Below are 42560 nucleotides of genomic sequence, written 5' to 3' on the forward strand. Positions count from 1 at the left end.
AGGGGTCGTTGGTTCGAATCCAATTAAACCCACCACTTCTGCATAAAGAAATAAAAGTCGCATTGCGCACCCTGCGTCCTTAGCTCAGCTGGTTAGAGCATCACCTTGACATGGTGGGGGTCGGTGGTTCGAATCCACTAGGACGCACCATTCAGTTTGAAAGAAATGCAGATGTGGGTTTATAGCTCAGTTGGTTAGAGCACTACCTTGACATGGTAGGGGTCGTTGGTTCGAATCCAATTAAACCCACCACTTTTCTGTGATGCGTCCTTAGCTCAGCTGGTTAGAGCACCACCTTGACATGGTGGGGGTCGGTGGTTCGAATCCACTAGGACGCACCATTACAGAACACTGATTATGCGTCCTTAGCTCAGCTGGTTAGAGCATCACCTTGACATGGTGGGGGTCGGTGGTTCGAATCCACTAGGACGCACCAGATTAAAAAAGCCCGCTCATAGAGCGGGCTTTTTGCATTCTGCCATGCAGCCACTCCCCTGCCCCGCCAATCCGTTCAGCACAATTCGGCAATGGCGCAGAACCTTGTTCCCATAAAAAACCCGTGCCATCCGATAAACGACACGGGCCAGATCGATGCCGCCAGCGCCTCAGCTCTGCACGGCAATCTCGTACTTCTTTATCTTGCGATAGAGGGTGGCAATCCCAATCCCCAGCGCCTGTGCGGCCAGTTTTTTGTTGCCGAGCCGCTGCAGGGTCTCTTCAATCATCTGTTTTTCCATGCTCTCAAGGCCGCTCTCACCCGGTACGGGTTCAGGCAGTTTCTCCAGCATGGTGGCACGCGGCGCTGTGGCAGGTACATTGAACGCCGCATCCAGGTTGGTCACCGGGATCGACTGGGCCGCAACGCGATGGGGCTCCTGATTGCGGATGATGTTGGGGGGCAGCAGGCTGGCGTCAATCACCTCGCCCGCCTGGCTGACGTTGACCAGATATTCGATGAGGTTGCTGAGCTCGCGCACATTGCCCGGCCAGCGATACCCCTTGAGCAGCGCCATCACCTCGGGAGCCAGACCGGGATAGACGATGCCGATCCGGCTGGTGTGGAGGTTGAGGAAGTAGTGGGTCAGCAGCTCCACGTCCCCTTCCCGCTCCCGCAGCGGCGGCAGGTTGAGGGGGATGACGTTGATGCGATAGTAGAGATCTTCACGAAACTTCCCTTCGGCGATGTATTGATCGAGATGCTGGTGAGTAGCGGCGATGATGCGAATATCCACCGGCACCGGTCGGCTGGCCCCGATGGGGGTCACCTCCCGCAGCTCCAGCACCCGCAGCAGCTTGGCCTGCATGGTGAGCGGCATGTCGCCAATCTCGTCAAGGAACAGGGTGCCCTGATGGGCCGCCTGGATCAGGCCCTGTTTGCCACCGCTGGAAGCACCGGTAAAGGAGCCCTTCACATAGCCAAACAGCTCGCTCTCCAGCAGTTGTTCGGGAATGGCGGCACAGTTGATGGCAATAAAAGGCTTGTCCTGACGGGGACTCAGGCGATGGACAGCGCGGGCCACCACCTCTTTACCGGTGCCGCTCTCGCCACAAATCAGCACGCTGGAGGGGCTCTGGGCGATGCGGTGCAGCAGTCGCTTGAGGGTGCGCATCGGCTTGCTCTCGCCGATCAGCTGATCGATCCGCACATCCGGATCCGGCTCCTGAACCTGACCGGAGTGGGACTGGTGAAACGCCATCAGAAAGAGCTGCTGGCCCTGCACATGATGTAGCTGGCCGATGATCAGCTCCTGACGACCTTCAAAGGTGATGATGTGCTGAAGATGACCACTCAGCCCCTGCTGGGAGAAGGTGAGCGGGCGGATCCCCACTTCGCGCCCCTGCAGCTGTTCCTGCTGGCAACCCAGATGATGGAGCGCCGCCTCGTTGGCGTAGAGCAGTTGACTCTTGTCATCTAGCAGCAGGCAGCCCTGATCCATGTTGGTCATCAGATTGAGGAACACCTTGTTGACCCCGTCCGACAGCCCGCGCGAATCGAGCAACTTGGCCACAAAGATGGTGGAGATGTGGCGCACATAGTCGCACACATCCTGCAGATTGTTGTTGAGGCGCGCCTGCTGCTCGTCGCTGAAAGCCACCAAACTGATCACCCCGATGCAGCGCTCGTCCACCATGATGGGCACCCCGAGGAAGGCGCGCTCACGGCAGCTCTCCTTGCAGGTACAACCGTCACACACGGGATCATCACTGGTGTGGGTAACGATCTTCTCCCGCTGGTTATCAATCACATAGCGCAGCAGGCGGGAGTCGCCCTCCAGCTGACGTCCGAAGAACTTGCCATAGGGCCCGGTGCCAGCCACCCGAACCATATCGGCATCCACAATTTCGACCTCAAGCTGCAGCACACTCGCCAGCATCTTGGCAAAGCGCAAGATGGTCGGCTGGATCTGCATCAACAGACACTGGTTGCTCACGGATCTCATCCATCATTCCTTTTTGTTCTTGTTATCCTCCCCCGAAAGGGAGTCATGCTGGCCAGATACTAAGGGATATCAGGGGGAACTACTTCGGGGGGGATCACGAAAAGGGAAAATGATCCGTATCCTCCGTGACTTCAGAGGCACAGATAAAATTCAATAAAAACATGAAGATGAAAACACATGCAGCAAGATAAACCACTCGGGACAGCCAAGCCTGCTGATCTGCGGAATCCATCGACAAATCATGCTGAAGGTGGGGAAAACAGCCACTGAAATGGCATCTGGCTCACGCGCCGCGTACCTGTTTCAAGACTTGGCACTCATGGTCGAAATCCGCTTTATCTTGCGGCTGAATGTAACTTTGCCAGCGGGCAAACAGCTCAGCCGTTGGATAACGATGCAGACGAATACCGGTGCGATAGAGTTTGGGAAAGAGTGGGTCTGGCTGGGATCTCACGACCAGACCGCGCAGTTTCTCGCCAGAGGGAATGGCAATCACCAGCTCATCCCCCTCTTTCAACCGTATGGCCCCCAGAATACCGATGCCGCCGATGGCTATGTCGCGCACTACCACATAGGGCACCGGGTTGAGCAACTCCAAAAACCAGTTGCGACGGCTGCATTCTGCCTTGTAACCACCGCCACTGAGGATAAAACGGCGGTGTCTGCGCCAGTCATAACCGGTAGGCAATGCCGCGTCATAGCGCGATTTTGCCTGCCCCACAGGATCAGATTGCTCACTTGTGCCCATCCGGTTTCCCTCACTGGCATTGGTTAAACAGTGTCAGTCAGCTCTTTTTCATACTATAGCTGTCGCCGTTAGCCCTGGGGCTCAGGGCCGGATACGGGGACGACAGATGTATCACGGAGGCAATGATTTGGTACGAACCGTTTCCACGAGAAGAGCCGCAGCGATGCAATCTGACTTAGCCGGGCAGATGAAGTGCCAGCCAGACCGCCAGCGGGATCACCAGCACAGAGAGGGCATTGCCGCCGAGCACGATACTGGCCACCTTGTCCGGCTGACAGTGATACTGCTCGCAGAGCATGTAATTCAACACCGCAGGGGGCAAGGAAACCGACAACATCAACAGCGGGATCCACTCCGTCTTGAGCGGCAACAGCCAGATCGCCAGCAGCAGCGACAATCCCCCCGCCAGCAGATAGAGCAGGTTGCACTTGAGCGCGAGGCCAAGGTGATCGAGTTCTCCCTCCATCAGGCGAATACCCAGCGCAAAGAGCATCAGGGGCACCGAGATCTGGCCGAGCAGCGAGGCCGTGGTCACCACATATTCCGGCAGCGTAATGTGCAGGTTGGTGTAGCCCGCCGCCGAAAATGAAAAAGAGTTACGGGGAAAATGAAAAGCTACCGGCCCAGTAGTTTATCAAACTTGGTGGCACCGGAATCACTGAGTTTGATAACCCCGTTAAACCGCCATTAAACCTCTATCTCATAGGTCGGTAAATCCGGCGCCTCTCCTGCCAGCTCCCGTCCCCTGTAAAACGCCTTCTTGCCGATGGCTACCCCAGTGCCCCGTACTGTGACCGTTCCACCCGCCAACGCGGTGAGAGTGGTGGTCGTGGTACCTACTGCGGTCACGGTACCGACCAGCAAGGGATCAACGCCCGGTACCAGCTCCAGGAATCGCTTAAACAGGTTCATACAAATCGCTCCACACTCAGTTGCTGGCGCACCGTCATGGCCCTGTTCTGCAGCGCAGCAGAGACCCTGACGCCCCGGTTGTAACCCTTCCAACCGTCCACGGCGAGCAGCGCACCCGGCAGGATCAAGCCGGTATCAGCTGACAACGGCAGCTCGATGGTCTGGGTACGCTTGGGCATGGTCTTGGCCAGCCCCACCACACCCTGGGCACGGGCGGCCGTCACATCACATACCAGCGGGTGGGTAATGGTCGGCGCTTGTTGCTCGCCAGCCGTCCCCTGGCGTACCACCCGCGCACTGATGCCCTGATGGCCTCCAGTCACCCAGATCCCGTTGGCAGCATGACCCGGCTGGAAGTCACTGCCCAGGGTAGTAATGATGGCGCGGGGGATCGCCACATCGGCCTCTGCAGTATCAAGCTGCCATGGCACTGTGGGGTAACGCGGTTTGATGACCAGATGGCGGTTGCGCTGGTGTGGCAACACAAAACCACCGGCCGCCTCGGCCAGGTACCTGACCACCTCGATCGGGGTCTGGTTGTCCAGGCTAAAGTACCCGGCAGGCACCAACCAGTCAGCCGCTTGCCAATCCAGCGTCCAACCCACCGGCAATACGGCGGCCGCCAGCTGGGCCATGGTCGCTGCAGCACGCTCACTCACCGCCTGTGCCAATACATGGGTCGGTGAGAGATAAGCGGTACGCGAGCGGCCGGTCAGCGTTGCCGACTCGCGGCCAAAGCTCTGGCTCGATTGCCAGCCATCGCACACGCAGTCCCATTGCTGACCGTTGATATGAATGCTGACCTCTTCTTCATCGGTCAACGCAGCCGCCGCGATACGGGGGATTTGAGCGCTGAACTGCCACGCCCAGGAATCGGTGTCGAGTTCGATACTCACTGCAGTGGCCGGGATATCGATCCCATCGCGTACCCGCACGATCTTTGCTGTATTGCTCACCAGATAAACCCTCCGGGTTGGAATGACGATTGCCGCATCACTGCCGTGCCACACAAACTCCAGCTCTGCCGTGTCGCGCTTGCGACCGAACGCCAAACGCAGCACCCGCTTATCGGGGCGAATCGGTGGCTTGGGTGGTTCTGGCGGCGGCGTCTTGCCCTTGGATGGCCACATGGCCTCGTCCCAGCCATCACGCCAGCCCTCTATCAGCGGCTTGCCGTGGTGCCAGACTTGGGCGGCCACCCCTTTACCGATGGGGATGCCTTCTTGCCACTGGTCAGCCAGCCAAGCCTTGTCAAAGCGCGGCGGGTTGGTGAACCCGACCAGGCGCCAGCGGCTGACCGGCGCCGCCTCAACCCACAGGGACTGATTCACCACATGGCCAGCGGCCAGGCTGTCATAGCCCTGACGGTTCTGCTGGCTGACCGGCAGCCCCTCGGCAAAGCGTTGTTGATTGGCCATGAACGTCTGGGGCATCTGCTCGCCCAGCTCAGCCACCTGCTGCTGATGCGCGGCGGCCTGTTGCCACAGGGAGCGGCTGGTTGCCTGCTCGGTGCCTGCCTTCTGCCATTCGCTACTGAGGGCCTGGGAATGGCGATCAGCCCGATCCCAAACATCCCCCATTGCACTGGCAGGGCCCCGGAATACGTTCTGGTCATACTCCCCGGCGATCACCGGCAGCGGGGCGCGGGATATGATGGCCATAGTGCATTCAATGACTAACGCGCCGACCAGCTCCCCATGACTATGGGTGTGGCTGGCAAGCACCGCATCAAGCACCACTGAGCCGCCCAGCATCACGCTGGAACGATGCGGGGCACCAGCCAATACCGATGACAACACCAGACCCGGTGACACACTCAGGCGTGGCGGCAAGTTGGTACTATTCAGGATGCCTACCAGGCGCACCACGTCGGACTGGTTCAGCTCCAGCTGGCCATTGATGCTGCGAGCCTTACGCAGCGCTAGGCTGGCATCCTTTCTGGCCATATGGCCCCCCGGTTACGGTTCAGTGATGGTGGCGGTATTAATGCGGATCAGCGCACCGGCAAAAAACTCCGCTGCGGGCAGCTCCAGATCGGCGCCGCTGCCCGGCACCCCGACATCGAGATCCGCCACAAAGGCTCCATCCCGGTCAACAATGCGTCCCCAGGTGGGAGCTACGCTGGCGGTGGCCATCTGCTCGGCCAGGGGTTTCAGGGTCAGCACCCCACCAGCGATCGTCTTGGCGCAAGGGTGGCTGAACGTCAGCGCCACCAGAGCAAGTTGGTCAGTCGTGGCCGCCCCCGGTGCTGGTTTGGTGCCGGTATAGATGGTCAGCTTGGCACTGGCCCCGCTGCCCGTATCAATGGCCGTGGCCAATAGCTGGGCGCGACTGGTGCGCAGCCTTTCGGCATAGGAGATCATGGTTATTTCCTCTTGAGCGGGGCAATCATGGGGAACGGCGCCGGCGCCACGCCACCACCAGGCGGGTAGGGTTTTGGCGCCTGATAGTCAGCGGCTACGGCGTTGTAGTCGGCGGGGCCATATGCCGGGTCATCCTGGGCGACCACCATATAACGGCGATTCAGCCACAACAGATCGAACCGATAGACCCCATCCGCTGCGCGGCTGTAGGTCTCGCCAACCAGTTCGCCATCCTGGGTGAAGCAGAGCACCCGGCGCCGCACCCCCATCCCGCTGATGGTCACCGTGCTTTCAATAAACCCCTGCTCCACGTTGCGCACCCCATCGCGGATCCAGAAGTAATCCCGCCCCTTGCAGATCACTCGCTGGTTCATCTGCTGGATACTCAACGGCCCAGGATAAAACGACGGTTTCCCTTTCCACGCCACATCTTGCGGCAGGAACTGGGCGCGGGTCTCCTGGTTGGCCACGGTAACGGTCATCGGGGTGGTGAACAGCACATAGGTAAACTCGACCTGGAGTGGGACAAATTCAGTCCCTATCCTGGCCAGGCGGTCTCCCGGTTGCAGCTCTATCCATATCTTGTATTGCGATGAGGCAATGAATTGCGTTGAGCGGGTAAACACCTTGGTCTGGTAGTAGCCAAACACCTGCCCATTGATAGCAGCCAAGCCGAGATAGGGCGCATCAGCTGGCCCTTGAGTGGTCACCCCGCCGACCGTCAGCACCGCCATACCATTGAAGTAGGCCAATTTGGCAACCACAGCGCCAGTCGCATCAAACAGGACCCCAGTCTGACCAGGCAAAATCCCCCTGGCCAAGACGTAGGATGGTGCAGTGCCAGAAGCGACCAACCCGACCCCTGATTGATGTTCAATAGCCGCACTGGCTGGCAATACCAGATCCGGCTGCAACGCGGTGTACTGCTCTGCCGTTAGCGCCGCAAAGTCCCCATTAAACCCAGGTGGCCCGCCTGCAATGCGCAAATAGGTTTCAGCACGGCAACCGTTGCCACCTGTATAGGTCTCGTAGGAGCGCATATTGCTAAAACGCAGGGTCGTCACCACCGCCATATTGCAGGTCAGGGTAAATGACTGATTGCGATGCTGACCGCCATCATCGGTGTAAATCAGGCTGGTTGGGGTAAAGGTCAGCTCACCATAGGTGCGCGGGTATGCATCTCGCTGGGTGGCTTTGGTCAGGCTGGCAAGGCTTGGGCCGTACCATAGCCCGCTGCGATAGGTACCATCTGTGCGGGTGCGAAGGGCGGCGACCACATTGCCCGCCGCATCCAGAAACTCCAGATCCATATCACACAGGTCGTTAGTCCAGCAGGCGTTGGATGCCCCAATCTTCAACCGATACCCAATGGGCTTGAACGGGACAGACCCACCCCATACGCCGGTATCAGCGGCACTGCTCTTGTTATAGGCATAACGGAACAACCCGATATCGGCGGTATCGCCAAACCAGTCGGCCCATTCCGCCCCGCTGGTCGCGGTTACATCAAGCGCGGCATCGTAGGTAATGGTCTGGGCGGCCGATAACATCAGCCACCCTTTTGACGGCAAGAACGTCGCCATGGCTTACCTCCAGGGCCCAGTCAGGTCAAAGCCCATCAGGCAGGTCTGCCCAGCGGTATAGTTATCTTCCTGAAACCCCACCCTGACAAACCGCAACAACTTGCCAGGCATGGCAGGCAGGTCTTTGAAGTTCTTTCTGTCCCATGCACCTATGGTTGCAAACGGGCACACCAAACCGGGCAAGTACCCACGCAGGTGGTTGCCACTCTCGATCACCATGGTGGGATCCTGGGTCACATAGAAACCGTTGTCCGGGCCGTTGGGGATGTTCAAACCGTTACCGAATCGGCCAAACAGCCCTTTAATAAACCAGTTGGTGGCTCCGAATAGCTGGTGATATGGCCGGGCAATTATCCGGTGGCTAGCGTTGTCAAAATTGGGATACAGGTTGCCCCAAACCGCCCAACTAGACGAACCCTGTTGCCAGTTACGCCCCTGCTCATTGGCATTGGTAGTCGGATAGATGTTAATCACGGCATGATAGCGGTCGCCTGGCCGAACCGAACGGATATAGCCAAAGCTATACATAAACTGGTAGTTACCTGCCGCATAAGCAGGCATGAAGTAAAACAGCTGGCTATCACCCACCAGATCCCAACGCCGGTTGGAAAAGCGCCCGGTACAAGGCCAGCGCCACTCCCCAATATTGGTGTAACTGTTGATATCCACCACATCCTCAACCATCGCCACCTTGGCCAGATAATTGAAATAGTTTGGCCCCATCCACCCCGTAAACGCCGAATTGTCGATGCGCAGGCTGACATTACCCGACTCACTGACGTTGGTGGGGCGCACGATAAAGATCTTGCCGTCACCGCTCTCATGGGTGATCGTCCAGCCCAGCGGCGCCACCTTCATGGTCATGGCTGCGCCAGAACCGGCAGCGCCGGGGTTGCCGCCATCCAGCTCAAACCAGACCTGAGTGGCCGTGACCTGCATCACCCGATGCTCGCCGTTGTAGGCGGCAGGGGATACCCCCTCGACCTGAACAACTGAGTCTTGCAGATAGGTATGCCCCCCGGTAAAGGTCGCAACCGCCCACCCCTTGGCGGCATCGAAAGCCAGCGCGTTGATGGTCAGGGTGCCAAAGCCGGTGACCAGTACCGCCTTGAGCAGCGCCGCCAGGGCGCCCTCTGCGGTATCGCCCAGACTAGGTGCGCCCTGCATCTCGCTTGCAAACCATTTGACCTTGTATTCAGCCATCACTTTTCTCTCCACGGGCAAGGCGCAACGCCTCACCGGTTAACGGTTGACGTTGCCCCTGAGCTGGGCCTCGAAACGGTCGGTATCCACCGCTGCCACCGACTGCAAGATGGTGCGGATAAACCAGATCGGGTAATTGGCGGCGTAGGTATTGAAGCGCAGCACGTTGCCAGCTGCCCAGCCTGCCCCCCAACCGCGCCGGTCAAGCCTGAAATAGGGCTGGCCGTTGTTGGGGTTGATGGGGGCAAAGTCGGTATTCACGTCCCCCACCGCAATTTGGCCCACATGCTCGCCGACCAAAATAAACGTGGTGGTGCTCTGGAAGATGATGGCCCAGCGCTCTTGCAGGGTCGCCCGGTTGGTCACCACGATCGGGAAGTCCGTGTCGTTGTATTCCGCCGTACAGGGGTCGCCAATCAAAAAATCAGACCAGTTATTTGTCCAGGTGCGTTGGTCGAACAGCGCCCCATAGCGGGCCCACAGGTCACCGATGATCAGGGCGCTGGATACCAGAGTATCTGCCGCCTCATAGTTGTGACTGAGGGGCCGAGCCAGGGTGATGCGGCCCGAGATCTCCACATCAGTGGCCAGGCTCATATCCTCAATCCGATGAACCACGGTTAGCGGCTCCACATAGCCGGTTAGGTTCAGCGGGGTGGCCAAGGTCACCATCCCGCTGCTCATGTTGACGCTGTAGAGCTGCGGCGCCAGCTCCTTGCCGTTCTTGTCCTCTACCCGGCAATAGGCCAGCCGTTCGCGCCCGGTGCTGAGCTGCTGCCCGGCCTGTACCCCCATGGGGAAGGCGCTGCGCTGGGTGGAATGCACCACCACTATGTACCCCTTGCGAATGAAGGGCACCCGGCCATCGGATGGCAGGCGCACCGGATCCAGCTTGATCAGATCCGCATCGAGCGGCAGATAGCTATAGACCACCGCATTAAACCGGATGGTGTCAGCCACCACCGACAAGGGGCGCCAGATCTTGCCATCGACCACCCTATCGGGGTCATACCAGGGTTGACCCTCATTGCCCGCCGCCGTCACCAGGCGGCCAAAGCGCACCGATACCACCCCAGTCTGATAGTCCACCTTGCCAGTTACATCCGTGCTGGTGATGGTGCCATCGCCGTTGGCGGTCACCTCGAACCGGCGCCCGTCTGCGGTGTTGCCACTCAGGTAGAGGCTGGATGGCGCAATGGGGGCCCCCGGCGTTCTGAATGTCACCTCGTCCACCGTCTGGGCCACCAGGCTGGTGACCAGCGAACTCAGGGCAGGTACGGGCGCCGCGCCTGGGTTCCAGACCGTGACAGTCGCCTTGCCGGTAGCGTAATCCAGTGTCCCGGCCTGCTCACCGGCTCCGGTGGCGGGGTCGATGTTGCGATAGAGGATCCCCTGCCTGTCCACATAGACCGACCCACCCAGGACAAAGCGCACTGAGTTGGCCAAGATCGCCTCGCCGTTGCGCGGGGTGATATCCAGCACCAGCGGGGTGGCCTTCACGGTATCTTGGCCCGCTTGGCTTGCATTGTTGCTGCGGTACTCCACCTCGACCCAACCACTGTCGTCCACCGGGAACAGGTAGGCGGCCTGCACATAGTAGATTTCAACCAACGTCCAGCGCTGGCGGGCAATGGTGTTGCCGTGACCATCGCCATAGGTGCCGATGGTGCGCCACTCATAGCGGGTTTTCGGAATGCCGCCCTGGCCATCCGGCTTGATGGTGATCTGGCCGGTGGTGTAGTTGACGGTGCCCCGTTCAACCCCTGCCGCATCCAGCAGCTTGCCCGCGCCGTTGTCGCGCACACTGATGATCGGGTCACGGGTAGCGATCACCAGTTCGGTGTCGTCCTTCACATCCTCATAAAGGGCATTCCAGCGCACCGAGACCATTCTGGGGGTCAGGTTCTGCTTGGTCAGCTGCAGGGTGATCGTCCCATCCGGGTTGCGGGCCGGGTAGTCAAAGCGTTGGGTATCCGGGTCGCCGTACTGGTAAACAACCTGGTACTCCTGGCCGCCATCTGGCAGGGTTGCCACCCGCAGGGCCAGATCGCCGGTCACATAATTGATGGTGCCGGTGGCATCGCCGGTCAGCTGGCCCGCCCCGTTGTCGATGGCGGTTTTGGTCGCGCCACCGGCTTGCCAGGTCAGGGTCAGGCTGTTGGGGGTGATCCCCTCATGGGCCAGCTTATGGGTCAGCTGCACCGGATCCAGCACCATGCTGGCACGGTTGAGGTAAGAGACCTTGGTACCCCAGCTGAACATGATCGCGCTGTTCACATCCGGCAGCGCCCCCAGGGTCAGCACCACAGAGCCGGTGGTGAAGTTGAGCAGGCCAGAGCCATAGGATTTGTCCTGGCCAAACAACTCCCCGCGCCCGTTGTCTTTCAGGTCGTACCATTTGCCCTGGGCCAGATAGCTGACAGTCAGCGAACCGGGGCAAGGGGTGGGCAACAGGGTCGCGGTGTAGGCATAGCCCCGGTTGTTGGCGGCGATCTGGATCTGGGCCGTGTCAGCGATGCGCGATGGCATCACTGCCGGGCGAAAGCTCACGGTTTTGCTGGCCGCGCCATAGTTCGGGCACTGGCTGTTGAAGGTCAGCAGGCCGCGCCCATAGTCGATAGCCCCCACCACGGTACCGACCAGGAACAGCTCGCCGCCCTTGTCGGTGATCACCGCCGCGCCGATGGTGACCGATACGCTGCCCGGCATGGCACCAATCCCCAGGAACAACCCCTGACTAGGGCTGACCGGTGAGGTGGTGGTGAAGGTGTGGGGGCTGCCCACCCCGGATTCCAGCAAGGCGCCCAGCTCACCGGCAGCGGTCAGATCCACCACCGGAGTTTCACTGCGGGCACTGGGTACCAGCTGGGTGAAAATGGTCTTGGCCTGCACCCGCATTGCACCCAGCGCCGCATCCGCGACCAGCTTGGTGGTCGAAAAGTAGTTGGCGGCATCGGCCACCACGGTTTCCCGCAGGGTGGTCTTGGTGGTTGCCTGGTCATAGGGGCTGGGCTGCTCCCCTTCAAAGGTGTGGCGCAGCGGGTCAGTGATCACGCAGGTGACCACGTTGCGGGTGAACTCACCCTGGTAGCCAGCCACACCGAACTTGCGCAGCTCGGCGGTTACCCGGTCAACCCGCACATACTGCTCAACCTCGTTCCCCTTCCCTTCGTTGCCGACCAGCACCAGCACCTCCCCGATCTCCGGCAACCGCACCTCAATCCGTTGCAGGATGCGGATCGCCCGCTGCCCTTCCAGCTGGGTATCGTAGAGCACCCCCTGCCACTTCGGGCCTCTGGCCTGATAGCGCTCCAGGGTGTTGCGGGCGTTATCGCGGGTGTCGTTGTGGTCTTTGGTGGTCATCAGCGTCAGGTTGACGCTGGGGTCACTGGGTGGCAGCAATACCATGGCATTGGCGCCATAGTAGGTGTCGGTGTCGTCCGTCTGCACCGCCAGAAACGCCTTGCGCATATTCACGGTGCCATAGGCCCGATCCATGTCGCTGATATCGGGAAACATGCTGTTATGGTTACCGCTGATGATCTCGCGGCCAGTGATGCGACCACCGCCATCATCGGTATCAACCAGGCGCTGGCTGGCCAACAGCACAATATCGCCAGAGAGAATGGTCATGGGGTTACCTCTGTGAGATTCAGGGTCAAGGCATAGGGGTCGCCCCCTTCCGGGTCTGCCATCTCGACCAGTGGGGTCGCCACCACGCCAGGGCGGCGCCACACCACGGTGCGGGCCACACCATCGAGCAGGGTCAACGTCATCAGCTGGGCCACCTGCGCCTCTAGCACCTTGATCTCCTGCACCTTAGCGCGGGAGCAATGCCCGCTCAGGGTCAGCGGCCGTCCCTCGGGCTTGGCGGTCTCCTCCACCAACAGGGCGCCGCTCAGGGTCGGGGTCACCACCTGCTCGACCGGCGCCCACTCGAACTCATCGCGCCAGACCAGATCATCTGGCAGCAGCACGCTGTTTAAGGTCACGTTCATTGGCGAAGTCCTTGCTGCTTAAGAAGGGAAATCAGGGCATTCGCATTGGCCTCATCGGCCTGCAGTTCGGCCGAGCCCCCTGCCCCTTTGAGCTCGATGGTGATCCGCTCGGACAAGGGCCTGCGTGTCCCTGGGGTGTTGGTGCTGGGGGTAGATGGCTCTGCAGTTAGGACTGGTAGCTGGGCGGCGGCCTGATTGGTTTTGGCACTCTCTTTGGCCAACGCTTTGTTGAGCTCCTCTTTAAGGCGGGCCTGCATCGCCTCCATCTCTTTTTGGAACTTCTCGCCGTAATACTTGCTCCACTCGCTGTAGGCCGGAATATCCTTGACCTTCTGGCTGTAGCGGGCCAGCTCCTCCTCCACACCGGCCAGGGTATTGGCCAACCCCTCGGCATTACCGCGCAGGCTGTTGATATCCACGCTCTTGTAGTAGAAAGAACCGGCGTTCACGGTGCGGGTGATATCACCTCGACCACCGCCCCCGCCACTACTGATGAGGCTGGCATTCGTCTGCTTGGCTTCATCCTGTACCCCTTTAAGCCCCGCTCGCATCGCATCGGTGGCCCCTTTGGCCCGTGCGGCGGCCTCGTCAAAACCATCACCAATGGCTGCCACGGCCTGCTTGGTATCGCCACTTCCCCCTTTCACCTTGGCCATGGCATCGGCGGCGATGGCCATGGAGCGGGCCAGCGCATCCCCGGTGATCTTGCCCTGGGCGGCCAGTTGCTTCTGACGCACGATCACCGCATCGATCTCGGCGGTGGTCTTGGCGCTGTTGTAAGCGGCGGCCAGCGCCTCCTCGATGGCGGCACTACTGGCGCCAGTGTGCGCCACTAACACATCCAGGGCGCCGATGGTCTTCTGAAAGCCCGCACCGATACGGCCATTGGCCTGCTCGAAATCGAGGCCGAGCACCTTAAACGCCTCAGCCAGTTTGGCTGGGCCATCAGCTGCGGTTTGCTTGGCCACCGCATTGATCTCGGCCAGATAATCACGGGTACTCTTGGCCTCATTCCCCAGCGCTTTAACGGCGGCGGCGCCTTGTCGCCAGCTTCCAGTGGCCTCGTCGTAATGCACCTTTCCCTCGGCGACCAGGCGATCAAGATCCGCCATGCTGGTGATGGCAAAACCCAGCTCCGTTGACAGGGCGGCAAACTGACCATTGAGGCGGGCCTGAGTCTCGGAGCGCAGCGCTTGCGCCTCCCGGAGTGCCAGCTCAGCCTGCACCAGCTGACGCAGGGCGGAGGCGAACTGGGTGATCAGGATGATGGACTCGACTGCCACGGCGGCCAGCAGCCCCTTGACGGCTGCGCCCAGTACCCTGATCCCTATCGCAGCACCGGCTGCTGCCGTGCCCGCAGTGGTCATGCCCCCTGCTGCTGTCGCTGTCGCCACCGGCATGGCGATAAACTGGGCATAAAGACCGCGCAGCTCGCCGATCCAGCTGGCAATTTTTAATCCCCACCAAGCCTGGGCCAGCACGGTCAGCGCGGTGCGCCACTCATAGAGGGTCTGGATCAGCGACTTGAGGGTTTCCCCCATGGAGATAAAGCCATCGGAGAGGCGCTGCGCCCACTCCTGCAAGCGACCATCATTGGCCATCCTGTCGAATTCAGCGTTAAGGTTGGCCAGCTGGTTTTTGAGCCAGGCCAGCGCCCCGCTCTCTGCCACCATCCGGTAAAACTTGGCGAGGTTGTCCTGGGCATTGGAGATAAGCCCGGAGAGCAGACTCATGTTGTCGGCAGCCGCACCGCGCGATTGGCTGGCAATCTCGTTCATCAGGGCAGAGATGGTCTCGCGGCCCAGCTTGCCTGCCTCAGAGAGCTTCTGCAGCTCGGCGGTATTCTTGCCGGTCACCTGTTCCAGCATCTGCCAGACCGGCACGCCCCGCTCAATCAGCTGCAGGATCTCCTCACCCTGCAGCTTCTGCTTGGCCCAGGCTTGGCCAAGGGCCAGGGAGATGCCCTGCACCTCTTCAAAACCGCCGCCCAACTTGAACGCCTGATCGACAATGCCCTGCATGGCCCCCGCCATAGGGTCGATGCCGAACGCCTTGAGGCGCACGAATACCTGGGTGACTTCACTGAGCTGCAGGGGGGTGTTCTTGGCAAAGTCCTGGATCCAGGCTGACGCCTCTTTGCCACCGGCAATCGACCCCATCACCGCCTTGAGCTGCACATCGAGGCGCTCGGCCTGATCGCCAGTCTGGAACATGGCCATCAGTTGGCTGGTGAGGGTCTGGATACCGAACCAGGTACCTGCCAGCGCCACCAGGCGCCCGGTCAGACTGCCGATGGCCCCTTGAAAACCACCAGCATGCTGACTGCCCTGGCTGAGCTCGCGGCCCAACCGTTCGGTCTGGGCGACACTTTTGGTCAGCTCACGCTGCAGGCGCTGCTGTTCCTGGGCAAGGTTCCTGGTATCGAGCCCGGACTGCTTGAGCCCTGCATGCAGGCGGGTATGACTGGCTGACTGAGCGACCAGCTGGCGCTCCAGCTGCTTGACCTCGGAAGTCAGCAACCGCTCTTGTTCGGCCAGCGCCTTGGCATCACCGGCGCCTGCTTGGCTTGAGCGACGCAACTGCTCCAGCTTGTCACGGCTGAGCACTGTCGCCAGTTCGAGCTGGGTCAGGGCGGTCTTTGAGTCATTGAACTGCTGGATCAACGCCTGCTGGCGACTTAACGCTTCGAGGGTTTCAACCAGTTGCGCCGTTTCGGCGGCCGTCTCATCCGAGATCGGGCCCAGCTCCTGCACCTCACCCGCCAAGGCGGCCAGGTCTTCCCGGCCAGTGACTTTAGCCGCCAGCTCCAGGGCAAGTTTGAGGGTGGTTGAGGTGGACATGGGGCATTCCGATCAGATTCAGATATGCCACATGGTAAAGGGATGACAAAATGAGAGGGTTTATGGCGAATTACTGAGATGTTTCACAGGAAATTCATGACCGTTTTGGTTATGCTCCCTCAGTTACTATTCCGGCGATTTAACATTGTCAAACAAGATGAGGTAAGGCAGATGCACCTTCAGATGGCTAGTGAACTTAGGTTTCCCATGGGTGCTACGACACCGCTTAGTGAACAATCCTTAGACGATTTTCTGGCTCTTATAAGTAGAGTTTCAGGGCCTCAAAGCCGAAAATATATTTTAGAACTCTTTAAAAAAAATTTTTGCCATGCATCTAGATGTTCTTACTCCCCCAGCTCTTCGTTAGACTGGGCTGAATCAGATATGGTTTCTCGGGCACAAGATGCCGCCAATGATGCCCCCAGCTTTATAGAAGCCGTATATAACTCTCTAACCCAGCTAGCTCAGCTTGATGCAACTGTACCAACAGTAAATCATATCAATCAGATCCTAAGAAAAAATCAAGATCCCTTTGAGATTAATGGTAACGAGTTAACCAGAACAGTAGGTGGTGTTCCAGTGCCTGCACCGTGCGAGTCAACATCCACAACCGTTATACGAGCTTTAGAAGATGCAAAAACATTGATAGGAACTCTAGATTCATCAAGTGCTATTGATCGCGCACACACAGCACTTCATGGATATTTGAAAACACTTTGCTCAGATGCTCAAATTGACCTGCCTAATAACCCCTCTGCATCCACAGCATTTAAAGCTCTAAGGAAAGACCATCCAGCGTTACAGGCATCAGGGCATAGAGCAGAGGATATTACAAGAGTTCTTAATGCTTTTGCTGTCTCCATTGATGCTTTTTCAACTCTTAGAAATAACGCAAGCCTTGCACATGTCAACGAGTTATTAGATGTTCCAGAGGCAACAGCAATAGTTAATGCGATGTTTACTGTTTTTACATATGTACAAGATAGTATGCGTAGGGCTATAAGCTAAATTAACACAATAAAATAATAACTTCACACCTGATAAGATTATAGAAAATAGCAGGTTTCCCAACAGTTCTCATTCCCCCCTCTTCACTCGGCCACCTGACGACTCACATAGAAGGGGCGGCCTTGTCATACATGGCTGCAGCCCCTGCTCGAGCTCGATAGGTTTGCAGCTCATATAGTCCACCGCCTTCTTGGTGAACCGACTGGAACGTGACACAACCAATTTGCTCACTCTCCCAATGGCAACACAACAACTTGTCATTTCTGACAGTGGCAAGTGGGCCTGGACGATCGATACTCAGATTCACTTGAGCAAAGGTACAACATGAATGCATCAATTTGGCGTCTGGCATGAGGGGGGGCACCACACCATACAAGGGCTGCCGATCCTGAAACATTTACTGCGATCACTCCATGGCGATGTGATGGTACGCTATGTCTGCCGTGCCGATACGCCTTGCACCCTGTTCCTGACTATCAAGGATGGCGTGCCATACCAGAAGTTTAAGGAGGGAACTCCGCCTCTGGACTGGCAGTGGTTAGAGAACTCCATCCTTCCCCTTTCAGCCTCATCTCAACCACTGGCCATGATTAAACGGCTAGCATTACGCTAAATGCCAAGCCTCACCCTACCAGATAGCACACACCAACTTTTTCCAGCGGCTCAAACTCCAAAGCCTACTTTCAAGCTTGAGAAGGTGGAGATCGGGCATTCCTAAGAGATTCAGATATGCCCTATGGCAAAGGGATGGCAAAATGAGTGGGTTTATGGCGAGTTTTGGAAACGTTAGGACTGTACATGCTCAATTTGGAAAAAAACTATCTATCTCGAAAATGGCTTATCTTGGTATTGTTTATACTATTTATATGTGCACCGCTCATTTTTTATTTCATTGTTTTTGGCCCAGCATCAGGGTTCAGTATATCTAGAAATGATCAAGCATGGGCTAATTTTGGTAGTTACCTAAGTGGTACAGTTGGCCCATTAATATCAATAGGTGCTTTCATTGGTTTATTCATAACCATAAAACAACAACAAGAGTCATTATCTGTACAAGCAAAACAATTAAATATACTTGAGAAGCAGCGAAAAATAGATAGCATCCAAGCAAACATAAATGAGCAATCAAGAAACATTGACTCTCTACTTCATAGCAAAGTAACTGCAATAATAGGAGGCACTGAGGACTCTCGGCTAAGCCTACTACAAATCATTGTATTCACATCAGAAATTGTCTTTCCAAAAGATCCTGAAATGATGACTGAAGATGAGAGGCATGAGCTATTCCTTCAGCATGAATATAGAAAAAATGCAAATCCAGATATAACTAGACTAGGATTTGAATTCAATCTTCTGTGCAATTACTGGGATTTTTTTGTTTCAAATGGAGGTGATACTTCCGTTATTACCCTACAGAAAAGAAAATATGCTTACGCCCTTACATACTTAAGATATTGCGGCGTGCGATATCAAACTATAGACAAGCATTTTGATTTTCAAAAATTACGTGCGCTATGTATTAATGAGTATCAATTCGAAGACATTTGGCAGCTATTCGATGATTGAGTTAATTAACTTAATTTTATGAAAACAGCGGGTCTCCCCGCTGTTCTACTATCTAACATCACGCCGTCACTGGTCTATCCACATAGAAGGGGGCGGTTTCACCATCCACGGCCAGCAACTCTCCCTCCAGCTCAATCTCGATGGGCTTGTCGCTCATAAAGTCCACTGCCTTCTTGGGGGACAAGCTGGCACGGGGCACCGTCAGTTTGATGGCCTCTCCGCTGACAATACTGCGGCCATCGAGCAACAGTCGCGCCTTGATCTCCGGCTGGATGTTGCCCGCGATGCGGGTACCAGTCACCGCGTTATAGGTACCGCTGACCGTCAAGCTGCCGCCGTCCGCCACCGAGCCACCCTTGATCGCCCGTACCAGCCCGAGCGCATAGTTAACCTCGATATCGGTACCCACTACCAGCGCCGTGGCCCCTTCCTTAATGGCCAGGCCAGTCGAGGCAATATTGCTCTTGCCCAGCTGGGCCCACTTCGGCCAGGCGGGCAGAACGACCGGCAGATCAGTCAGTGTCCCAGCCCCCTGATTGATGGGGCTCTCCAGACCCATAAAGGCAGCGGCCAGCAGCACGGGCGGGATCTCGGTGGTCTTGATGGTGACCATGGCTGGCTTGGGAATGTGGTAGTTCTCCCGCGCCTGACCGTATTGCCCCTTGCGCTTGCTGGGAATCGAGATCTTCTGGCTGTCGGGTTTCACTTCCAGGTTATCCACATCGATGGGGCCAATCACCCCGGCCGAGACCCCGTTGGTAAAGGTCTCGATAAAGAGATCCCCTTCCAGGTGCAGTGTTTCGCTCATCATCGCTCTCCTTTGAATTTCACTCGGGTAGTAAAGGCAAGCGGCAAATAAGCCGCACCGCCGCTGTAACTGGGTTTGACCGGTGGGGTTTCGCGGCGAAAGGTACTATCACCACATGCTCGCCCACTGACGGCCTGCAGGATGCGGCCAAGCCACACTCCGGCACTGACCTCCTTGGGGCTGGCACGATGCACCAGCACCAGCAACCAGAGCTGATCAAAGCTGCTGGCCCGGCCTGACTGGGTGCCTTCGCTCTCACGTTCGCCCTGATAGACCACATGCACCGCCGGACTGTGCTGGCCCAGATTGGCGATGGCCGCCACATCGGTGGCCACAAACACCTCCTTGAGCCCCGCAGGTTTGAGGGGAGCCAACAGCTCACGCAGCCGCTCGCCCGCCTGCAGGTAGTCGAGTTCGGTACCAGACTGGTTGGCAAGCTGGCTCATAGAAAGCCCCCCTTGTCGCGCCCCTGACTCCGGCCAAAGACGCGCCCATCCGACTGCAGTTGAGCCAGGTTCTGGCTCTCCAGGGTGGCCCCATCGGATGCCAACCCCAGCGCCAGTTCCCCCTTGCCAACCGATTTCAGAAAGGCCAGGGCAGCCTCATTGCGCTTGCCTATCTGCTCCGGTGCCTGTTCACCATAGAGACGGTGACGGGCGATATCGGCGCAGATAGGTACCAGGGCACTCGGGATATGGGCCAGCGGCAAGGGATAGCGACCCGCCAGATAGCCATCGATCAAGGCTCCGGCATCCTGCAGGGCGATGGTGATGGCCGCCTGATCCAGCTCACCGGTCGGCGTCATGGCCAGGCGCAGCAACTCAGCCTCGCCAAAGCGGATCACCATGTCATTGACGCTGGCATACATATCACTGCTCTCCGTTCTGGCCAGATGACGGCTCATCCTTGACCGGGTATTGCACTTCGGTCGCGGCGATCGCGGTCACCAGTTCGGCCTTCTTGAGCTTGGCCACCTCCGGGATACCCATCTGCAGCGCCAGCTCGCGCAGCTCATCGACCTTCATCTCGGCCAGCGGCGTAACCTTGCCAGCCAAGGTGGCAACCCCTGCCAGATAGCCCGAACCGGTCAGGACGCCCAGTGTTGCGTCCAGATCCCCAGGCGCCGATGGTGCATCACCTGCCTGAAGGCTGGCGTCTTCAGCCAACCGGACGACCACCAGACGCGGGTCGTTCTCCAGGATCGCGCACTGCTCAGGCGACACAACCATCTCAGACTTGCCCGGTACAATCGGCAGGCCCGCGCGAAAATAGACCTGACGAACTGTTGACGTAATCCCCACTCGAATAGCCAGTTCCATCTCTTGTTCCATCTCATGTTTTCCTCGTCGTATCTGATAGAGAGGCTGTTTAAACCGGGGGTTAAACAGTGCCTGGCAGCTGTTTAACCCCGCTTTAAACAGGCATCACGCAGGGTTAGAGGTAGTCAGCCACCACCAGCTCCAACTTGCCTTTCAGCTCGTTGCTGCTGCTGTTCGACAGCTCTCGCTCCAGCATCTGGGTCGCCAACTTCTCAAGAGAGGGCGGTACCACCAACATGGTGGCCTTCACCCCAAGCTTGCGGCCGCCATCGGCTTGAAACTCCCGCATCTTGGAAAAGGAATCCCACAGAGTGTCGGGGGTCAGCGCCCGCTTGTTGGCAAAGGCCAGTTGCCAGAAGCCAAAGCCTGCAGCATCACGGCAATCGACCCCGTAGCGGAACTCCTTGCGGGTGAACACCGCCTCGTCATCGATCTTGGTCATAGCGACCAACTCCGGTGACTTGCGATCCTGGAAGATGACCGGCTTGAGGGCGCGGCTGGTATCGAGCAGGAACCAGGGCTCCCCTTGGTAACCGGCATCCACCACCACGTTGGCAGTCATCACAGGGGTACCGGTACCATCGGCCTTGGGATAGACCGGGTGATCGGTGTCGAAGAAATACTGGCTGTCATAGCAAGGCGTGGTGAAGCCAGCACCGAGCAGACCGAAACAGAGCTCATCGGGGTGAATGCCCGCCGAACGGCCCATCTCGGCAAACATCGGAGCGTAGATACCCAGCTCATCATCTGCGATATCGTTGCGATCGACAGCCACAGTGGCCTCGAAGTCTTCGTTGACGATCTGGTAACCGTGCGCCTTCATCGACTCGATCACCCGATCACCGACCCACTTGCGCAGACTGGGGAACTTGCCCAACCAGCCATAGGTGTTGGACTTGGTGGTCGATTTGATCACGGTGGCGATCTTGGTGTACTGGGCAGGCGCTTCACTCTTGGCGTCTTCAAAGTTCTTCTTGAAGCCGGTGAAGAGGGACTGCAACAGCGCGGGTGTAATCATGGCCATACGGGTGTTCCTTCTCTGGATAAATGGCTTGGTAGGGTCTGCGCTTAAGCCTGCTTGGCCTTGGCAAACTCCTCGTAGCTGATACCGAGCTGGTCGGCGGCATACTTGTCATCCGCCGAGAGCACAGCCTCTCCCTTCTTCTCGGGCAGGGTCACCTGAGTGGTCTGGCTGGCGGCCAGGGCGGCAATCGCCGGACGGGGATCCAGCAACGCCTTGAGGGCAGCTACCCCTTTCTGGGAGGCATAGGCGGTCAAATACTCCTCTTCGGCGGCCACCACCTTGCCCTGGGTACGGGCTTCCTTGATCAGGGTTGCGGCATCCGTGGTTTCCACCTTGGCGCTTAAACTCGCTACCTGTGCAACCAGGGCGTTATAGGTCGCCACCGGAACGTACTTGGCCAGGTCAATCTGGCCACCCTGTTGCACCGGTTGGGCTTTGAGAGCAGCCAGGGCGGCTTCAGCGCTGGCGGTTTTGCCTGCCGCGCTTTGCAGGGTATCGAGGGCCGACAGCGCAGCCTGCCCCTGTTCGACGGTGAGCTCGCTGCCCTCTTCTACCTGAATGCCCAGCTTTGCCAGCAGGGCGAGCATTGCCTCGTTCATGGGTATCTCCTTGGTTACAGTGGCCAACTGGCCGGATTGATTGGTCTTGGGAGGTAAAGCACTGAGAGCTGCCAGAGCCTGCATACCCACCACACCGGGATCATTGGTGATGGCGGCCATCCGCAGTTCCAGCGGGCGGCCCTTGGCGTCATAGGGAAAGACGGCAGAAAGGAATCGGTACTCTTTGGCGGCCACCATGGCAGCCGCACGATCCGTCCAGCGCGGTTTGATAAAGAGGCCCTGCCCCTCGCGCCATTCGATCTCCTCACCGTTGAACCAACCGGCTGCTGGGGCCTCCTTGCCAGTCTTTTCGATATGGAGGGTCTGGTGGTCGTAGTCGATCAGGATGTCTTGCCCGAGCGCTTTGGCTCGATTGATCAGGGTGGTGGCGATGCTCTTGTCGAGCTGCCAGTGACCACCAGGAACATCAAAGGGACGGCCATCGCGGGCCTTGAACGGGCCGACCGGCAGCAACTGGTGCCAACCGTTGTCGCTCGGGCCAAGGGCTGCATCGAGCACGGCCAACCCCAGGGCGGTTGGTCTTGCATTCAAGATGGCCACGGCAATGGCGGAACTGGTGGCAGATAGGGGCATCACTCTCACTCCGGCTGGTCACAGCAAACCTCATTGCGGCCAGTGTCATCGAACTGAGAATTGGGTGGGGTTTATGGTGGGTTACTGCATCACGGGATGGATCGGAGGGTAAGCTGGGGGGCGGCGATACTGTTTAATGGTGTTTAAACTCCATTTTCCTGACCTATTCAGAGGGTAGACATGCCATCGTAGCCGCAAGGGGGCACCAGAGGCGCCCAGAAGCTCACGGAGCCTCGATGACCAAATATCCCGCCAGCGTCTCCAGCACGCTCTGTTTATCCCCGTCTGACAGCCCCAGAACACGGCGCTCTGGCAGGTTGATCTCTGGGCGCCCGAACTGGTGGGCGGCACCGTATACCATGGGCGTACCAAAGTAGAGGGCCTGGGGATCAACCTGATAGTCGAGGGTATCGCGCAGATCGTCGTTCAGACGCAGTATCTCATCGGCATGACGCGGCTTGCGGGCACGGTACTTCTCCGAGAGCGGGGCCCAGGGCTCACCTTCCGGGCTCTCTTGGGCATCCCAGCGATCCCGGTGTGACAGCAGCAGCCCTTCACCAATATCGGCCAGTGGCTCACTGAGATCACCGGTTTTCTGATAGAGCTTGGCCAGCAGTTCGTGGGCATCAGCCACCCCATGGTGGCTGATGGCAATAAAGCTACCGGCCATCAGAGCTCATCCTCAAAGGTGGTCATATAGTGCAGCGCTTCTTCATCTGCGTTAGCCATCGCGGCCTCCCAGAGATCCCCCATCAGGTCAGCTTCCTCATCACGGGCTTGCTCACACAAGGCATCCAGCGCCTTGGCTTGCGCCAGGGTAAAGGGGCCATCCTGTGCCAGCAGGGCGCTGGCTTGTTCCAGCAAGGTCATCATGTCGCTCCTTTATTTTTTGATCTCCGGGGCCACTAGCGGCCGCCTTTGGTAGTGGCTGCCGTTGCTTTGGCCAGCATAGCCTCCACCCCCTTGGCCAGTTCGGGAAAGTGCTCCAGCATGGATTCCCTCGCCAGCACCCAGGCGGCAAACGCCTCGGCAGCCATCTCTTTGCCATTGGTTCCGGCATATTCGGTAATCAGGCCGATACCGGTGAGATTGGGCTCCCCGGCCCAGAAGTGAACCTGATGGCCGAGCTCATGCAACCAGGTCGAGATCCGCTGGGCCGATTCCCCCAGTTTATCGCCTACATTGGCCGACACACTCCAATGACGGCGCAAGGCTTCACCACTGGCGCCTCTTGGTAGTAATTGGCGCGGGCCGCGATTAGCATGGGCATCAGCCAACACATCGGCAGCCGCCGCTTGCACCGCCTGCATATCCACCGTCTTCAAAGTATCGCCCCCCTTTACCTTGATAACCAGATGATCCCAGCTGGTTGCGGTAAAGCCGTTGACCCTGCTGGCCCGGCGCGAATAGTAAAAAGAGCGTACCAGATAGGGATCTTTGCCCAGGTAATCAGCAATAGCCTGGGCAACCTTGAGCCCTGCCGCGCCCTTCCCCATTTCGGTCTGCTTGATAAACAACGTTTTGACCGGATGCGCCTTGAGGAACGCCGCCAACGGTTCGCGCTGGGGGGCTGGCAACTTGGCCAGCAGATCACTCAAACCCTGTGCAGTGACACCTTTAACGCTAGAGAAGGCGCTATCCACCATCCGCTCTGGCAGCCGCTCGGCCAACGCTGGCTTGGCCGCTTCGCGCTTGGCCACCACCTTGGTCAGCTCTGCCGGAGTCTGGGGGCGATAATCAAAGCCGGGGTCGATACCTCTGGGGATCTTGTGCAACTCCCCGGTGGCCTTGTCCACCCACTCATATTCGCCATCGTCCGGGGCCTTGCCGACCACCAAGCCGCGCCGCTTGAGATCGACCTCGGAGAGCAAGAACTTCTTGCACTTGCAGCCATAGCCATTGCTCGGGCTGTGTGTCTCCCACCAGGGGTGATCCACCGGCAGCACCAGGTTGTTCCACTTGAGGTGCAACTCCCTGGGGTGCTCGGAGTCCCCATGACGATAGAGCGCATAGGGACGTTTGTGCTTGATTCGCTGGATCTGCTCTTCACGCCCGGCGTTATAGCTCTGGCGCAGGTTGGTCTCGAAGATAACCTGCGAACGCCAGGACGCGGGCCCGGTATGCTCCCAACCGTGGCGGGCCACAATCTCCTTGAACGCCTTCTGAAAGGCCCCGATGGATTGCCCTTCACTGATCGCCTTGTCTACCGCCCCGCGCAGGTCAGCTAGCAGATCGCTCTTGGTGGCTCCCGCCACCATAAAGGCGCGGTTATGGGCATCGCGCCACACATCGGCCCAGCGTTCGCTCGGCATATCGAGCTTCTGGCGAAAGAAGGCGATCGCCTCGGCAAAGGGCAAAGAACCATAGCGAACGGGCATCAGCGCCCCTCCTCCATCTCAAGCATCCCGAGCAGCTCGCTGGCGGCGATGGCTTGCGCCATCAGCGCCCCCAGTTCGTCATGGCTGAGCTCTGGTTCCAGTGCCAACAAGCCATCCCGGATCTCTTCCAGGGTAGTGGCTTGCATCACCAGCGCCTGGACAGCATCGGTCATCCCCGCCAGCAGAGGGGCCGCCTCGGCCTGCAGTCGGGTCAACTGAGCATCGTTGTTATCCCCCTTGTCGGCCTCACCGTTACTTGCAGCCAGCGCGGCCAGCCCCTTGTTGGCAAGCTGTGCCTTGAGCGCGGCCTCTCCCTGCCCGGCCTGCTTGTCCACGATGATCAGTACCTCTTCCCCCTCCTTGGGGGCCGGGATCTGCAGCTTATCCCGCACCCACTGCGCCGGGATCTGCATTCCCATCCCCACCAGGGCCCGCAGTGGATACGCCAAATCGCGCATATCCTCTGGCTCGGTCACATCAAACTCCAACCGGGGGCAGCGGCGCGGCCCCTGGTAGCTCTTGCCGTTCAGGGCATAGAGCGGATAGACCAGATCGCGGCTCAGGGTAGCGGCCAGCTGACGCAGGTCGGCATCCCGTACCTCCTGGCGCACCTCGTTATGGACATTGCCCAGGGCATTGGTCGAGCTCTTGCCATCGGCCTGTGAGGTCAAGGTGCCCCCCAGAATAGCCTTGCTCATGGAGCGCTCGCACCAATCCATCATCACCACAAACGGATCAGCCTGACCACTGGCGGCGTTCTGGAACTCAATCTCCATCCCGCGCGGAATAATGCCCCCGGCGTTATGACCGATGGAGAGCACCGCCTGCAGCAGGGTGGCCTTCTCTTTCTCGGTCGCTCCTTCCGGGTATTTGCCAAGGCGCACCGGCAGGCCGTAGATCTCCAGAAACTCCGCCAGATCCCGCACGCTGTAGTTCTTGAACAGAAACGGCCAGATCAGGGTACGGACAAGGCCGGTGCGGGCCAGATATCCCGATTTGGACTTGGCCTTGTGCAGCAGCCAGCCAAACGGGTTGAGGGCTACCCCTTCATGGCTGTTATCACGCAGCCGCAGCTGGTTGCGATCGTCCGGGTGGGTCTGAAACCAGGCGGGATCGCGCCAGATGATGCCCTTGGGAAGCTGCAACCCCTCCACCAGCTCCCAGCCGCTGAACTCCTGGGCACTGAACCCCTTGAGGATCCCGTCGGTGGCGTCAAAGATGGCATCATCCAACCAGGTGAAGTCCTCCAGCAGCTCCCGGATAAGCTCGGCATCGCGCTTCTCAGCCGGGGTGGCATTGCGAGGCGGCTCGATTGTCCAGCTCACCCCAAGCAGGGCACGGCGGCGTTTGCCGAGCTCACTCTGCAGGTGGGCATCCTTCTCCTCCATGTCTTCGGCCAGCTCGCACTGGGCGATCAGGCCCCCTTCCTCGGCCTCTTTCAGTGCAGCAGCCGCTTTGCCGGGGGTTAGCCCGATGGTCGGGTGATCGCTGTAGTGACGGCGCAGTTGGGCCAACTTGGCATCGTTCTCGGTCTGCGGCTCTTTTTCCAGGCTCATGGTTTTGCCATGGATATCAATGATCCTGCCCATTACCAGGCTCCTCGCTCATATCGGTGATAGTCATCGTTGTTGTCGCTGCCATGGTCATCACGTTTACCTGGTAGTGGGGTGAACTCGATGGCGCCCCCCTCCATCCAGCTGGCCCGCACCGCCATGGCCAAGGCCACCGCAAAGTCACCGTGGCGCTGTTGGCCCCCTTGGCCGGTGTTCTTGCCCTTATCGATCTTGGGGATGCCGTTGATGACCTGGATTTTCCCCAAGTCATCCTGCACGTCTGCATGGCGCGGGATGGTCAGGTTGCCATCCTCAAACTCTGCCTTGAGCTTGGGCATCCACTCCCGATACCAGGGGTCATTGAGCATCACGCACTCGATCATGCTGGCGCCCCAGCGCAAGCGGGCCGCCTCTGCCAGATAGCCGCCGTTACCGGTGGCATCGAAGGCCGCCGCCGTGAAACGGTGCAACCCCTGCAGCAGGTAGAACAGGATCTGGCGCTGACTCTCATAGGGGGCATTGACCAGCTCCACCACAAAGGGCACCCGTTTGCGCAAATTGGTGGCGCTGGAGAGTGGCACGAAAACCGACAAGTCCCCTTTGCGGGCGAAATCTTCCCCCAGCACATGGCGACAACTGCGATCGAGCGCTTCCAGACAGGGCTTGAGGTTCTCCTCGCACCAGATATCTACCACCGCCTTACGGGTCTCCTCGCTCTGTAGTTCGAAGTCTTTGGGGGCGGTAAAGCGCAGGATGGGGATATCCGGTTGCATCGCCCGCTCGATCAGGGTGCGCTTGATATAGACGCCGCTGCTCTGCTTGGGTACGCAGAAATACTCCTCAAGGGCATCCTCTTCGGTGGCGGTGGCCTTGAGCAGCCCCGCCTTCCAGGCGTCCTCTGCTTCCTGTGTCCAAAGGCCGCCCTTGACCTGGCAGATCCGGCGATAGAGCCCCTGGCGGCAAGCATCGTCCAGGCTGATGGTATGGATGGAATACTCTTTACGGCCCGATCGGCTGTCGTTGATGAGCTGGTTAAACAGGTTATCGACGCCGTTATGGGTACTGATCAACCGCACCTTGGCGCCCCACATGGTCAGCGCCATGGCGGCCTTGAGCACCTCGGCCAGTCGGTCGTGGAAAGCGGCCTCGTCGATGGTCACATTGCCCTGCATCCCCCGCAGGTTGGAGGGGTTGCTGGAGAGCGCCTGCACCTTGAAGCCAGAGGCGAAATAAACCACGAAGGTGAGGATCGCCTTATCCTCGTCGTCGGTGAACACCTCCTCCTGGATCTCACCGGCCGCCTTGTTGTACGCCTTGGCCCACATCGCCACCGCATCGATAAACTCGCGGGCCATCTCCTTGTTGCTGCCAACATAGAAGTGATGGCAACCGCCAGCCGTCTTGGTCTTGGAGGCCGTCAGGGCAGCATCGGCCGCCTCCGCCCAGGTGATACCGGTACGGCGGCTCTTCTCGGCAATCTTGAGCGGGCTCTCGTCGGCAATCCAGATCCGCTGGTACGGCAGCAACACCTCGTCGGGGTTGTATTCGGTACCCAGGGTCTGGGCCAACTGCTGGGCGATCGTGCTCATCAGGCAATCCCCAATATTTCACGGCGAATGGCGGCGGCGGCCTCACCACTCAAGCCCGCCTGAGTCACGATGGCTTCGGTCTTGGCGGCGATCTCTTCGGCAAATGCCTGGCGGATCTCTTTCTCCCGCTTATGACTCTGCATGGCGGTCGATTCGAGCCGCTGAGCCGCCAACATGGCATTTTTCAGCATGTCGATATCCACCGCCTCCTCCGGGTTCTGCACCTGAGCCAGCATCGCCTTGAACAGCTGGGAGCGGCCCAGCTCCAGAATGAGCTTGGTGGTCTCCCCCATCGGCTTGTCGCCAAGCTGGGAGGTCAAGGCGGCCGTGGTTTCGCGCAAATCCCGCAGGTGCTGGCCGACCTGTTCAACCTGGCTGGCATGACGGCTTAACCCGGAGCGGGATAGCTTGAGCTCATCGGGCAAGCCCGCCTCCTCGATCAGGCCGTTGATTTCATCCAGGATGGCGGCCTGGCTGTTGCCCTTATCCCGCAGCATCTCGTTGAGCGCGTTGCGGATAGATTCAGGCAGCAGCCACACCTTGCTGGCGCGGCCTCGGGTCGGTTTATCGGCCATGGTCAATCCTCCGCCCTAGGCTTCTTGACGCCGGGCACCGTTGCCCGGCCCTCTGCCGCGTCCTGCCCCCGACCGGTCAGGTGAGCCACCTGCACAGTGGCCAGTCGCTCAATGCGTACCAGCCCCTGCTCTTCCAGCCAGGCCAGCAGGGTCTTCACCCGATCCCGCGTCACCCGGCCGGTACCCAGCTGGTCGAGGCAGTCATTGAGGATTGACTCGTTGGCGGCACCACCGATATCCAGCAGGGAGCGCAGGATCACCAGCCGCTGCTGGGCGTCCAATATTTGTTGAATGCTCATGGCTTCTCCTTCTGTACGGCGGCGAGCTCATTTTCCAACAGCAGATCTGCAAGGCGGCGTGCTTGGCGCAGCTCCGGCTTCACCTCCCGCAACTCCCCCCGCAGCTCGCTGATCTCCAGCTGCAGCTTGTGCAGCTCACGCTCGCTCGGCAGATCAGCCAGCACCTGCTCCACCCGCTGCACTCTCTGAACCAGGGCTGTGAGGTCTTCGCGCTTGGCGTAGGTCTTGGAGAGCAAGATGATGACCACCAGCCCAACCAAACTGGCCAATGCATAAAGAGGCCCCCAGTTCTTAACGATGAAATCCCACACGGGTCGCCTCCTTGCGCTCATACAGGGTCTGGCACTCGATACAGCGCTCGGCACCAGGCTCGGCTACAAGGCGGGAGGTCGGGATGGCTTCGTCACAATCGCAGCAGATACCATCGCCGTGTGGCCTTGCCCTGTTCTGGTGGGCTTCGATAATGCGCCCAGTCCGATCGGCATCGGCCAGCTGGGCGCGGTCTATGAGGTTTGTCACATGACCTCTCTCGTATGGCTACTAACGGACGGTATGGGTCGCCTTGATGCGGCCCCAGATGGCGAGCAGGCCACCCACCGCACTGGCCAGATCCACTAGGGTGGATGCCAGGCTGGCTTGGGTACCCGCATCGACCGGCACACCGAACAGGCCCGCAATACCGGCCCCCACGGCAATCACACCACCGATCACGGTGCGGCTTTTAAAGGCAGATTTCGCTTGAGGTAACAGGGAATCAGGCATGATGGACTTCCTTTTGTTGAGGTTGGGAATGACGGGCACGGGCCCGCAGGCGATCCAGTTCGGTCACCGAACGCCACCCTTTCTCGAACAGGGATTGACGGGTCTGGTGGTGGCTATAGAGCGGGATCGCCTTCAGGTCAGCGATCTGATTGGCCAAAGCGGCCTTGAGATGGGCTTTGCGCCCATCCTTGAAGCAAGCGAGATAGCGGGGGTTCTTGAGTTCAGGGATGCCAAAACAGCCCGCAGCCTGGATCGCGGCCGCCGCCTGCTGTTGCTTGATGGTCAGCACGCTCATGCCACCACCTCGCCAACCACGTCGGAAAGGAGGTAGCTCTGCAGACGCAGCAGCCGGTTGATCCAGCCATCGGCATTGGCCCACTGGCTCGGGTCTTTGCGCACAATGCCGTGCATGAAGCTGGCCCGCTGCATCATCAGCGCCAGCAACAACTGGCCCTCGCCCTTGGCGCCCAGTTGCTGCTTGAGCCTGCCAATCGACACCGGGCCAAGGCGACCATCTGCCATCACCCCCAAGACCTGCTGCAACTGTTGGATGGCGCGTTTCGGCCCGTGATGCACCGCTGCATCAAACACGGCGATAGAGAGGGCCGGGCTTAAGCTCGCAATCAGGTCACATCGGGCTGGCGCCCAGTAGTTCTGGCGGTAAAATGGCTCGGTATGGGTCGGGGTCAGATCACCGATAGCAATATCGGGTACCCCATCCCGATCGAGGTCAGCCATGCCGTCCTTCTTGCCATCGGCAGCATCGGCGATGCCGAATTTGGTATGACCACCCCTGTCGGCGGGATGGTTGACTTCGCCCCCTTCCACATCGGGACGAAGCAGCCATTTAAGTGCGAGTGATAACATAAAGGCCCCTCGGTGAACTGCGTTATCAGCAGCGTACCGAGGGGCCTCTATGGCATGGGTTTATGGTGGGTTACTTCAAGCCTGATACTTACTCTTTTTATAAGCCTACGTCTTTTTGCGTTTCAATATCTCTGTCACATGACTTTTTATTAGTGAAACTATATTCAAGAGCCAGATATCCATTATCTCCAGAGGTTGCCCCAGCAAACAGCCCAATCTCGGATAGTTCATTTGGTAATGGCTTTTTTCCTCTTCCCCAGACACTATATAAATATCTATCCTCTTTTTGTAACCCCCGCATCCAGTACTGAGGGTCATCCCACAATGACCCTGAGACTAAAAAATCGGTTCTTTTGTGAGAGCCATAACGCTCGTCCAACTTTTTCTCAAAATCATCAAACTCGGATTTCAATTGAATTCCATGTCCGTTAGTCGGAATATCTTTCCCAACACCTTTGATCCAACAAAGCCCTGTTTTATCTGATATTTTAACGACATACTGTTCAAATTGAGGGTGAGCTTTAGGTGGTGTGTCTAATACATAAACTCCAGCGCTAACCGGTGTTAAATGCCCCTTAAACATCTCTTTGGTCATCCCCATAGCCAGACCAAATGGACCATCTGCAGCTAACATGACATTCTCATCAGTTACTGGAGTTGTTGCCATTGCTGGCTCAGGCGCTGTATTTGATATACTTGATGTAGGAGCATTAACTGGTTTATTAGCTGGTTCAACGGTAGCTTTTACTGTGAAAGGCAACCCGTATTTTGCAACTAGAAGCTGTTGTTGAAGAAGAGCCAGCGTCTGCTCTTGGGTTGCCACAGTAGACATACTAATTGCGGCAATCAGACCACCGCTATACTGAGCCGCTTTTGCTTTAGCCTCGGCCAGTTGCTGGTTTGCCTGTTCAATCTCGCTATCCAGTGACTTCGCACGCTCGGGGTCAGGTTGACTGGTAGGTGCAATGACAGTCACCTTAGCGCCAGTTTCAATAGCTTGAATACGCTGGTTAACTAGGTCTCTGCTCAACTTCAGAGTTTCTTCTCGAACCTGCTTGATGGTCTTAATCAGCCCACCGTTGTACTGCGCAATTTCGCCAGTAACAGTCTCAATTTCTTGCTCCAACTGCCCCCGTTCCTGTTTAAGCTGATTGACGAGCTCCTGCTCTTGTGGAGTCAATACTCTTTGCTCATTACAAGCTGGAAGGATAAATATTGAGCACACCAATAATGCTATTTGAGTTTTTTTAAGCATTGCATCACCTAATCCCTGATTCAACTTACCAATCATCAACTCTTGTACGGAGAGTAACTTAATCCATACAGCATCCGAACACTGATAAGTCAGCCATAAAAATGAACCTCATCACATGAGGTCCTTTTATATCTGTGAAGAAGTACGCAATTTACTGACAGCCATCTCAGTTACCTAAACAGGTCTGGCTGATATCGCAGTCGAGTCAGTTGCCGCTGTTCAGCCACTACCGCATAGGTCTGGGGCACCGAGAGCCCGTGCTTGCGGGCAAGCGCATCGATATTGCGGCCGTTGAACTCATCCCAGATCGCCCTGTCCCGCAGTGCGGCCTTGAGATGATCCCCGGTGGGGATGTAGTAGGCTCGGCCCCCCATGTAATGGGCCTGTACCAGCGCCAACTTGCGGGCCTGAGCCTTGGCCAGCTCCGGCTCCATCCCCCCTCTGACCAATTCGCAGGCCAGCACATCGACCAGCTCACTCAGGGCTTTTGGCCATTTGGCCGTCAGTTCGGTGGTCGGGATCTGATCCAGGCGATCGACAAGCTGCCCCAGCGACTCATGATCATCGGCGAACAAGTCCAGATTCTCAGCGTTAACGTCCATCACTCATCTCCTCAAACGCAGCTACAACGGCCTGATAACCGGCCACTCGCCCGGACTTCCCATTGGTGGGGACGGTTTTCTTGGCCACGACAAGCCGGGCAACCAGCTCCCGCTTGTGCCAGTTTTTCAGCGACTCAAGCACCTGGTAAGCCAACCCATCGGTGAGCCAGGCCACCTCTGCCACGCCGATGCCGTTGTTAAGCCGCACCGTTTGCCGCTCAACATAGTGATTCAAAGCCGTCTCACTGCCATCACGCAGCAGACCATGGCGGTGCATGGTGATCCATACTGCCCGGATCACGTTTATCTCGGCGGTTTTGGCATGGGCCCCACGGGCCGGGCTTAAACGCTTGCGCCCTCCCGCTTTAACAGCCCCTTTAACAGGGCGTTTAACCGTCGGTTTAAACCCTGCCCCTTTCATGGCCAGCAGCACCTTGTCCAGCTCCGGGATCGTCAACTCTGCCGCCGAACGCTTGCCGCTCTGCTGCTCCAGCAACGCCCGATAGGTCTCCTCATCGAGCCCCAGGGTGCGCCTGCCAACCTGAACCAGACGGATCAAGCGGGTACGATCACCACTCTGCGCAGCATTTGGCTGATTGTTAGCTAAGGTGTTCAATTCCCCCTCCCCGTCTTTTTCATCCAGATTTGTCCGGCCGCCATCACGTCAGGCCCACTACGCCATTCAGGGCAATGGCTGTCGAGCCACTGCTCTGCCTGTTGCTGGCTCAGGTTGCCAAACTTCATCACGTAGGCCAGCAGTCGTTGCCAGTTAGACATGGCCATGACTGGCCTCCAGCGCCACCGTTCTGGCTTGCTGCAGTTCAGCCACCAGTTGCCAGCGCATCTGGCTTGCTTCCCCCGCCAGGGCAAATAACCCCTGGGCGCGGGCCTCTCGAATAAACTGTTTGAGCTGTTTGCACACAGCCCGTTTGTCAGCAGCTACCAGTGCAATGGCTGCGCTGCTGAATATCTTGGTAAGTCGAATATCCATCTCTGTTTTGGTCATCGCCGTGCTCCTTGTATCAAGACGGTGAAGACCTGGGCCCAGATCGTTTGGTTGCTCATCAGTACCCGGCCACCACACCGGATAGACAGGGCGGCAGCGCCGCCCTGTTTCGCAGCGGGCCATTACTCGAACTGCAGTGGCGTCACACCTTGATACTCCTCGGCATTGAGGGGCGCTGGCCCCAGCCCCAACGCCCAGAGCAGGGCGGCCTTGATGCCATCCTCATAGGTGTCGTCGGGGTAGCAGGTACCCTCGGTTTCGGTGATCTGCTCACAGAGCAGCAGTTGCTCTTCGGCTTTTTCCACGTTGATTTCCATCACGCCTCCTCCCTATACCTTGGCCAGATCCAGGCTCATCTGGATGTAACGCCCTTGGGCATCACGCTCGTAGAGCCGCAGATATTGGCTGGTGCCGGTCACCTGGATGGCATCAACAGCGGCTTGCATGGCCAGCAGCCAATCCGGGTCATCGATATTGAGCTGGCGCAGAGAGAGCACCTGGTTCACATCGATATGACCGCTCTTGGATACCCGAAAGGCATGGTCTACCAGGGCGCGGATCTCGCTGCTGGCGCCATCGCTCCAGCGTTCGATGCACTGGTCAATCAGCGCTTTGGCGGCCTGGATCCGTTCATCAAATTTGCGGTGCTCCCCCACCGCCCGAATAAGCTTGTAACGGCCATCAAAACTGAGCAGGGTCACGTTGCCCTTGGTGCCGCCCCACGCCACCCCGTACTGCTCGGCGGAGAGATCCACAAAGTCGGCGATCTGTTGCATGGCGCCAATCTTGAAGGCAGCCAGCTGCGAACGCTGCTCGCGGGCAGCAGCGATAATGGCCAGCACCACTTCATCGCGCAGCTTGTCTGTCGGGGCGATCAGGTTTTCCGGTACCCAGTGCCCCTGAGCGTTCTGGCGCATCGGGGTGGTACTGCTGGTTTGTGCTTCTTGCATAGGCTTCTCCTTAATGGATCTTGTTGCTGCCGGGCACCGGAGGGCACTTCACGGCGCTGTACTGCTCTGCTGTCGCACTCGCCAGCTCCTCTTGGTGGGTCGCGCTGCAGAATTCGAGAAACTTGGGTAACTGGCGCAGCACCACCCGCGCCAGCGCCTCGTCTTCTATCTCAAGCTGGATCTTGCTCATCTCATCCCCCTTGCCGGTTTCAGGATTCTTGGCGCCAGTGAAGCAGGCAGCCGCCAAAGCGCACCAGGGCAACTTCGCGCACCACGCCCGCCAGACATTCACGGCTCAACACGGCGCGCGCCTGCATCTCTTTGGGCAGTGGCCCGGTGACCGCCAGCAGCGGGGTATGGCAAACCCGACTGGTGCGAACGTCATATCCCTTGGCCGTCAGCCAGTGGCTGAGTTGCTCGGCGGTCTTTTGCAAATTGCTGTGAAGATGCTTTTTCATCCCGTTCTCCTTGTGATCTCGTCACCGGGCCCACCGCGAAAGAGCCCCGCCAACCGTTATTTGCCTTCTTGCTTGTCGAGCAGCCGGTTGTATTTGATGGCCATAATTTTCAGCTCTTCGGCCAGCAGCTCACTCAGAATGCGCAGGCTGCTGCTGGCATTGTCGCCATCGCTTTTGGCCTGTCGGCGCAATCTGGAGAGGGTGGCCTCGGCGTCATAGCGAGCCATTTTCTGCGACCCTTTGCCCTGCTCTACCGATAACCGCATCGGGCGGCGCAGTTGCTGCGCCTCGGTCAGCTGGCTATGGGGGCAACCGCTGCGGCATGCCTTCCAGAGCTTGATATCCATCGGACTGCTGCCCACTTCGCTGGGGCCACGGCGTTGGTGAGCGAGACACTGATGCGCCGGGATATCCCCCAGGATGGGGCACCTCACTTTGTTGCCCATCAGTGCCCCTTCCACCAGGGTCTGTACCCTTGCCATATCGCCGGGATACTTTTCGTTGCAGACCTGGCTGATGGTGGTGCGAGAGAGCCCAAGCTTCTCGGCCACTTGGGCCAGCGAGCTGGCCGCCACTTCGGCCTGCAACACCTCAAGCCACGTTTCCATGTGTCTCCTCCTCCCGTTGGAACGGGTATAACTGCTGCTGGTTTTGATCCCAGCAACCATGGTCACGACACAGCGGGGCATAACGGCCTGTATCCCTGACCAGCTGATAGCGTCCTGTCAGGCCGTGTCTGGCGGGTACAGGCAGCAAACTGTCAACTTTGAACAGCACTTTGACGTAACCGGCTTTCACCAACCTATCGGTGTAAAACCAGGCTTGTTTCTGACCCGTCTCTGCCGTCAGCATCAGGTCTGTCAGGGTGAAGAAGCGGCTGATCTTCATGGTGTTCCACATTTTCTGTTGATTGGTTTTGCGCTTGTTCCGACATTTGGGCCGCTTCTGGCCACTGCTTTTGCCAATCGGTGGCACGTATTGGGCGCTAACCACTTTGAAATAGGCCGGGCGGGATACCACGCCGTCCGGGTGTTTAATGAGGTGGCCAGCGGCCAACCAGTCACGCACGACCTTGTAGATATGTGCCTCCGACATTCCCGTCACGGCGATCACGTCTTTGATCAGAAACGTCTCTTGCTGGCACATCCATTCCCAGGCTTGCAACGTCATTAGCGTTGCTTTTGTATCAACCACTGGAATCCCTCCCGTGCTTTGTTTTTATTGGCTGTAGCCTGACGGCTAGCGGCTGCGACGCACGTCATGGAGCAGCTCGCTGGCGTCAACGTCCTCCAGCCGGATAATCCGGGCATCAGAGGCCATCGCCATTTTTTCAATCTTGTCGAGGGCCGAGACGATAGTGCGCACCACGCCGTTGGAACGCTTGCGGATCAGATCCAGCAGTGCATCGTCGATCTCCACATCCACCTCCAGCATTTCGCTGGCAATCAGGGACACGTCATCGAGATCGGCCGGTTTGAATTCGATCCACTGGGAGATGCGGTTAAACAGTTGCTTGCGCTGGCTGATGCGACGGGCAATCTCTTCCATCCCAACCAGGATCAGGGGTTGTTCGGTGGCATCGTAGATATCGCGCAGGGTCTCCATGATGCGGGCATTGCCGACCACGTAATCGGCCTCATCCACGAAGATGGCCAGCTCTTCGGCACGGACAGATTCGATGATGCTATCGACCTGAGCACGCAGGTTGTGGCGCTGGGGAATGCCGATCTCTTTGGCAATCTGCTCCAGCAGGCTGGTCACCGTGTCGGCCTTGTAGCAGCGGACATAGATGCCGTTCACTTCGTCCTGGTTGAACAGCCATTCCACGGCGGTGGTCTTGCCAAAGCCGGAGGGGCCATGGATCAGGCCAATGCCCGGCACTATGCTGGAGCGGTTGAGCAAGTTGTCGAGCAGCTGCTCGGTCTTGATCATGTTTTTGACTTCAACGATCTTGTGTTTCATAGTGGGTTTGTCCTTTGTTTTTGGGCCTTTTCGGGCTACTCGCTAACCTTTTGCCTGGGTGCGGCGGGTAGCCCGAACTTCATCCAGATGGCGGTTAATGCGTTTTGCCATCAGCTTGTGGCTGTAGAGGTATCGGGTCAGCCACTCCTTCTCCCGCTCTGTCAGCGGGGTATCCAGCTCCCGCTCTGCCAGATAGATTGCTTGCTCGTACTCGGTCTTGAGTGCTCTCGATTCCTGCCCTGCGGTGGCTTGCGCCCGCTGCGCTTTCGCTTCTCGTCTGGCTTCTATGGCGGCCAGTTCTGCCGCATTGAAACGGGCGGGTTCAGCGGGCGTTGAGACCCCGGTGAGCGCGGCCAATGCCGGGTTATCGAGGGTGAGATCGCGCCGACTGAACGCTTCAATACCCTTGGCCTGATCGACGAAGTGGCGCACCACATCCTGATGGAGCTGGTCGATACCAAAGGTCTTGGCAAGGTTGCGCATCTCGCGGCGAAAACTGGCCAGCGCCTTGGCATCGGCTTTTTTGGCCGCCCGAAAGGCATCGGGACTGATGCCATTGCCCAGCAGGTCGATGTTGATGGCCTCGATCCGCTCGTTCCAATCGCCGGTGCGGTACAAGATGGCGCGGCCCACATCGCACGGATCGAGAAAGACGCTGACCCGCTGGCTCTTCCAGTTGTGCTCCAACAGTTCGGGGGCGCTGTATTTGAGGCCACCGGCCTTGATAAAGCCTTTGGAGACGGTCGCCTCGCCGATATGGTTAAGCAGCAGATCCAGCGCAGCTTCATCGGGAATGGCACGGCGCTGATAACGGGCCAGCTGGTACTTTTCATTGGGGCTGACCCCGAGGGCACTGTGCTTGCGGTTGTGGTAACGGGCATCGAGCCAGTTATCGAGCAGGGTTTGCAGTTCGGCGGCCGTCATGGCCAGCTCGTAAATCTCTTTTTGCGCATCCGGTTTGCGCTTCTCCTCCAGGCGCTGGGCAAAGCTCTTGCGCGCCTCGATCACCTGACGGTCTGCCACGCAGTGGCCGATATAGGAGGGCAACAGCTCGATCAGGCCGTGGCTCAGGGTGCGGAAAAAGCGCTCGATATGGGGTTTCTCCCACCCCGAGTAGGCGTTGGAGCGGCTGACGTTCATACCAAGCAGAGTGCAGATGGACATGACCCGCTGGCTCACGTAGTCAGAGCCGTTATCGGTGCGCATCACGCCGTTATCGTTGAGCGTGCCCCAGGCCAGCAGGGTCTTGCGCAACAGCAAGCAGATCCCTTCGCTCGATGAGCTCTTGGCCACCAGCAAACGAACGCGACGGGTATACACGTCAATCACCGCGATGATGCTGTGACGACCATCCACCAACATGGCATCGACCGGAGTGCTATCGAACTCCCAGACGTCGTTGGGCTGGGCCATCCAGGGGTACATCTCCTCGATCGCGCTGCGGTATTTGTTGTTATAGGCATCCGGGTTGGTGGTGTAGGTAAAGGCCACCTTGTTCTCTGCCAACCATTTCACCATCCAGCGACGCAAGGAGGATTGGCTGGGGATCTGCCATCCCAGCTGATTCATGTCGCTGTATTGGCTGGCCAGTTCGTGCAGCGCCCCCCACTTGTTGGCCAGATGGGGTTTGGTGGTCACCAGTGCGGTGAGAAACTGGGCCAGATCCGGGCTCTGCTCGACGGTTGATGGCCGTTCCCGCTGATAGTTGCCAGCCAGGGCTGCGGGGCCTTCATCCGCAAGCGCACTTTGCCAGCGGCGCAAGGTGATCAGACTGAATGGCTTTTGCCTTTCATAAACGCTGACAGGCAGGGCGAGAGTGCGGGCACGGTATGCCTCGATAAAGGCGCGGCGACCTACCTCCCCTTGCTGGCAGGCGTGATAGGGGGCCAGGAAGATATCGGCTGCCTGCAGGATCAGCAGCCTGGCATCGACCTTCTGGCGAGCCCCCTCCCCCAAAGTCAGTAATTTGCGGCCTGCCTCTGGTTTGACCGGCACCTCGCGCGCCAGCAACTTGGCCATGGCCTTGCCACCCGCCGCATGGTCGGTCACCGCATGACCTTGTGCGGCCACCGCTTGTTCTGCCAGGTAACGGCGGGTTTCAATCGGCAGTGAGCCAATGTGGTATTCGGCCCCTTTGCCTTTCTCGCGCTTGCGGCTTTGCCACTCTTCACGCTCGGCCTTTTTGCGCACACCATCGGGGTAAGCGGGCATGCCGACCATTCCGGCCAGCGCCTGGGCGGTGTACCAGCTGCTCATTGGTCACCTCCCAGCAGATCGATCCCCAGCGATTCGGACAGCAGGGCCATGATGGCGCGGCTTTCCCGACGCTTGGGGCTAATCCCTCTGGCCGGTGCATAGTGTTTGATGCAACGCTGTACGGCTCGGGGGTGCAACCCTTTAGCGCGGGCCCAAGCTGCTTGGGAATATCCGCATTTTATGAGCTCAGCCCTGATCCACTCTGGTGTTTTCCCTGACATACTCACCCCGTTTCGGTATCATCAAGTGTCGCAGTGCGTATCTTTATCATTCATAAAAGAATGATTTTATGTCGCAGCGCGTCACATATGAATGATTGATCACCCCAAAAAGATTGACAAGTCTTTTTGTGCGGAATTTTTTGTCTATCGACTCACCAGCATTAGCCACTAGCCGAGAATTCCTTGTATGTCAGAGCGTTATGAAGAAAAACCACAAGCAGTACAAAAAGACGGTGAGGTATCTTTTCTGACGGCGGGAATGGATACTTTGAGTGACCGTCTGGATGAGCTGCGCGGGAGCCTGAGCTACAAGGCATTTGCCGAACTGGTGGGGATGAGTGAGTCGGGGATGCGCAAATACTTCCCTCCGTTTAATTCACTGCCCACCATCGACAAGGCGCTGCGCATCGCGCGGACGTTCAATGTGAATCTGGAGTGGCTGGCCACCGGTCAGGGCCCGAAACACCCCGATGGAGCGGCCGAGCAGATGGTGCAACGTGAGGAGTTTGATGAGGAGTACGCGCTGATCGATGGCTACCATGTCACCGTCAGTACCGGCCATGGTGCGTTTAACGATGATCATGAGGTTAAACGCAAGCTGGCCTTCCGCCGCAAGTGGCTCACGTTTCGCAAGTTAAACCCGGATAACCTGGTGGTGGTCTTCGCCAAAGGCGATAGCATGGAGCCCACCATCCACTCTGGTGACTCTATCCTGGTCGATATCAGCAAGAATCAGATCGAAGATGGATCCATCTTCGTGTTGCGCTTGGGGGAAGAGCTCTATGCCAAGCGCCTGCAGAAAAACTTCGATGGCGGGATCACCATCATCAGCGACAACCGCGATGATTATCCCCTGCAGGTCGTTCCAGCCAACCAGCTGGAGAACCTGGCCGTGATCGGCAAGGTAGTCTGGGCCGGGCATGATTTTTTTTAACTGTAACTATCTGATTTTGTGATACCCCGCTGCTGATATTATCTGGCCAGTGATTATTTAAATGGCCCTAGGCAGCAATCACTACATTTTTCATTTTCAGTGCATCGACTCGCTGCCTGACTCTAAAGTTTTCATTTTGCGGTTAAACGGCTTGGTTTAACCGCATCACGCCACAAGCCCCGCCATTCCTGAGTTTGTCCCGCCATCTCCCACTTGTTTTCACCAGCTCCCGGTTTTTCATTCTTAGTGGTGGGTTACAGTTGGCCACCAGCAAACCGGCCAGCGCGGCCCACAACACAGGGCTGCGCAGCCACAGCCAGCGGGAGGTATTGGCCGAGAGGATAAACATGCCGACCGAGAAGTGCAGCAGATTGGAGAGCACAAAGAGGATCACGATGGCCCCCAGTTGCTGCTCGCCAAACGCCAACACCATCAAGGGGATACCAAGATTGCCGGTATTTCGGAACATGGCGGGCAAGATCAGCGCTGCCCGCTCAATCCCTTTGAGTTTGAGCAGTGCGAGCAGCAGACCGGGTAACAGAATAACCAGCGCCCCCGCCGCAATCAGCGGCAGATGCTCCGCCAGCGCCAGCGGATATTTGACCAGCGCGGAGAAGACCAGCGCAGGGGTAAACAGCTCGATATTGGCCCGATTGACGTAACCGAGCGCAGCCCCCGGTCGCAATCGCCCGTAGAGTGCACCGAGCCCGACCACACCGAACACCGGAATGACGATATTGAGCAAGGCGCTGAACATGGGCTGCGTCCGTTACAGTTCGCGGGCCGGTTTGCCCATCAGCACCACCGGATCCAGCGTCACTTCCAGTGCGCCGTTACTGACCCAGAGCTGACCATCGGAGATAGTGCAGGTGAGCTGCATGGTACGCTCGACCATGGCGGTCAGCGGCAGAGTCTGGCTGTCGGAGAGTTCGATGATGCTGAGGTTGTCATGCTGGCTCAGCTTGCCCTGGTTCTGCTTCCACCAGACGGCTGTACCACGACCACCGTAGAGATAGAGCACCACCTGACGGGCGCGGTTGCAGGCTTTTTTGAGCCGTTTTTCATCGGGTTGGCCCAGCTCGATCCAGAGCTCTATTTCATCCGAGTAGTTCTTGCACCAGAGCTCAGGTTCATCATCGGCGCTCAATCCCTTGGTGAACTCCAGTCGCTCGGCAGCGTGCCAGGCAAAGGCCGCCAGCCGGATCATCATCCGCTCATCGGTTTCGGAGGGGTGGCGCGCCAGCGTGAGGGAGAAGTCCTGATACAGATTGCGATCCATATCAGACAAACTGATCTGGGCCTTGAATACGGTTGCCTTGAGAGCCATAGAAAACCTTGAACACCTGGATTAGAGAAGGGTGAGTGGGAAATACGGGCGCCAGTGTAATCAAAATCGGCGGCAGGTTCGACCATCCTGACCAAAGATTTCCCCTTCCCTGCCGGGATAAGTGCTTTAAAAGACACAAAAAACAAATGCCAGTCCGAAGACTGGCATTTGGCGGCATGGAGAAGCGACTCACTTCTCGGCGGACTGTACCCCGAACGCGTTCAGCAGCATGCAACAGGTCACTGCCACCGCCACGAATCCGCTCAGAAAGATAAAGGGCATGGCCCCGTATCCCAGTACTGTCCAGATGGTGTGTTCAAGAAGACTCATTGTTGTGTCCTTCATCCGGTGAAAGGTGTGTTCCTTCTGGCGGATATTGGCTCCGCTCTTGATGCCTCCATTTGACCTCAATCAGCGGTTGGGTCCTATGCCACCAAAGTGATAAATGCAGGGTTCATTTGCGCTGGATCAAGCTTTTTGGCCAAATATCCATGCAGTTCAAGCAATTACCACCGCCAATCAAGGATAGACACAAACACGGCAGAATAAAAAAACGCGCC

General features: G+C 58.2%; 46 protein-coding genes, 4 tRNA genes, 1 other RNA gene and 2 pseudogenes. 7 read left to right on the top strand and 46 right to left on the bottom strand.

What is annotated here, in order from left to right; all coding sequences use genetic code 11:
- Nucleotides 1–73: 73 nt before the first annotated feature.
- From AACS18_RS16835 to AACS18_RS16850, 4 genes are all read left to right on the top strand, one after another.
- Nucleotides 74–150 (top strand) — tRNA-Val (locus tag AACS18_RS16835).
- A 25-nt stretch (nt 151–175) separates the two neighbouring features.
- Nucleotides 176–252, top strand: a tRNA-Val gene (locus tag AACS18_RS16840).
- 12 nt (nt 253–264) lie between these two features.
- A tRNA-Val gene (locus AACS18_RS16845) sits at nt 265–341 on the top strand.
- A gap of 18 nt (nt 342–359) precedes the next feature.
- A tRNA-Val gene (locus tag AACS18_RS16850) sits at nt 360–436 on the top strand.
- A 169-nt stretch (nt 437–605) separates the two neighbouring features.
- Here the strand turns inward: AACS18_RS16850 and AACS18_RS16855 are convergent.
- The 11 genes and pseudogenes from AACS18_RS16855 to AACS18_RS16905 all read right to left on the bottom strand — a co-directional run bounded on the left by AACS18_RS16855 (nt 606) and on the right by AACS18_RS16905 (nt 16088).
- The gene (locus AACS18_RS16855; protein WP_108612784.1) at nt 606–2441 is read right to left on the bottom strand and encodes a sigma 54-interacting transcriptional regulator; all 1836 of its coding nucleotides are present in this window, start codon (nt 2439–2441) and stop codon (nt 606–608) included.
- Between the two features lie 283 nt (nt 2442–2724).
- A complete protein-coding gene (locus AACS18_RS16860; protein WP_108612785.1) occupies nt 2725–3189 on the bottom strand; it encodes a hypothetical protein in 465 nt (154 codons plus the stop codon).
- 175 nt (nt 3190–3364) lie between these two features.
- Nucleotides 3365–3754: pseudogene (locus AACS18_RS16865) on the bottom strand (AEC family transporter); the annotation flags it as partial.
- A 122-nt stretch (nt 3755–3876) separates the two neighbouring features.
- Nucleotides 3877–4101, bottom strand: coding sequence for a hypothetical protein (locus AACS18_RS16870; protein ID WP_108612786.1), 225 nt, complete (start codon nt 4099–4101; stop codon nt 3877–3879).
- The gene (locus AACS18_RS16875) at nt 4098–6047 is read right to left on the bottom strand and encodes a hypothetical protein (RefSeq protein WP_108612787.1); all 1950 of its coding nucleotides are present in this window, start codon (nt 6045–6047) and stop codon (nt 4098–4100) included. Before AACS18_RS16875 ends, AACS18_RS16870 begins: the two co-directional genes overlap by 4 nt.
- A 12-nt stretch (nt 6048–6059) precedes the next feature.
- A complete protein-coding gene (locus tag AACS18_RS16880; protein WP_108612788.1) occupies nt 6060–6464 on the bottom strand; it encodes a hypothetical protein in 405 nt (134 codons plus the stop codon).
- 2 nt (nt 6465–6466) lie between these two features.
- Complete coding sequence (locus AACS18_RS16885; RefSeq protein WP_108612789.1) at nt 6467–8047, bottom strand: hypothetical protein; 1581 nt, start codon at nt 8045–8047, stop codon at nt 6467–6469.
- Nucleotides 8048–8050: 3 nt separating this feature from the next.
- Nucleotides 8051–9250, bottom strand: coding sequence for a hypothetical protein (locus tag AACS18_RS16890; RefSeq protein ID WP_108612790.1), 1200 nt, complete (start codon nt 9248–9250; stop codon nt 8051–8053).
- 39 nt (nt 9251–9289) lie between these two features.
- Nucleotides 9290–12883 carry a curculin (mannose-binding) lectin protein gene (locus AACS18_RS16895; protein ID WP_108612791.1) on the bottom strand — a complete coding sequence of 1198 codons (3594 nt, stop codon included), beginning with the start codon at nt 12881–12883 and terminating at the stop codon, nt 9290–9292.
- Entirely contained in the window at nt 12880–13248 is a 369-nt protein-coding gene (locus tag AACS18_RS16900; RefSeq protein WP_108612792.1) for a hypothetical protein, read from the bottom strand. Before AACS18_RS16900 ends, AACS18_RS16895 begins: the two co-directional genes overlap by 4 nt.
- On the bottom strand, nt 13245–16088 hold the full coding sequence (locus AACS18_RS16905; protein WP_108612793.1) for a tape measure protein: 2844 nt from the start codon (nt 16086–16088) through the stop codon (nt 13245–13247). Before AACS18_RS16905 ends, AACS18_RS16900 begins: the two co-directional genes overlap by 4 nt.
- A 183-nt stretch (nt 16089–16271) precedes the next feature.
- Between AACS18_RS16905 and AACS18_RS16910 the strand changes: the two genes are divergently transcribed.
- Entirely contained in the window at nt 16272–17096 is an 825-nt protein-coding gene (locus AACS18_RS16910; RefSeq protein WP_181363310.1) for an abortive infection family protein, read from the top strand.
- 798 nt (nt 17097–17894) lie between these two features.
- Nucleotides 17895–18662, top strand: a complete 768-nt coding sequence (locus AACS18_RS16915) for a hypothetical protein (protein WP_146184786.1) — start codon at nt 17895–17897, stop codon at nt 18660–18662.
- 58 nt (nt 18663–18720) lie between these two features.
- Here AACS18_RS16915 and AACS18_RS16920 read toward each other — a convergent pair whose 3' ends face one another.
- The 32 genes from AACS18_RS16920 to AACS18_RS17075 all read right to left on the bottom strand — a co-directional run bounded on the left by AACS18_RS16920 (nt 18721) and on the right by AACS18_RS17075 (nt 39518).
- Nucleotides 18721–19470 (bottom strand): phage tail tube protein, encoded by a 750-nt coding sequence (locus tag AACS18_RS16920; protein ID WP_108612795.1) that lies wholly within the window; start codon nt 19468–19470, stop codon nt 18721–18723.
- A complete protein-coding gene (locus AACS18_RS16925) occupies nt 19470–19916 on the bottom strand; it encodes a phage tail terminator protein (protein ID WP_108612796.1) in 447 nt (148 codons plus the stop codon). Before AACS18_RS16925 ends, AACS18_RS16920 begins: the two co-directional genes overlap by 1 nt.
- The gene (locus tag AACS18_RS16930) at nt 19913–20374 is read right to left on the bottom strand and encodes a gp436 family protein (protein ID WP_258228753.1); all 462 of its coding nucleotides are present in this window, start codon (nt 20372–20374) and stop codon (nt 19913–19915) included. The genes AACS18_RS16925 and AACS18_RS16930 overlap by 4 nt, the downstream gene beginning before the upstream one ends.
- Entirely contained in the window at nt 20340–20801 is a 462-nt protein-coding gene (locus tag AACS18_RS16935) for a Rho termination factor N-terminal domain-containing protein (RefSeq protein ID WP_108612798.1), read from the bottom strand. The genes AACS18_RS16930 and AACS18_RS16935 overlap by 35 nt, the downstream gene beginning before the upstream one ends.
- 103 nt (nt 20802–20904) lie before the next feature.
- Complete coding sequence (locus tag AACS18_RS16940; protein ID WP_108612799.1) at nt 20905–21813, bottom strand: Mu-like prophage major head subunit gpT family protein; 909 nt, start codon at nt 21811–21813, stop codon at nt 20905–20907.
- A gap of 44 nt (nt 21814–21857) precedes the next feature.
- The gene (locus AACS18_RS16945; RefSeq protein WP_108612800.1) at nt 21858–23006 is read right to left on the bottom strand and encodes a phage protease; all 1149 of its coding nucleotides are present in this window, start codon (nt 23004–23006) and stop codon (nt 21858–21860) included.
- Between the two features lie 223 nt (nt 23007–23229).
- On the bottom strand, nt 23230–23676 hold the full coding sequence (locus tag AACS18_RS16950; protein WP_108612801.1) for a phage virion morphogenesis protein: 447 nt from the start codon (nt 23674–23676) through the stop codon (nt 23230–23232).
- Nucleotides 23676–23879 (bottom strand): hypothetical protein, encoded by a 204-nt coding sequence (locus tag AACS18_RS16955; RefSeq protein ID WP_308810800.1) that lies wholly within the window; start codon nt 23877–23879, stop codon nt 23676–23678. Before AACS18_RS16955 ends, AACS18_RS16950 begins: the two co-directional genes overlap by 1 nt.
- 32 nt (nt 23880–23911) lie before the next feature.
- Nucleotides 23912–25384 (bottom strand): phage minor head protein, encoded by a 1473-nt coding sequence (locus tag AACS18_RS16960; RefSeq protein WP_108612803.1) that lies wholly within the window; start codon nt 25382–25384, stop codon nt 23912–23914.
- Nucleotides 25384–26973 (bottom strand): DUF935 domain-containing protein, encoded by a 1590-nt coding sequence (locus AACS18_RS16965; RefSeq protein WP_108612804.1) that lies wholly within the window; start codon nt 26971–26973, stop codon nt 25384–25386. The genes AACS18_RS16960 and AACS18_RS16965 overlap by 1 nt, the downstream gene beginning before the upstream one ends.
- Nucleotides 26973–28526, bottom strand: a complete 1554-nt coding sequence (locus AACS18_RS16970; protein ID WP_108612805.1) for a terminase large subunit domain-containing protein — start codon at nt 28524–28526, stop codon at nt 26973–26975. The genes AACS18_RS16965 and AACS18_RS16970 overlap by 1 nt, the downstream gene beginning before the upstream one ends.
- A complete protein-coding gene (locus tag AACS18_RS16975) occupies nt 28526–29101 on the bottom strand; it encodes a DUF3486 family protein (protein ID WP_108612806.1) in 576 nt (191 codons plus the stop codon). The genes AACS18_RS16970 and AACS18_RS16975 overlap by 1 nt, the downstream gene beginning before the upstream one ends.
- 2 nt (nt 29102–29103) lie before the next feature.
- Nucleotides 29104–29400: a VpaChn25_0724 family phage protein gene (locus AACS18_RS16980; protein WP_005345917.1), complete on the bottom strand. Its 297-nt coding sequence runs from the start codon at nt 29398–29400 to the stop codon at nt 29104–29106.
- Entirely contained in the window at nt 29397–29711 is a 315-nt protein-coding gene (locus AACS18_RS16985; RefSeq protein WP_005345918.1) for a DUF2730 family protein, read from the bottom strand. Before AACS18_RS16985 ends, AACS18_RS16980 begins: the two co-directional genes overlap by 4 nt.
- The gene (locus AACS18_RS16990; RefSeq protein ID WP_108612807.1) at nt 29692–29919 is read right to left on the bottom strand and encodes a TraR/DksA C4-type zinc finger protein; all 228 of its coding nucleotides are present in this window, start codon (nt 29917–29919) and stop codon (nt 29692–29694) included. Before AACS18_RS16990 ends, AACS18_RS16985 begins: the two co-directional genes overlap by 20 nt.
- 21 nt (nt 29920–29940) lie before the next feature.
- Entirely contained in the window at nt 29941–30162 is a 222-nt protein-coding gene (locus tag AACS18_RS16995) for a hypothetical protein (protein ID WP_005353373.1), read from the bottom strand.
- Complete coding sequence (locus AACS18_RS17000; RefSeq protein WP_108612808.1) at nt 30155–30457, bottom strand: hypothetical protein; 303 nt, start codon at nt 30455–30457, stop codon at nt 30155–30157. The genes AACS18_RS16995 and AACS18_RS17000 overlap by 8 nt, the downstream gene beginning before the upstream one ends.
- Nucleotides 30454–31029, bottom strand: coding sequence for a glycoside hydrolase family 108 protein (locus tag AACS18_RS17005; protein WP_108612809.1), 576 nt, complete (start codon nt 31027–31029; stop codon nt 30454–30456). The genes AACS18_RS17000 and AACS18_RS17005 overlap by 4 nt, the downstream gene beginning before the upstream one ends.
- Nucleotides 31030–31126: 97 nt before the next feature.
- Nucleotides 31127–32320, bottom strand: a complete 1194-nt coding sequence (locus AACS18_RS17010; protein ID WP_108612810.1) for a hypothetical protein — start codon at nt 32318–32320, stop codon at nt 31127–31129.
- Between the two features lie 134 nt (nt 32321–32454).
- Nucleotides 32455–32886 (bottom strand): Mor transcription activator family protein, encoded by a 432-nt coding sequence (locus AACS18_RS17015; protein WP_108612811.1) that lies wholly within the window; start codon nt 32884–32886, stop codon nt 32455–32457.
- Nucleotides 32876–33502: a gp16 family protein gene (locus AACS18_RS17020; RefSeq protein ID WP_016350115.1), complete on the bottom strand. Its 627-nt coding sequence runs from the start codon at nt 33500–33502 to the stop codon at nt 32876–32878. The genes AACS18_RS17015 and AACS18_RS17020 overlap by 11 nt, the downstream gene beginning before the upstream one ends.
- The gene (locus AACS18_RS17025; RefSeq protein ID WP_179085073.1) at nt 33499–33669 is read right to left on the bottom strand and encodes a hypothetical protein; all 171 of its coding nucleotides are present in this window, start codon (nt 33667–33669) and stop codon (nt 33499–33501) included. Before AACS18_RS17025 ends, AACS18_RS17020 begins: the two co-directional genes overlap by 4 nt.
- Complete coding sequence (locus AACS18_RS17030; protein WP_108612812.1) at nt 33656–33892, bottom strand: hypothetical protein; 237 nt, start codon at nt 33890–33892, stop codon at nt 33656–33658. The genes AACS18_RS17025 and AACS18_RS17030 overlap by 14 nt, the downstream gene beginning before the upstream one ends.
- Nucleotides 33893–33937: 45 nt before the next feature.
- An RNA gene (locus tag AACS18_RS17035) (hammerhead ribozyme type II) lies at nt 33938–34007 on the bottom strand.
- A 7-nt stretch (nt 34008–34014) separates the two neighbouring features.
- Nucleotides 34015–34209, bottom strand: a complete 195-nt coding sequence (locus AACS18_RS17040) for a hypothetical protein (RefSeq protein ID WP_005345945.1) — start codon at nt 34207–34209, stop codon at nt 34015–34017.
- Nucleotides 34210–34221: 12 nt separating this feature from the next.
- Nucleotides 34222–34842, bottom strand: coding sequence for a DUF3164 family protein (locus tag AACS18_RS17045; protein WP_108612813.1), 621 nt, complete (start codon nt 34840–34842; stop codon nt 34222–34224).
- Nucleotides 34843–34852: 10 nt separating this feature from the next.
- Complete coding sequence (locus tag AACS18_RS17050; protein WP_108612814.1) at nt 34853–35032, bottom strand: hypothetical protein; 180 nt, start codon at nt 35030–35032, stop codon at nt 34853–34855.
- 19 nt (nt 35033–35051) lie between these two features.
- A complete protein-coding gene (locus tag AACS18_RS17055) occupies nt 35052–35300 on the bottom strand; it encodes a hypothetical protein (protein ID WP_005353401.1) in 249 nt (82 codons plus the stop codon).
- 56 nt (nt 35301–35356) lie between these two features.
- Nucleotides 35357–35908 carry a transcriptional regulator gene (locus AACS18_RS17060; protein ID WP_005345956.1) on the bottom strand — a complete coding sequence of 184 codons (552 nt, stop codon included), beginning with the start codon at nt 35906–35908 and terminating at the stop codon, nt 35357–35359.
- Entirely contained in the window at nt 35892–36494 is a 603-nt protein-coding gene (locus AACS18_RS17065; RefSeq protein WP_005353403.1) for a hypothetical protein, read from the bottom strand. Before AACS18_RS17065 ends, AACS18_RS17060 begins: the two co-directional genes overlap by 17 nt.
- Nucleotides 36495–36539: 45 nt before the next feature.
- Nucleotides 36540–37262, bottom strand: a complete 723-nt coding sequence (locus AACS18_RS17070) for an AAA family ATPase (protein ID WP_029300291.1) — start codon at nt 37260–37262, stop codon at nt 36540–36542.
- Between the two features lie 42 nt (nt 37263–37304).
- Nucleotides 37305–39518, bottom strand: coding sequence for a DNA-binding protein (locus AACS18_RS17075; protein WP_108612815.1), 2214 nt, complete (start codon nt 39516–39518; stop codon nt 37305–37307).
- A 408-nt stretch (nt 39519–39926) separates the two neighbouring features.
- On the opposite strand from AACS18_RS17075, the gene AACS18_RS17080 reads away from it, so the two are divergent.
- Nucleotides 39927–40673: a LexA family transcriptional regulator gene (locus tag AACS18_RS17080; protein WP_005353407.1), complete on the top strand. Its 747-nt coding sequence runs from the start codon at nt 39927–39929 to the stop codon at nt 40671–40673.
- Between the two features lie 244 nt (nt 40674–40917).
- On the opposite strand, the pseudogene AACS18_RS17085 reads toward AACS18_RS17080, so the two are convergent.
- From AACS18_RS17085 to AACS18_RS17095, 3 genes and pseudogenes are all read right to left on the bottom strand, one after another.
- Nucleotides 40918–41430 (bottom strand): annotated as a pseudogene (locus AACS18_RS17085) (AEC family transporter); the annotation flags it as partial.
- A 12-nt stretch (nt 41431–41442) separates the two neighbouring features.
- A complete protein-coding gene (locus AACS18_RS17090) occupies nt 41443–42000 on the bottom strand; it encodes a YaeQ family protein (protein ID WP_005352343.1) in 558 nt (185 codons plus the stop codon).
- Between the two features lie 189 nt (nt 42001–42189).
- Nucleotides 42190–42330: a TIGR02808 family protein gene (locus tag AACS18_RS17095; protein WP_005345965.1), complete on the bottom strand. Its 141-nt coding sequence runs from the start codon at nt 42328–42330 to the stop codon at nt 42190–42192.
- Between the last annotated feature and the right edge of the window lie 230 nt (nt 42331–42560).

The sequence above is a fragment of the Aeromonas sp. HMWF015 genome, assembly GCF_963878965.1.
Lineage (GTDB): Bacteria > Pseudomonadota > Gammaproteobacteria > Enterobacterales > Aeromonadaceae > Aeromonas > Aeromonas veronii.

Coding starts and splice junctions, on each gene's coding strand:
- AACS18_RS16855 (WP_108612784.1), bottom strand. CDS start 2,441: ATGAGATCCGTGAGCAACCAGTGTCTGTTGATGCAGATCCAGCCGACC.
- AACS18_RS16860 (WP_108612785.1), bottom strand. CDS start 3,189: ATGGGCACAAGTGAGCAATCTGATCCTGTGGGGCAGGCAAAATCGCGC.
- AACS18_RS16870 (WP_108612786.1), bottom strand. CDS start 4,101: ATGAACCTGTTTAAGCGATTCCTGGAGCTGGTACCGGGCGTTGATCCC.
- AACS18_RS16875 (WP_108612787.1), bottom strand. CDS start 6,047: ATGGCCAGAAAGGATGCCAGCCTAGCGCTGCGTAAGGCTCGCAGCATC.
- AACS18_RS16880 (WP_108612788.1), bottom strand. CDS start 6,464: ATGATCTCCTATGCCGAAAGGCTGCGCACCAGTCGCGCCCAGCTATTG.
- AACS18_RS16885 (WP_108612789.1), bottom strand. CDS start 8,047: ATGGCGACGTTCTTGCCGTCAAAAGGGTGGCTGATGTTATCGGCCGCC.
- AACS18_RS16890 (WP_108612790.1), bottom strand. CDS start 9,250: ATGGCTGAATACAAGGTCAAATGGTTTGCAAGCGAGATGCAGGGCGCA.
- AACS18_RS16895 (WP_108612791.1), bottom strand. CDS start 12,883: ATGACCATTCTCTCTGGCGATATTGTGCTGTTGGCCAGCCAGCGCCTG.
- AACS18_RS16900 (WP_108612792.1), bottom strand. CDS start 13,248: ATGAACGTGACCTTAAACAGCGTGCTGCTGCCAGATGATCTGGTCTGG.
- AACS18_RS16905 (WP_108612793.1), bottom strand. CDS start 16,088: ATGTCCACCTCAACCACCCTCAAACTTGCCCTGGAGCTGGCGGCTAAA.
- AACS18_RS16910 (WP_181363310.1), top strand. CDS start 16,272: ATGGCTAGTGAACTTAGGTTTCCCATGGGTGCTACGACACCGCTTAGT.
- AACS18_RS16915 (WP_146184786.1), top strand. CDS start 17,895: ATGCTCAATTTGGAAAAAAACTATCTATCTCGAAAATGGCTTATCTTG.
- AACS18_RS16920 (WP_108612795.1), bottom strand. CDS start 19,470: ATGAGCGAAACACTGCACCTGGAAGGGGATCTCTTTATCGAGACCTTT.
- AACS18_RS16925 (WP_108612796.1), bottom strand. CDS start 19,916: ATGAGCCAGCTTGCCAACCAGTCTGGTACCGAACTCGACTACCTGCAG.
- AACS18_RS16930 (WP_258228753.1), bottom strand. CDS start 20,374: ATGAGCCGTCATCTGGCCAGAACGGAGAGCAGTGATATGTATGCCAGC.
- AACS18_RS16935 (WP_108612798.1), bottom strand. CDS start 20,801: ATGGAACAAGAGATGGAACTGGCTATTCGAGTGGGGATTACGTCAACA.
- AACS18_RS16940 (WP_108612799.1), bottom strand. CDS start 21,813: ATGGCCATGATTACACCCGCGCTGTTGCAGTCCCTCTTCACCGGCTTC.
- AACS18_RS16945 (WP_108612800.1), bottom strand. CDS start 23,006: ATGCCCCTATCTGCCACCAGTTCCGCCATTGCCGTGGCCATCTTGAAT.
- AACS18_RS16950 (WP_108612801.1), bottom strand. CDS start 23,676: ATGGCCGGTAGCTTTATTGCCATCAGCCACCATGGGGTGGCTGATGCC.
- AACS18_RS16955 (WP_308810800.1), bottom strand. CDS start 23,879: ATGATGACCTTGCTGGAACAAGCCAGCGCCCTGCTGGCACAGGATGGC.
- AACS18_RS16960 (WP_108612803.1), bottom strand. CDS start 25,384: ATGCCCGTTCGCTATGGTTCTTTGCCCTTTGCCGAGGCGATCGCCTTC.
- AACS18_RS16965 (WP_108612804.1), bottom strand. CDS start 26,973: ATGGGCAGGATCATTGATATCCATGGCAAAACCATGAGCCTGGAAAAA.
- AACS18_RS16970 (WP_108612805.1), bottom strand. CDS start 28,526: ATGAGCACGATCGCCCAGCAGTTGGCCCAGACCCTGGGTACCGAATAC.
- AACS18_RS16975 (WP_108612806.1), bottom strand. CDS start 29,101: ATGGCCGATAAACCGACCCGAGGCCGCGCCAGCAAGGTGTGGCTGCTG.
- AACS18_RS16980 (WP_005345917.1), bottom strand. CDS start 29,400: ATGAGCATTCAACAAATATTGGACGCCCAGCAGCGGCTGGTGATCCTG.
- AACS18_RS16995 (WP_005353373.1), bottom strand. CDS start 30,162: ATGCCTGATTCCCTGTTACCTCAAGCGAAATCTGCCTTTAAAAGCCGC.
- AACS18_RS17000 (WP_108612808.1), bottom strand. CDS start 30,457: ATGAGCGTGCTGACCATCAAGCAACAGCAGGCGGCGGCCGCGATCCAG.
- AACS18_RS17005 (WP_108612809.1), bottom strand. CDS start 31,029: ATGTTATCACTCGCACTTAAATGGCTGCTTCGTCCCGATGTGGAAGGG.
- AACS18_RS17010 (WP_108612810.1), bottom strand. CDS start 32,320: ATGATTGGTAAGTTGAATCAGGGATTAGGTGATGCAATGCTTAAAAAA.
- AACS18_RS17015 (WP_108612811.1), bottom strand. CDS start 32,886: ATGGACGTTAACGCTGAGAATCTGGACTTGTTCGCCGATGATCATGAG.
- AACS18_RS17025 (WP_179085073.1), bottom strand. CDS start 33,669: ATGGCCATGTCTAACTGGCAACGACTGCTGGCCTACGTGATGAAGTTT.
- AACS18_RS17030 (WP_108612812.1), bottom strand. CDS start 33,892: ATGACCAAAACAGAGATGGATATTCGACTTACCAAGATATTCAGCAGC.
- AACS18_RS17040 (WP_005345945.1), bottom strand. CDS start 34,209: ATGGAAATCAACGTGGAAAAAGCCGAAGAGCAACTGCTGCTCTGTGAG.
- AACS18_RS17045 (WP_108612813.1), bottom strand. CDS start 34,842: ATGCAAGAAGCACAAACCAGCAGTACCACCCCGATGCGCCAGAACGCT.
- AACS18_RS17050 (WP_108612814.1), bottom strand. CDS start 35,032: ATGAGCAAGATCCAGCTTGAGATAGAAGACGAGGCGCTGGCGCGGGTG.
- AACS18_RS17055 (WP_005353401.1), bottom strand. CDS start 35,300: ATGAAAAAGCATCTTCACAGCAATTTGCAAAAGACCGCCGAGCAACTC.
- AACS18_RS17060 (WP_005345956.1), bottom strand. CDS start 35,908: ATGGAAACGTGGCTTGAGGTGTTGCAGGCCGAAGTGGCGGCCAGCTCG.
- AACS18_RS17070 (WP_029300291.1), bottom strand. CDS start 37,262: ATGAAACACAAGATCGTTGAAGTCAAAAACATGATCAAGACCGAGCAG.
- AACS18_RS17075 (WP_108612815.1), bottom strand. CDS start 39,518: ATGAGCAGCTGGTACACCGCCCAGGCGCTGGCCGGAATGGTCGGCATG.
- AACS18_RS17080 (WP_005353407.1), top strand. CDS start 39,927: ATGTCAGAGCGTTATGAAGAAAAACCACAAGCAGTACAAAAAGACGGT.
- AACS18_RS17090 (WP_005352343.1), bottom strand. CDS start 42,000: ATGGCTCTCAAGGCAACCGTATTCAAGGCCCAGATCAGTTTGTCTGAT.
- AACS18_RS17095 (WP_005345965.1), bottom strand. CDS start 42,330: ATGAGTCTTCTTGAACACACCATCTGGACAGTACTGGGATACGGGGCC.